59 protein-coding genes and 1 tRNA gene (1 of these 60 only partly in view) are annotated in these 57,671 nt (G+C 40.7%); 20 read left to right on the forward strand and 40 right to left on the reverse strand.

The window, feature by feature from the left end; translation table 11 throughout:
- Nucleotides 1-19: 19 nt before the first annotated feature.
- Entirely contained in the window at nt 20-310 is a 291-nt protein-coding gene (locus KSMBR1_RS01205) for a tyrosine-type recombinase/integrase (protein WP_099323684.1), read from the forward strand.
- 1 nt (nt 311) lies between these two features.
- On the opposite strand, the gene KSMBR1_RS01210 is transcribed toward KSMBR1_RS01205, so the two are convergent.
- The 6 genes from KSMBR1_RS01210 to KSMBR1_RS01235 all read right to left on the reverse strand — a co-directional run bounded on the left by KSMBR1_RS01210 (nt 312) and on the right by KSMBR1_RS01235 (nt 7,324).
- Nucleotides 312-384 (reverse strand) — tRNA-Thr (locus KSMBR1_RS01210).
- Nucleotides 385-455: 71 nt separating this feature from the next.
- Complete coding sequence (kdsA, locus tag KSMBR1_RS01215; protein WP_099323685.1) at nt 456-1,289, reverse strand: 3-deoxy-8-phosphooctulonate synthase; 834 nt, start codon at nt 1,287-1,289, stop codon at nt 456-458.
- 46 nt (nt 1,290-1,335) lie between these two features.
- A complete protein-coding gene (locus KSMBR1_RS01220) occupies nt 1,336-1,806 on the reverse strand; it encodes a HyaD/HybD family hydrogenase maturation endopeptidase (protein ID WP_099323686.1) in 471 nt (156 codons plus the stop codon).
- A gap of 50 nt (nt 1,807-1,856) precedes the next feature.
- Nucleotides 1,857-5,435, reverse strand: coding sequence for a pyruvate:ferredoxin (flavodoxin) oxidoreductase (gene nifJ / locus KSMBR1_RS01225; protein WP_099323687.1), 3,579 nt, complete (start codon nt 5,433-5,435; stop codon nt 1,857-1,859).
- Nucleotides 5,436-5,728: 293 nt separating this feature from the next.
- Nucleotides 5,729-6,448: a transposase gene (locus KSMBR1_RS01230; protein ID WP_099323688.1), complete on the reverse strand. Its 720-nt coding sequence runs from the start codon at nt 6,446-6,448 to the stop codon at nt 5,729-5,731.
- 114 nt (nt 6,449-6,562) lie between these two features.
- Nucleotides 6,563-7,324, reverse strand: a complete 762-nt coding sequence (locus KSMBR1_RS01235) for a transposase (RefSeq protein ID WP_099323689.1) — start codon at nt 7,322-7,324, stop codon at nt 6,563-6,565.
- 1,387 nt (nt 7,325-8,711) lie between these two features.
- Between KSMBR1_RS01235 and KSMBR1_RS01240 the strand changes: the two genes are divergently transcribed.
- A complete protein-coding gene (locus KSMBR1_RS01240) occupies nt 8,712-10,367 on the forward strand; it encodes an IS1634 family transposase (protein WP_420886551.1) in 1,656 nt (551 codons plus the stop codon).
- Nucleotides 10,368-10,634: 267 nt separating this feature from the next.
- Here the strand turns inward: KSMBR1_RS01240 and KSMBR1_RS01245 are convergent, their stop codons facing one another.
- The 19 genes from KSMBR1_RS01245 to KSMBR1_RS01330 form a co-directional block, all read right to left on the reverse strand.
- Nucleotides 10,635-12,902 carry an IS4 family transposase gene (locus KSMBR1_RS01245; RefSeq protein WP_099323691.1) on the reverse strand — a complete coding sequence of 756 codons (2,268 nt, stop codon included), beginning with the start codon at nt 12,900-12,902 and terminating at the stop codon, nt 10,635-10,637.
- Nucleotides 12,903-12,951: 49 nt separating this feature from the next.
- Nucleotides 12,952-13,161 carry a hypothetical protein gene (locus KSMBR1_RS01250; protein WP_157775639.1) on the reverse strand — a complete coding sequence of 70 codons (210 nt, stop codon included), beginning with the start codon at nt 13,159-13,161 and terminating at the stop codon, nt 12,952-12,954.
- A gap of 301 nt (nt 13,162-13,462) precedes the next feature.
- Nucleotides 13,463-14,011, reverse strand: a complete 549-nt coding sequence (locus KSMBR1_RS01255) for a rubrerythrin family protein (RefSeq protein ID WP_099323693.1) — start codon at nt 14,009-14,011, stop codon at nt 13,463-13,465.
- 74 nt (nt 14,012-14,085) lie between these two features.
- Nucleotides 14,086-14,376, reverse strand: a complete 291-nt coding sequence (locus KSMBR1_RS01260; RefSeq protein WP_099323694.1) for a sll1863 family stress response protein — start codon at nt 14,374-14,376, stop codon at nt 14,086-14,088.
- A 16-nt stretch (nt 14,377-14,392) separates the two neighbouring features.
- Entirely contained in the window at nt 14,393-14,548 is a 156-nt protein-coding gene (locus KSMBR1_RS23000) for a DUF3309 family protein (protein WP_099323695.1), read from the reverse strand.
- 76 nt (nt 14,549-14,624) lie between these two features.
- The gene (locus KSMBR1_RS01270; protein WP_099323696.1) at nt 14,625-14,801 is read right to left on the reverse strand and encodes a DUF1328 domain-containing protein; all 177 of its coding nucleotides are present in this window, start codon (nt 14,799-14,801) and stop codon (nt 14,625-14,627) included.
- A gap of 149 nt (nt 14,802-14,950) precedes the next feature.
- Nucleotides 14,951-15,910, reverse strand: a complete 960-nt coding sequence (locus tag KSMBR1_RS01275) for a hypothetical protein (protein WP_099323697.1) — start codon at nt 15,908-15,910, stop codon at nt 14,951-14,953.
- A gap of 185 nt (nt 15,911-16,095) precedes the next feature.
- Complete coding sequence (locus KSMBR1_RS01280) at nt 16,096-17,052, reverse strand: hypothetical protein (RefSeq protein ID WP_099323698.1); 957 nt, start codon at nt 17,050-17,052, stop codon at nt 16,096-16,098.
- A 2-nt stretch (nt 17,053-17,054) separates the two neighbouring features.
- The gene (locus tag KSMBR1_RS01285) at nt 17,055-17,408 is read right to left on the reverse strand and encodes a hypothetical protein (RefSeq protein ID WP_164995109.1); all 354 of its coding nucleotides are present in this window, start codon (nt 17,406-17,408) and stop codon (nt 17,055-17,057) included.
- Nucleotides 17,409-17,429: 21 nt separating this feature from the next.
- The gene (locus KSMBR1_RS01290; RefSeq protein WP_172953463.1) at nt 17,430-19,130 is read right to left on the reverse strand and encodes a cytochrome P460 family protein; all 1,701 of its coding nucleotides are present in this window, start codon (nt 19,128-19,130) and stop codon (nt 17,430-17,432) included.
- Nucleotides 19,131-19,384: 254 nt separating this feature from the next.
- The gene (gene tnpC, locus KSMBR1_RS01295; protein WP_099323701.1) at nt 19,385-20,806 is read right to left on the reverse strand and encodes an IS66 family transposase; all 1,422 of its coding nucleotides are present in this window, start codon (nt 20,804-20,806) and stop codon (nt 19,385-19,387) included.
- 362 nt (nt 20,807-21,168) lie between these two features.
- Complete coding sequence (locus KSMBR1_RS20590) at nt 21,169-21,342, reverse strand: hypothetical protein (RefSeq protein ID WP_157775642.1); 174 nt, start codon at nt 21,340-21,342, stop codon at nt 21,169-21,171.
- A 501-nt stretch (nt 21,343-21,843) separates the two neighbouring features.
- Entirely contained in the window at nt 21,844-22,854 is a 1,011-nt protein-coding gene (locus tag KSMBR1_RS20595) for a nitrous oxide reductase accessory protein NosL (protein WP_157775645.1), read from the reverse strand.
- A gap of 120 nt (nt 22,855-22,974) precedes the next feature.
- Nucleotides 22,975-24,360: an MBL fold metallo-hydrolase gene (locus tag KSMBR1_RS01305; RefSeq protein WP_099323702.1), complete on the reverse strand. Its 1,386-nt coding sequence runs from the start codon at nt 24,358-24,360 to the stop codon at nt 22,975-22,977.
- Between the two features lie 321 nt (nt 24,361-24,681).
- Nucleotides 24,682-25,146 carry a MamS/MamX family magnetosome protein gene (locus tag KSMBR1_RS01310; RefSeq protein WP_099323703.1) on the reverse strand — a complete coding sequence of 155 codons (465 nt, stop codon included), beginning with the start codon at nt 25,144-25,146 and terminating at the stop codon, nt 24,682-24,684.
- A 129-nt stretch (nt 25,147-25,275) separates the two neighbouring features.
- Nucleotides 25,276-26,685, reverse strand: coding sequence for a cytochrome B6 (locus KSMBR1_RS01315; RefSeq protein WP_197705300.1), 1,410 nt, complete (start codon nt 26,683-26,685; stop codon nt 25,276-25,278).
- Between the two features lie 3 nt (nt 26,686-26,688).
- A complete protein-coding gene (locus tag KSMBR1_RS01320) occupies nt 26,689-27,414 on the reverse strand; it encodes a carboxypeptidase regulatory-like domain-containing protein (RefSeq protein ID WP_157775648.1) in 726 nt (241 codons plus the stop codon).
- A gap of 46 nt (nt 27,415-27,460) precedes the next feature.
- Entirely contained in the window at nt 27,461-27,829 is a 369-nt protein-coding gene (locus KSMBR1_RS01325; protein WP_099323705.1) for a response regulator, read from the reverse strand.
- Between the two features lie 448 nt (nt 27,830-28,277).
- Nucleotides 28,278-29,930: a phosphoenolpyruvate carboxykinase domain-containing protein gene (locus KSMBR1_RS01330; RefSeq protein ID WP_157775651.1), complete on the reverse strand. Its 1,653-nt coding sequence runs from the start codon at nt 29,928-29,930 to the stop codon at nt 28,278-28,280.
- A 196-nt stretch (nt 29,931-30,126) separates the two neighbouring features.
- Here KSMBR1_RS01330 and KSMBR1_RS01335 point away from each other — a divergent pair, with 196 nt between their 5' ends.
- The 3 genes from KSMBR1_RS01335 to ilvE all read left to right on the forward strand — a co-directional run bounded on the left by KSMBR1_RS01335 (nt 30,127) and on the right by ilvE (nt 32,407).
- Nucleotides 30,127-30,720, forward strand: coding sequence for a ribonuclease HI family protein (locus KSMBR1_RS01335; RefSeq protein WP_099323707.1), 594 nt, complete (start codon nt 30,127-30,129; stop codon nt 30,718-30,720).
- A 78-nt stretch (nt 30,721-30,798) separates the two neighbouring features.
- The gene (locus KSMBR1_RS01340; protein ID WP_099323708.1) at nt 30,799-31,518 is read left to right on the forward strand and encodes an ABC transporter ATP-binding protein; all 720 of its coding nucleotides are present in this window, start codon (nt 30,799-30,801) and stop codon (nt 31,516-31,518) included.
- Nucleotides 31,519-31,549: 31 nt separating this feature from the next.
- A complete protein-coding gene (gene ilvE / locus KSMBR1_RS01345) occupies nt 31,550-32,407 on the forward strand; it encodes a branched-chain-amino-acid transaminase (protein ID WP_099323709.1) in 858 nt (285 codons plus the stop codon).
- Nucleotide 32,408: 1 nt separating this feature from the next.
- Here ilvE and lspA read toward each other — a convergent pair whose 3' ends face one another.
- From lspA to pyrB, 7 genes are all read right to left on the reverse strand, one after another.
- Nucleotides 32,409-32,888: a signal peptidase II gene (gene lspA, locus KSMBR1_RS01350; RefSeq protein ID WP_099323710.1), complete on the reverse strand. Its 480-nt coding sequence runs from the start codon at nt 32,886-32,888 to the stop codon at nt 32,409-32,411.
- A 6-nt stretch (nt 32,889-32,894) separates the two neighbouring features.
- Nucleotides 32,895-33,269 carry a TraR/DksA family transcriptional regulator gene (locus KSMBR1_RS01355; protein ID WP_157775653.1) on the reverse strand — a complete coding sequence of 125 codons (375 nt, stop codon included), beginning with the start codon at nt 33,267-33,269 and terminating at the stop codon, nt 32,895-32,897.
- Nucleotides 33,270-33,577: 308 nt separating this feature from the next.
- Entirely contained in the window at nt 33,578-34,522 is a 945-nt protein-coding gene (locus KSMBR1_RS01360) for an NAD(P)H-binding protein (protein WP_099323712.1), read from the reverse strand.
- Nucleotides 34,523-34,618: 96 nt separating this feature from the next.
- The gene (locus KSMBR1_RS01365; protein WP_197705301.1) at nt 34,619-35,308 is read right to left on the reverse strand and encodes an RluA family pseudouridine synthase; all 690 of its coding nucleotides are present in this window, start codon (nt 35,306-35,308) and stop codon (nt 34,619-34,621) included.
- 205 nt (nt 35,309-35,513) lie between these two features.
- Nucleotides 35,514-36,464 (reverse strand): calcium/sodium antiporter, encoded by a 951-nt coding sequence (locus tag KSMBR1_RS01370; protein WP_197705302.1) that lies wholly within the window; start codon nt 36,462-36,464, stop codon nt 35,514-35,516.
- A 221-nt stretch (nt 36,465-36,685) separates the two neighbouring features.
- A complete protein-coding gene (gene pyrI, locus KSMBR1_RS01375; RefSeq protein ID WP_099323714.1) occupies nt 36,686-37,135 on the reverse strand; it encodes an aspartate carbamoyltransferase regulatory subunit in 450 nt (149 codons plus the stop codon).
- Nucleotides 37,132-38,055: an aspartate carbamoyltransferase gene (gene pyrB, locus KSMBR1_RS01380; RefSeq protein WP_099326938.1), complete on the reverse strand. Its 924-nt coding sequence runs from the start codon at nt 38,053-38,055 to the stop codon at nt 37,132-37,134. Before pyrB ends, pyrI begins: the two co-directional genes overlap by 4 nt.
- A gap of 245 nt (nt 38,056-38,300) precedes the next feature.
- On the opposite strand from pyrB, the gene KSMBR1_RS01385 reads away from it, so the two are divergent.
- The 11 genes from KSMBR1_RS01385 (at nt 38,301) to KSMBR1_RS01435 (ending at nt 45,660) form a co-directional block, all read left to right on the forward strand.
- The gene (locus tag KSMBR1_RS01385; RefSeq protein WP_099323715.1) at nt 38,301-38,495 is read left to right on the forward strand and encodes a hypothetical protein; all 195 of its coding nucleotides are present in this window, start codon (nt 38,301-38,303) and stop codon (nt 38,493-38,495) included.
- Nucleotides 38,496-38,595: 100 nt separating this feature from the next.
- Nucleotides 38,596-39,468, forward strand: coding sequence for a tetratricopeptide repeat protein (locus tag KSMBR1_RS01390; protein ID WP_157775656.1), 873 nt, complete (start codon nt 38,596-38,598; stop codon nt 39,466-39,468).
- 272 nt (nt 39,469-39,740) lie between these two features.
- A complete protein-coding gene (locus KSMBR1_RS01395) occupies nt 39,741-40,562 on the forward strand; it encodes a hypothetical protein (protein WP_099323717.1) in 822 nt (273 codons plus the stop codon).
- A gap of 158 nt (nt 40,563-40,720) precedes the next feature.
- On the forward strand, nt 40,721-40,894 hold the full coding sequence (locus KSMBR1_RS01400; RefSeq protein ID WP_099323718.1) for a ribbon-helix-helix domain-containing protein: 174 nt from the start codon (nt 40,721-40,723) through the stop codon (nt 40,892-40,894).
- 78 nt (nt 40,895-40,972) lie between these two features.
- A complete protein-coding gene (locus KSMBR1_RS01405; protein WP_099323719.1) occupies nt 40,973-41,191 on the forward strand; it encodes a hypothetical protein in 219 nt (72 codons plus the stop codon).
- 69 nt (nt 41,192-41,260) lie between these two features.
- Nucleotides 41,261-41,752 carry a bifunctional DNA primase/polymerase gene (locus tag KSMBR1_RS01410; protein ID WP_099323720.1) on the forward strand — a complete coding sequence of 164 codons (492 nt, stop codon included), beginning with the start codon at nt 41,261-41,263 and terminating at the stop codon, nt 41,750-41,752.
- Complete coding sequence (locus KSMBR1_RS01415) at nt 41,737-43,623, forward strand: primase C-terminal domain-containing protein (RefSeq protein ID WP_099323721.1); 1,887 nt, start codon at nt 41,737-41,739, stop codon at nt 43,621-43,623. The genes KSMBR1_RS01410 and KSMBR1_RS01415 overlap by 16 nt, the downstream gene beginning before the upstream one ends.
- Nucleotides 43,620-44,009, forward strand: a complete 390-nt coding sequence (locus tag KSMBR1_RS21740; RefSeq protein ID WP_197705304.1) for a hypothetical protein — start codon at nt 43,620-43,622, stop codon at nt 44,007-44,009. Before KSMBR1_RS01415 ends, KSMBR1_RS21740 begins: the two co-directional genes overlap by 4 nt.
- Before the next feature lie 18 nt (nt 44,010-44,027).
- Nucleotides 44,028-44,216, forward strand: a complete 189-nt coding sequence (locus KSMBR1_RS01425) for a helix-turn-helix domain-containing protein (protein WP_099323722.1) — start codon at nt 44,028-44,030, stop codon at nt 44,214-44,216.
- Entirely contained in the window at nt 44,209-44,694 is a 486-nt protein-coding gene (locus KSMBR1_RS01430; RefSeq protein ID WP_099323723.1) for a hypothetical protein, read from the forward strand. Before KSMBR1_RS01425 ends, KSMBR1_RS01430 begins: the two co-directional genes overlap by 8 nt.
- A gap of 126 nt (nt 44,695-44,820) precedes the next feature.
- Entirely contained in the window at nt 44,821-45,660 is an 840-nt protein-coding gene (locus KSMBR1_RS01435; protein WP_099323724.1) for a DNA adenine methylase, read from the forward strand.
- Nucleotides 45,661-45,685: 25 nt separating this feature from the next.
- On the opposite strand, the gene KSMBR1_RS01440 is transcribed toward KSMBR1_RS01435, so the two are convergent.
- Nucleotides 45,686-46,342, reverse strand: coding sequence for a hypothetical protein (locus tag KSMBR1_RS01440; protein ID WP_099323725.1), 657 nt, complete (start codon nt 46,340-46,342; stop codon nt 45,686-45,688).
- A gap of 79 nt (nt 46,343-46,421) precedes the next feature.
- Nucleotides 46,422-46,679: a hypothetical protein gene (locus KSMBR1_RS01445; RefSeq protein ID WP_099323726.1), complete on the reverse strand. Its 258-nt coding sequence runs from the start codon at nt 46,677-46,679 to the stop codon at nt 46,422-46,424.
- Nucleotides 46,680-47,036: 357 nt separating this feature from the next.
- Between KSMBR1_RS01445 and KSMBR1_RS20600 the strand changes: the two genes are divergently transcribed.
- From KSMBR1_RS20600 to gpmA, 4 genes are all read left to right on the forward strand, one after another.
- On the forward strand, nt 47,037-48,209 hold the full coding sequence (locus KSMBR1_RS20600) for a tyrosine-type recombinase/integrase (RefSeq protein ID WP_157775660.1): 1,173 nt from the start codon (nt 47,037-47,039) through the stop codon (nt 48,207-48,209).
- Between the two features lie 276 nt (nt 48,210-48,485).
- Nucleotides 48,486-49,781: a homoserine dehydrogenase gene (locus KSMBR1_RS01455; protein WP_099323727.1), complete on the forward strand. Its 1,296-nt coding sequence runs from the start codon at nt 48,486-48,488 to the stop codon at nt 49,779-49,781.
- Between the two features lie 9 nt (nt 49,782-49,790).
- The gene (locus KSMBR1_RS01460; RefSeq protein ID WP_099323728.1) at nt 49,791-50,984 is read left to right on the forward strand and encodes a cofactor-independent phosphoglycerate mutase; all 1,194 of its coding nucleotides are present in this window, start codon (nt 49,791-49,793) and stop codon (nt 50,982-50,984) included.
- Between the two features lie 84 nt (nt 50,985-51,068).
- Nucleotides 51,069-51,764, forward strand: a complete 696-nt coding sequence (gene gpmA / locus KSMBR1_RS01465) for a 2,3-diphosphoglycerate-dependent phosphoglycerate mutase (RefSeq protein WP_099323729.1) — start codon at nt 51,069-51,071, stop codon at nt 51,762-51,764.
- Nucleotides 51,765-51,806: 42 nt separating this feature from the next.
- Here gpmA and KSMBR1_RS01470 read toward each other — a convergent pair whose 3' ends face one another.
- From KSMBR1_RS01470 to KSMBR1_RS01495, 6 genes are all read right to left on the reverse strand, one after another.
- Nucleotides 51,807-52,376, reverse strand: a complete 570-nt coding sequence (locus KSMBR1_RS01470) for a Uma2 family endonuclease (RefSeq protein ID WP_099323730.1) — start codon at nt 52,374-52,376, stop codon at nt 51,807-51,809.
- 135 nt (nt 52,377-52,511) lie between these two features.
- Nucleotides 52,512-53,426, reverse strand: a complete 915-nt coding sequence (locus tag KSMBR1_RS01475; RefSeq protein WP_099323731.1) for a formate/nitrite transporter family protein — start codon at nt 53,424-53,426, stop codon at nt 52,512-52,514.
- Nucleotides 53,427-53,588: 162 nt separating this feature from the next.
- Nucleotides 53,589-54,962 carry a sigma-54-dependent transcriptional regulator gene (locus tag KSMBR1_RS01480; protein ID WP_099323732.1) on the reverse strand — a complete coding sequence of 458 codons (1,374 nt, stop codon included), beginning with the start codon at nt 54,960-54,962 and terminating at the stop codon, nt 53,589-53,591.
- Nucleotides 54,963-54,985: 23 nt separating this feature from the next.
- Complete coding sequence (locus tag KSMBR1_RS01485) at nt 54,986-55,633, reverse strand: coiled-coil domain-containing protein (RefSeq protein ID WP_099323733.1); 648 nt, start codon at nt 55,631-55,633, stop codon at nt 54,986-54,988.
- Between the two features lie 48 nt (nt 55,634-55,681).
- Nucleotides 55,682-57,319 (reverse strand): sensor histidine kinase, encoded by a 1,638-nt coding sequence (locus KSMBR1_RS01490; protein WP_099323734.1) that lies wholly within the window; start codon nt 57,317-57,319, stop codon nt 55,682-55,684.
- A 197-nt stretch (nt 57,320-57,516) separates the two neighbouring features.
- A protein-coding gene (locus KSMBR1_RS01495) for a sulfotransferase (protein ID WP_099323735.1) crosses the window boundary here: on the reverse strand, nt 57,517-57,671 show its final stretch. The gene runs 820 nt beyond the window's last position; 155 of the gene's 975 nt are visible here — the last part of the coding sequence; its start codon lies off the right edge, out of view; it ends in the stop codon at nt 57,517-57,519.

The following is a 57,671-nucleotide window of genomic DNA, read 5'->3' on the forward strand; positions in this document are numbered from 1 at the left end:
TACGGTGAATCAACACAAGATGAACCGTAGAAATCTTGTCCGGGCGTTTGATATTGCCAAGGAAAATGCCAGCATACAAAACTTTCATTTCCACGATGTACGCCATTGCTTTGCGACAAGGTTAGCGCAAAGGGGCATTGATATTTACAGAATATCAAAACTGCCAGGGCATCTTAACATCACCATGACCCAGCGTTATGCACATCATTGTCCTGAAAGTTTAAGGGGTGGGATCGAGGTTTTAGAGAAAGTTGACTACAGTGGGGGTAAACAGAAATGTATCAACGGCCTGAAAACCCTTATAAAATAAGAGCCCGCGATCGGAGTCGAACCGACAACCTCATCATTACGAATGACGTGCTCCGCCAATTGAGCTACGCGGGCTTATTGCATAATAAAATTATGTCGCGATTATAAAACAAATTTACCGATTTTCAATCTTTTATAGCAAAGTATTACAATTTTACAGATTTTCTTACAATGTTGTAAATATCCTTCGTTTGTTCTATAAGGAACTGCAAATCATTCAACGGCAGCATTGTGGCGGCATCGGAAAGCGCCCGTTCCGGATGCTCATGCACTTCCAGGAAGAGTCCGTCACACCCACCTGTTGCGATAGCCGCTCTTGCAAGCGGCGCTACCATAGTTCTATCACCGCCGGACATGCTTCCCTGCCCTCCAGGAAGCTGTGTACTGTGGGTTGCATCAAAGATAACAGGACAATTTAACGTTTTCATAATAATCAGGGAACGCATATCGCTTACCAAATTGTTATATCCAAAACACGCGCCTCGTTCTGTGAGAAGAATCTGCCCGTTTCCGGTGCTTCTTATTTTTTCAACAACCGATTTCATATCCCAAGGCGATAAAAATTGCCCTTTTTTTATATTAACAGGTTTACCGGTATCTGCCGCAGCGACGATTAAATCCGTCTGCCTGCACAAAAAAGCGGGGATTTGAATAATATCAAGCACATCCGCCGCCATTGATATCTCTTCCGTGCAATGTACGTCGGACAGGATTGGAATCTTCAACCGTTCTTTAATCTTACGTAATATTTCCAGCCCTTTTGTAATGCCGGGGCCTCTGTACGAATGGACGGAAGTCCTGTTTGCCTTGTCATATGAAGCTTTAAATATGAAAGGTGCCTTATTTTTAAGAAAAATGTCCTTTAACGTTTCCGCTAACCGAAAACAGCTTTCTTCGCTTTCTATTATGCAAGGCCCTGCGATAAAAAATAATTCAGATTCGCCTATCGAAAAGTTATTTAATGGTATTTTATTTGACATAGTTTCGGGAGTTTGGGAACGAGTTGTGCTTCGGTAGTTTAATAGACTATGCCGAAAAGCTACCAATTTCCTTAAATACCTTCTCTATTATTTCAGGTATTGCATTTTTTAATTCCATGGAAAGTTTCATTCCGTATTTAACAGTTTTTGGCTGGACTCCAATAATCCTTATCTCTGGGAGATTGTCGAGAAGTGTTGCCATTTTAATCACTTCCAACAAGTCAGTTTCGTGTAAGGAATATCTGATTTTTCGATAAGAAGAATAAATGGCGTTGCCTTTGAAGCTGATTATTGCACCGGGTTTCTTACCATTATCAACCGCATCTATAAAGATAACCCTGCCTGCTTCATACATAAGTTCAAGAAGTTTAAACCCGCCGGTACCACCGTCAAATATTTCGATATTTTCCGGTAATTTATGCTTCAACAATTCATTTACTGCATGGATTCCAATACCTTCATCCATTAAGAGAAGATTGCCAATTCCTATGATTTTTATTTTATTGTATTTCCCCATCCATAATATGTTCTGGTATGTGAAAACAGAGGGTTCATCCTAATGTATTTCTACGGCTTCCATTCTGCCATATGTTTTAACAATTTCCATTTCCTTTGGATATCTGCTTCCGCAAGCTTCATCAACTCTTTTGCCATCTCAGGATTGGCTGACCTAAGGGCCTTATATCTATTTTCGCGGTAAGCATATTCTTCAAATGGGATTGATGGATCCTTACTGTTGATTACGAAAGGATTTTCGCCTTGTGCTTCAAGGTCAGGATTGTAACGATATAGGGGCCAATATCCACAAGCAACGGCCTTTTTTTGCGCCTCTATTCCCTTGCTCATATCCATACCGTGCGCAATGCAAGTTGAATATGCTATGATTAAAGCAGGGCCTTTATATGCATCCGCTTCAATAAATGCCTTGAGCGTTTGTGCCTGATTCGCTCCAAAAGCTACCTGGGCAATATAGACATTGCCGTAATTTGACATAATCATGCCAATATTCTTCTTTGGAGTCCGTTTCCCGCCTGCAGCAAATTGTGCAATTGCCCCTAAAGGGGTCGCCTTTGACATCTGCCCGCCCGTATTTGAATACACTTCTGTATCCAATATAAGCAGTTTAATATTTTCCCCGGACGCCAAAACATGGTCTACGCCGCCATAGCCGATATCGTATCCCCAGCCATCGCCACCTACAGACCATACAGATTTTTTCACCAGATAATCTGCAAGAGAAAGCAGGTGTTTTGCTTCTGAAGAACCATCATTTTTTAACAACTGTTTAAGTTTTTCAACACGCTCTCTTTGTTCTTCAATTGATTTCTGATTCGATTGGTCTGCATCAATTAGCGCATCAAATAGTTCTTTAGAACCAGCATAAGTATCTTTTACTGATAGTTTATTAATAAGTTCTACTGCCTGTTTGTGGAAATTATCCACCGCTTGCCGCATACCAAGGCCAAACTCCGCCGTATCCTCAAATAATGAGTTTGACCATGCAGGCCCCCTTCCGTCATCCCGCTTTGTGTAAGGAGTAGTTGGCAGGTTCCCACCATAAATAGAACTGCAACCAGTTGCGTTTGCTATCAATAACCGGTCGCCAAATAATTGTGTAAGTAATTTAATATATGGGGTCTCCCCGCAACCAACACAGGCGCCGCTATATTCAAAGAGCGGCTTTACAAATTGACTGCCTTTTACGTTCGAAATACTGAACCTTGATGTATCGGTTTCCGGCAGCTTTAAAAAGAAATCATAATTTTCTGCTTCAATGCATCGTAAAGGTTCTTGTAATTTCATATTAATCGCCTTAACCCCTGGTATCTTATTACCGTTAGAGTCCTTTTTCTGACCAGGGCAATTGAACACGCAAGATGCACATCCGGTACAATCTTCAGGAGCAACCTGTACCGTAAATTTAAGCCCCTGAAGATCTTTTCCCGTCGCATCTATGGATTTGAAAGCACGAGGAGCATCTTTGAGCAACGAAGGATCATATGCTTTAATTCTGATTGAAGCATGAGGACACACAAAAGAACACTGACCACATTGTATACATGCGTCAGGTTCCCATTCAGGAATATGGACGCCAATGTTTCTTTTTTCATATTGCGTAGTTCCTGTTGGCCAGGTCCCGTCATCCGGGATTGCCGATACCGGCAATGAATCTCCTTTATTTGCAAGCAATTTTGCTGTTACATTCCTGACAAATTCAGGTGCATTATCCGGTACAGGCTTAATCATCCTTACCTTGCTCTTGGCTTTATCAGGAATCGGCACCTCGATAATACTTTGCAGCGCCCGGTCAACTGCTTCATAATTCAACTTCACCACTTCTTCGCCCTTCTTTATATAAGTCTTTTTAATCTCTTTTTTAATAGACTCTATTGCTTTTTCTTTTGGGATAATACCCGATATAACAAAAAAGGCTGTTTGCATTATCATATTTATTCTTGCGCCAAGGCCAATTTCTTCGGCAAGTGAAATGGCATCGATTATATAAAGCTTCATTTTTTTCTTAATGAGTTGTTCCTGGACTTCAACGGGCAGTGAGTCCCATGCGTCATCCCTGGTATGCGAAGTTGTGAGAAGAAAGGTTGCGCCTTCTTCTGCATTGGATAACATATCAATTTTTTCAGGGAAAGCGGGATTGTGGCAGGCAATAAAATTCGCCTTTGAAATAAGATAGGGTTTATTGATTTTTTCTTTCCCAAATCTCAGATGTGATACGGTTGTAGCGCCGGCTTTCTTCGAATCATAAACAAAATATGCCTGTGAATAATTATCCGTTTCATCGCCAATAATTTTTATAGTGTTTTTATTGGCGCCTACCGTGCCGTCAGAACCTAATCCGTAAAATAATGCCCGAAATACCTTGCTTTCATCATTATTAAAGTTTTCATCATATTCCAGGCTCGTATTACATACATCGTCATCAATACCAATGGTGAAGTGATTCTTTGGGGTCTCTTTTGAAATATTATCATATACGGCCTTTACCATTGCAGGGGTAAAATCTTTTGACCCAAGTCCATATCTTCCGCCGACTATCTTTGGATACTCCCTGAATTTTGCAATGCCTTTTTCCATCGCCTCGCTTATCGCAGTTCTCACATCAAGATAGAGTGGTTCACCAATCGCACCAGGCTCCTTTGTCCTGTCAAGCACCGCAATAGCTTTTACGCTTACCGGCAATGTTTTTACAAACGTATCAATATCAAAAGGTCTGAACAACCTGACCTGCAGAAGCCCAAGTTTTTTACCGTTTTTATTAAGGGCGCTAATGGTGTTTGCAACTGTTTCACCGCCTGAACCCATAATGACGATGATATTTTCCGCATCGGGCGCTCCATAATAATCAAATAGTTTATATTGGCGACCAACAATACCTGCAAATCTGTCCATCACTTTTTGCACTATCGCGGGAGTTGCGTTGTAGTATTTATTCACCGTCTCCCTGCCTTGAAAATACACGTCAGGATTCTGTGATGTGCCTCTGATAGCGGGATGATCCGGGGAAAGCCCTCTTTTGCGATGGGCAATAACAAGATCGTCATTTATCATCGCACGCATATCATCAAAGCTTAGTTCCTCAATCTTCTGTACCTCGTGAGAGGTTCTGAAACCGTCAAAGAAATGAATAAATGGAATCCTAGACTCAAGAGTCGCTGCCTGTGATATAAGGGCAAAATCCATTGCTTCCTGAACATTCTGGGAACACAACATTGCGAATCCGGTAGCACGGGCAGCCATTACGTCAGAATGATCACCAAATATCGACAGCCCCTGGCATGCAAGCGAGCGAGCTGTTATATGAAAAACAGTAGGCGTTAATTCGCCTGCTATTTTATACATATTCGGTATAATAAGTAACAGCCCCTGGGAAGCAGAATTAGTCGTGGCTAATGCCCCTGTCGTTAAAGACCCGTGGACAGCGCCTGCGACACCGGCTTCTGACTGCATCTGACTCACTTTGGGAACTGTGCCCCATATGTTTACTTGTCCTTTTGCTGACTTAGCGTCGCAAATCTCCGCAATTGGGGAAGACGGGGTTATTGGATAGATTGTAATTATTTCGTTTGTAGCATGTACTACATGTGCGCATGCGGTACAACCATCGACGATTACTGTCCTACGATTCATTCCTTTCTCCTTGCAGATTATATTTATCCATTACTAAAATACTTAATTGGGGCCAGAAAAGCATAATTTCTTCATTAATAGTAACTATTCAGCGTAATTTATTAAACTACCGGAGCTCAGAACGTAACTCGTTCCCAAACTCCACAGACTGAGTCAAATAAAAGTTGCAGCGATGGTGTATATTCGGCTTAAAAAGTATAGATAATTTTTTTCTACACTTTATTTTGTATCAGGTCTAAAAATTCCCGTAATATATCTTTATTAGTGCATTCCGGTGTCTAATCCCTCTGGTTTTACATGCTATTGAACTTTGCAATCAACATTGGCACACCAATTATGGTTATCATTCTCGCCATGTTAAAACAGGTTGATAGAATTGATAGTTCTGCATCAACCCCTTCCCTGCCCCGCAATAAAAATTGACCGGCTCCTAAATTCCGTTTCATATGACCAAATTGTAATTCTACCTTTTCTTTACGCAATTTATAGAGCTTCTGGCTTTCTTCCTCGTGGTATATTTCTTCGAGTCGCTCTTTAAGTTCTTCTAGTTTTACCATTCGCACTACCCGCCTACCATCTTTGCAGGTAGTGCATTTTCCAAAATGCCGGCATTCACGACACTCTTTACCTACGGCCTTGTAACTTACTTTCTCCTCAGAACCAAATGCGAATCCTTTCTTCTCAAGTATCTTTCCTTCAGGACAAATATATACATCCTTTTCCTTATCGTAGCTAAACTCTTCCTTACCAAACGGCTCTAACTCCGTTTTCTTGTTCTCTTTTTGCGCCTGCCTTCTGCCCGGCATTATTACCTTTACATCTTCCGGTACTTTCTCTATATCTTTAAGACTGAAATATCCCGCATCGCTCACTACCTCTGCCGGCGGCTTCCCCAAGGTTTCTGTACACTGTTTCACCTGCCCTGAGAGTTGATTCAGATCGTTGTTCTGACTAACGGCTTCGCTGTTTACTATTAATCCGTGTTTCTTGTCCGTGCTTACCTGGCAATTCATTATTGCATGACTCCCCTGCCTTCAGACTGGGTCAAATGAACTTTGTTGTCTCAAAAGTGGGGGCAACTCCTCGCATTATGCCTGTTTTAGACCATATTTAGTGCTGTTTTCCCATTAAAGTGGAGAATGCCTGTCGTAAAATAGGATAAAATTGTCCATTTGACCCAGTCTGCTTGTCTTGCCATTGACACTATCACTATCCGTAGTATTGATCTTCTCTTTACCGCTCTCCTTGAGTTTCTTCGATATCTCTTTTACCTTCGCCTGCAATTTCTCATTGCTCTGAAGCTCTTCTTTTAGCTTCACTAATGACCCCTTACTGTCTTCTTCCTTGTCTATCCGTTCGGCTTCTTCCATTATCCTTTCTATATTTTTCTCCGCTATCTCTAAATATTTCCCGCACTTCTTTTCATCCCACGTATTATTTATAGAGGCATTCGCCCTGAATTTACTCCCGTCTATAAACAAGATGTTTCCCGCTATCAATCCAATCTCTATACAGAATTTTACATTCTGATTTAAAACCTGCTTTATCGCTTCTTTATTCTCTCTGCGAAATCTCGATATCGTACGGTAATCAGGTTTTATACCGGATACTAACCACATGAAGGATAGATTATGATAGTACGCCCTTTCCAGTCTGCGGGAACTCCTTTCCCCATAGGCATATCCATATACGATTAATTTTAAGAGCGCCCTTGGATGATATTCATGCGCACCGGCTTTATACGCATTGATCTCAAAACCCATTTCCTGAAGGTCTAAGCTCTCTATAAATGCATCATACGCCCTCACAGGATCTTCTTTTCCTACATAATCTTGTATTACCGGTGGAAAAAGTGTGTTTTGATCTCTGTTCCCTATAATATATGCCATATTCCCCTTGTCTCCTCGTTTAATGCAATCATGTGTGATGAAAACAAACCGTAAAATAGATTTATCTCTTTATTTTACAAGTGGTTATGTTAGCATAAACCATACGGATAGTCAAGGGTTTTTTGACTTTAATTTGTTGATTTATAAATACTTACGTCATTTTACCTATGTCTGGCCAAAACCTGTACACAACGACTGCCTGGCGAACGGTTGTTTGGCTGAAAATAGTTTCTTATTTCCCTATGTGACCTTTTTAGGCCATAAATGTTTTTCATTTGACCCAGTCTGCCAGTTTGGGAACGCAATTGCACTGGAAACTTTGTTTCCAGTGAGGGTCTGACTTGACAAATTACAAACTGTCTGAACCCTGTGATTTTATTTCCTATCTATCAGCAAACAGGCGAGAAACCGGAGTTTCTCGAACAAATGCATTCCCAAACTGGAGTTTGGGAACGAGCCGTGTATCGTTTACGCTGAATAGTTACCATTAATAATAATAAAAAGAAAATAATTTTACACGTAAAAACTGAATTTTATCTTACATTAAATTAGATTAGATTAGATTAACGTCGCTATGTCCGAAAGATGGACATTGCGTTGAAACAAAAAAAGCCACACAACGATTATTACTTTTCATTGTGTGGCCTATCCTTTGACAGGCAACATAAAACATTGCCCCTCTCGTTTCTGCCCCCAACCTTTGCCATTAGGTATGCTATATAAAAAATCTATGAAGTCAAACTAAAAAATAACACAAAAACGCAACTATTCAGCATAAACATTACACAACTCCCGGCGTGTTCAGGTTTGCAAACCTGAACACGCTAAGGAAATATCATTAGTCACATTGGTCATTGGTAAATTTGTAGTGAATTTTTTAATCTGTGCAATCGTTCGACTGAGCTCACGACGAAGTCTGTGTAATCTGTGGTTCCCCTTTTTGTAAGTTTTTCTTTGTGTCATTTATGTTCTGTATCCTTTGTACTACTATCCATCAACTTCTTGTTTCTAATACTCGTTTTTCAGAATGCATAACCGTAAGGCATTAATTAGATGAGGCTTCCGTAAAGTTTGGAGCATTTGTTTTTTGTCGTTCGAATTTGTTTCGGATTTTGATATTAGAATTTCAAATTTGTCAAAAAAACAAACGATAGTATTCGTTATTCAGTACCAAGTAACTTTTTTAGTTGCGGCTATAGTGCACTAGCCCCAGTTTATAAATTAGGTTGGGTTTTTAAAACGGATGTTCACCCCTGCCAAAACGCATAAGTGCTTAATACATAGTTTGTTAAGGCTGTATTTTTAATAAATATGTAGTCACTAATATATTGTTATTATACGACAATATACTTGACGGATAATGGTTGTTATCTGTACAATGGTGGACATGCATATTGTAGAGAACAAGTCAAAATCCGGTAAAAAAATCTATCGATCTACCCTTCTGCGGGAATCGTACCGTGAGGATGGGAAGGTCAAGAAACGCACCATTGCGAATCTGTCGAATTGCACTCCCCTGGAGATTGAAGCGATAAGACTTGCACTCGCACATAAAGACGATCTCTGTGCATTGGGCGCATTGTCAGAATCGGTGAAACTCCATGAGGGTTTGTCTGTGGGAGCAGCGTGGAGCGTGTACCAAGTGGCAAAGGAATTAGGGATAGAAGAGGCATTGGGAAAGGACTTTGAAGGAAAGCTGGCGCTTTGGCAAGTAATGGCAAGGGTAATAGGCCGGGGGTCAAGACTGTCTGCAGTAAGGCTGGCGCAGATACATGCTGCGGGTGACGTCCTGGATATGAAGCGTGGGTTTGACGAGAACAATCTGTACGATAATTTGTCATGGTTGTCAGAGAATCAGGCAAAGATAGAGCGAAAGCTGTTTGAGTTAAGACGAGGAGGCAATAAGCCGAAGTTGTTTTTGTATGACGTGACGAGCAGTTATTTAGAGGGGAAGTCGAATCATTTTGGTGAGTACGGGTATAATCGTGACGGCAAAAAGAGGAAAAAACAGATAGTGATCGGTATGCTTTGTGATGAATCCGGGGAGCCGGTATCAACAGAAGTATTTAGGGGCAACACCCAGGATCCGAAGACCTTTGAATCTCAGGTAAAGAAGGTATTAGAGCGGTTTGGATGCAAAGATGTAACGATTGTAGGAGATCGTGGGATGATCAAGACGGTGCAAATCGAAAGTTTACCGGAAGGGTTTCATTACATAACGGCGATAACTAAGCCGCAGATAGAGTCGTTGATAAATAAAGGGATACTGCAATTAGGATTGTTCGAAGAAAAGCTCTGCGAGATAAAGGATGATGAGGTTCGATATATTCTGAGGCGCAATCCGGTAAGGGCGGAAGAGATGTCAAAGACCCGTGTATCAAAATTACAGAGTATAGAGAAATACATCGTGAAGAAGAACAGTTATCTGAAGGAACATCCTAAGTCGTCAGTATCGAAGGCACTGGAAACAACAAGGGAAAGGCTAACGAGATTGAAACTTGATGGGTGGGTGCAGATAAAAGAAGAGGATAGGACGCTAAAGATAGAGAGAGATGAGGAAGCATTAAAGGAGGCATCATACCTTGATGGTTGTTACGCAATCAAGACTGATCTTGAGGAGAACGAGGCGGATACCAATCTGGTACATGAACGATACAAGGATTTAACGGAAGTGGAGAAGGCGTTTCGGGACTGTAAGACGGTGAATTTGGAGGTTCGTCCGGTGTATGTAAGAAAGGAGGATAGTACACGGGGACATGTGTTTGTGGTAATGCTTGCGTACATGATAATTCGAAGGCTGCGCAGAGCGTGGAAGAATTTTGACTTGACGGTAGAGGAAGGTCTCGCACAATTGACGACCATTTGTTCGATGGAAGTAACAATCAAAGGCCAAAAAGCTAGTTGCCAGAAGATCCCGCGTCCGCGGCAACAATCACATGAATTATTAGAGGCATTACAGATAAAGTTGCCAGAAGTATTGCCAAGCCGGAACATACGGGTAGTCACTAGAAAAAAGCTTGCTGTTCGGCGTAAAAGTCAATAAATATAAGGCTTTTACGGCACTTTTGTTTTTTGACTTGGGGTGAACATCCGTTAAAAGACAAAAACCCAACCTAATTTATATTATTCCATTATAGCCAAACAAATCAAGTTTTGGAAATTCAGGATAACGCAGCATGTAATACACACCCCGTCTGCTCCGCTACCACCCCTCTTTTTATAGGAGAAAGCCGGAAGTCCCCTCTAAAAAGCTAATCTTTACCCACAAATTTCAAGAGCACCGTAGTTGTACGGCCAATTGAGCTGAAGGCTAAGTGGTGTAAAGTTCGTAAGCAACTTCAATATCAGCCAAACGTGACATGCCTCGCCAAAGTACTTCACTTCCGGGATGGCCATCACCACGGCGACCCAGATGACCGCCAAGTTTACCTAAAAGCCGCACGGCATCATTGAGGCTTGGAGGTAAATCAGGAGGCTCCTTGACCTTGTTCGCAAAAGTTGTCAATGCTTTCCATTCAGAATCGCTGAAGTAGACAGTACAAGGGACATCAGGTGTTTCTTGTCCTAAAGTAGTCAGGTAATGGATACGCCAAGCTATAATCATATCAATGGCCAAAGCGTTGCACAGACGACGGGCACTCTCCAACTGCCGGGACTCGACACGACAACCGCTCTTGATAATACGATGATAACACTCAATACCCCATCGGCGAGCATACCATTCCAAACGTTCGTAAGCATCTTTTTCATGCTTAACCGCAACTGTAGTTAACAGCATCCATTCTAACCCATCAATTCCGATAGGCGGATTGACTTCCTGCGCCAGCACCGCCCACACCCTGACCGCAGGCATATTCTTTTTTAGCATAGGTGGGCGTAGCGTAACAGGCATCGTTCGTACCATAAGTATTGCCTGACGTGCGGAGCGTTTCTCACTCGGAGGTATCAATATTTCGCGGGTACCTATAACCGGTTGCTGTTCCAGTTTAGTCCACAAAAACTCGCATGATTCTTTATCATCAACAACCGTTCTATTGCGCGAACGTTCTGCACGGATCAGCAACTGAGCGCCATCAGGCGTATTATACTGCTCAGCGAATACCTCGTGAATATCGGCCTCACGATCTGCCACAACCACCAGCAAAGATTTGTTTCGACAGCGTTTCTGTACTTGCGATACTGCATGGTAACTCTCCACCCATTTCCAGCTTTCCTTCTCTTCGATAGGCTTCTTGTGTCGTTCATGTTTGCTGCCTATTCCGTCCCGCGCCCAGCATTGCACATTCAGAAGTCCCAAGGGTGTACCACTTTCAGTAAACGCCATCGTATCATGCACCATCAGTCCACGAACTTTTTCACTCTTAGTACCTATCGGCCCTAACCCCTGCGTATTCGGATGTGTGCTATAATTCAGAGTCGTAGTATCTTGCGCTACCAAAACCAAACTATTCTCCTTCACACGCTCTTCCGTGGCCTCATAATGAGCTTGCAATATCGCCTTCCAATCTACATTCTCATTGTCAAGGAATCGGTATGCAGCCTTAGTCGCACTGACTGAGCCGCACGCCTGCGGAATGTTTGCCAAAGGTTTGTCATAAAACATACCTGTCATTTCTAAAAGTCTTGAGGTCAATCGTGCATCGCCCAATTTTGTTCCTCCAAGTTCCGCTTCTATCCAATCCCGAGGCTCTTTTTGTGCCACTCTTTGGCGAACATGTACTTTGCCATCGGCACAACAACACAACACCGCCTGCCATTTCTTTTGCAACGGCATAACATAAACGTCTTTGACCGTTGCACCTGTTCCTTTTCGTCCTCGACCTTCCGTGCCTCCAACATACTTCCAGTTAGCTGCCCGATAACAGCTTCCGGAAAACCGTCCTCGTTCCACATAGGTTTCTAAAAGTACAGGACGATATTTATACACTCTTTCCCAATCATCTACCAAACGTGTTTGGCATTTTGCCAATACATGCGATGCCAAACATTTTACTCTTACCGTAGGCGCTATTAAATACCGACTGTTATTGATAACAAACGTATGATTCCGCTTACGTGCTTCCTCCGTCCATCCTATCCACTCGTCGCGACTTTCCACCCGTCTGGCACAGGCACTATAACTTAGCCCTCCTATCCATCCGTAATGTTCACTGCGTACAAGATACCGAAGTTGCGCCCCGCATAGGGGCCCACTTCCAAGATAATGATGCGCTTCTAACATGCTACGCCAAAGTTTCGAATGGAATCTCGTTGTAACCCGTATAATCTCTACGTCACCCAACTCCGCTAGCTCGCATGACACTTCCGCAATCGGAGGCGCCTCCGCAGGTTTATTGACTTTTTGAAATGCATAATGCTTGTTCACCTTTGGAAGATTGATCTCTTTACGACGATCCAATTCCAATAACGCCTTGCGACAACTCATCTCTTGCAAACGGCCCGCTTGATTCCTCCAGTCCATCCATTCGCATACCAGACGCGACAGTTTACGACGCGATAGACAGGGTTCCTTTTGGATAGTTTCTGATAAACGCTTTATTACATCATCTGAAAATATTCGACCTCCTACTCTAAGCATGTACACAGTGTAACATACGGTTAACACGGTGTCCAGCAAAAAATATGGGTCATCCCCAGCTAAAAAGAGGGGATTTAGGGGTGTGTAAATATTCTAAAATCATATTTGTTTGACTATAGAAGATGTTTTCGTCGTATTCCTTCCTGATAAGCTGGCTGTGTACAACTAACTCATTAACAACTGACCAATCATCCTTTGCCAGATCCAGAAATCCTTTTACCGCTTCCTCACGCATGGGATACACGACTGTGATGCTCAAGAGATCATCTTCTACATTTCCAGTGAAAGCAAAGGCATTCCCCTCGTAGCCAATAATGAAGGAAATAAAGGGCGAAGACAGGTTGGTATCAATGGCAAATTATTTTAGGTAAAATGATCAAAAGAAGTGGAAATACAATATTTCCACGTATGATGTGGTTGATCCAAGAGGAGTCTATAAGGGCATATAATTAAAACTCAAGGCATATGAGAATAATCAGGACACTTCCCATATTTCTTGATTGATCTGGGAAAATAAGAGGAAGTGTCCCTATATTTATAATAATGATAAAGGAAAATACTTAAGCAAATTTTTCAAATTTTTCTTTAGTAGCATTGCAAAGAGGGCACGTGTCAGGAGCTTCACCCTCCAAAGTATAACCACAAACGGAACATACCTGGATTGCATCAAGTTTTGGATCATTATTATTATTCACTGCATCTTTCGCCTTATCAAACAGCTTTTTATGCATTTTTTCTGTTCCCAAAGCCCATTCAAAACTTCGTTGTGCATCATTTTCCTTCTGAAATTTTGCAACTTCAATAAAAACAGGGTACATTTCATTGATTTCAAACTCTTCCCCCATCAGAGCAAGACCCAGATTCTTTAGCGTTTCACCGGGACCGAAAGTCGCAGCACTATTCGCCACAAATCCACCGTTCAAATGTTTTAATGTTTCATAATGGCTTCTTGCATGAATCGTTTCTGCATGAGCAATTGCCCTGAATAATCGACCGGCATTAGGATAGCCTTCTTTATCAGCCAGGTTCGCAAAATGGGTGTAGCGCATAAAGGCCTGACTTTCACCCCCAAATGCATTAATCATATTCTGTTCTGTCATCTTTCTCATGTGTATATTCCTCCCCACTGGTTTAATTATAAAATATGCTTAAAAACTTCCTTCATTGTCACTGGTTTTCATGATTAATCTTTAAATTTTGCCATTGCATTGCTAAAAGCGGATTTCAGTGCTTCCCAAGCTGTTTCTGACCCTGCTTTGATATCTTCCCAGGATTCTTCTGCTGCAGATTTGAGTTGTTGGAGCTTGCCTTGCAATGCTTTATAGTCGTTTTCCAATGAATCGATGTTCTTATAGTATTCTATCTTTGCTTCTGCATTTGCCTTGTCCGCTTTGGCCTTTAAATTCTCAATCTTTGATCTCCATTCCCTTAGTTGTGCATCTAGCTTTTCTTCATATGCCTTTCTCTTATCCATAACAAATCTCCTCTTTCTAAATACGCCCGATTAAAAGTAAAATGAGTAAAATTATCAGGATAAATCCCAAAGAACCGCTTGGATAAAACCCCCAACTTATACTATAGGGCCACGTCGGTAATGCCCCAAGAAGAGCCAAAACGAGTAGTACTATCAGTATCGTTCTTAACAATTTATATCTCCTTTTAAAATGGTATAAGATGAAACATATTTTGCTTTTCCACACCTTGAAAGTCTGAAAAAGTATTTCAAACCGGCGGTCTTCGCCTCCCGAATAATCCGGCTATCAAAAAGAAGATAAAGACAACTATAAAAATAAAGAACAATATCTTTGCTATCCCTGCCGACGCAGCAGCCAACCCGCCAAAACCTAAAAAAGCAGCAACAATTGAAATGATAAAAAAAACCAAAGCCCAGTAAAGCATAGTACTATCTCCTTTCATTTTAAAAAAAATTTAAATAACGATTTCTACAGTTTTCATGCAAAAAACCCTTAACAACAAATGGGAAAAATATGTTTATCAAAAATGCACCTGCAGTAAGAATATCTGACAAAAGAATTGACTGACGCAGACTACCATTGTTTTGTTTTGTCGCTATCTTCAACAAATAACTTGCCCGTCACAAGAAGGTTTTGAATTGCTTCCTGATAATACGGCTTTCCCCTGCTTGCAAGGGAACCAGGAAACGTTGCAAGCGTTATATCTGCACATGATTCTGTAAATTCATTCAGTACAATTGCACACCGTTGATCATACGACAAAGTAACATTATGAATCATAGGAAAATCGAAAAGGCTTACCCAAAACTCGGTAGTTTTTTTATCGACTTCCGTAGCATTCTCCTTTATCGTCCTGACTTCCAGCCTGACTAATATTTCTTTTGATTCGATGTTGACTTTTATTACACTCGTTTTATAGTTTCTCTCGATACCTTCTACCATAAGGTTATCTTCCTCTAACTGAAGGGACCCATGGCTTTGTTCAAGCCGTTCAATATCAACCATTCGCGAAAATTTATCGCCGGCTCCTTCCAAAATCAACATCTGCTTTTCAATTATTGTCTGTGCAGTTTGATACAAACGCGTTAAATACTCTTTATGCATATTATTGGATAGAGAAGAAACAGACATTTTTTCTTTCATATATTCAAAAAATGGTTTCAGATTAAAACTTTCATGGAAATTATTTGCAATAAGTTCAAAATTTAACATTTGCTCATTCAGTTTAAACGTATCAGCTTCAGAAAATATTTTTATACTTGAATTGAACAGGTCTTCACGCAATTTATTTTCCGCTTCTTCTTGTTTCCTCATAATACCGGAGTAGACTTGAATTGCTTCCATGGTGAGTACTCCTCTTTCTGTAAGTGCTTTAGCAGCCGCCCGTTCCTTTAAATAATTGGAGCCTAAATATCCGGAAACAAGAATAGCCGTTGCAACAAAAAGACTTCCGCATGGTCCGATATAACAACTGATAAGCCTTTCTACCCTGCTACAATATTGAATATTCGTCTCTTCTTTCTCATATTCCATGCTTATTTTCTCTGTATAAAGGAATCAACATTCTTTTATCTTACAATCCTATATGAATAGGTTCTGTTTCAAAATAAATAACATTGATTTTAAAAAAGGCATTTCTATTACTATTATTTCTCCAGAAAATCGTTACAGTTTTTTTAGACACTTTTCCAACAAAATACTTTGTTCATATTATAAGGCTACCAAAGTTCTTTGTTGATATTTTCATCAAATAATTTTCCTGTCATGAGGAGGTTTTGAATCACTTCCTGATAATAGGGTTTTCCCCTTACGGCCAAAGAACCAGGGAATGTTACCAGTGTGATATCCGCACATGATTCTGTAAATTCATTCAATACAATTGCACACCGTTGATCATGTAACAGGGTAACATTATGAATCATAGGAAAATTAAAATAATCTAGCCTATACTCAGAAATTATTGTATTAACGTCTTCTGAAGATTTTCTCTGTGTTCTTATTTCCAACCTGACCAACATTTCTTTTAATTTATCGTTCGCTTTTCGTACATAAATTTTATAGTTTCTCTTTATCCCTTCTACAATAAGACTTTCTTCTTCTAGTTGAAGACTTCCCTGAATTTGCCCCAGCCTTTCCAAATCTACCATTCGTGAAAATTTCTCACCCTCTCCTTCTAAAACCATCATTTGCTTTTTCATTATCGATTTTGCTGTAGCATATAAACGAGTTAAATATATTTCTTTCGGGGCATATCCCGAAGAAACTTGTATTTGTTCTCTTATAAAACTAAAAAAAGGTTTCAAATTAAAAGTTTCATGGAAGTTTAAAGCAAGAAGTTCCAAATTTAATATTTGTTCTTCAAGTTTACAGGTATCCGGCATAGAAAACACTTTCATACTTGAATTAAACATATCTTCGTGCAATTTATTTTCCGCCTCTTCTTGTTCCCTCATCATATCGGAGTATATCTGTATTGCCTCCATGGTGAGTACACCCTTTTCTGAACGTGCTTTAGCATCTGCCCGCTCCTTTAAATAATTGGAACCTAAATATCCTGAAATAAGTATTGCAGTTGCAATAATCAGGCTGCCACATGGCCCTAGATAATGTGTAGTAAACTTTTCAAATTTAGTACCCAAATATTTTTCTTTTTTAGCTTTTTCTTTCTCCGCCATGCTTATCTTCTCCTTGCCAGGAAAGAACCGTTTTTTTCTTCTAAAACGAAATCATATTGGATCGCATTCTCATAGATATATATTAAAATCGGTTCTGACATTAATTCTTCATTCCGTATTATAAGAAGGCCACGTCCTTTCCCCGGCACATATAATGAATAGGATCCATATTGTGCACATTTTGAAGAGTAAGTCTTTCCGGATGTTAGCATTTCAAGTTTTATCTCTGACCCTTCTGCTATTGGCTTTCCATCTTTTTTTATTGTTCCGTAAATTTCTCCCGAAAAAGCAATAGTAGTATTAAGCAACAGAAACAATATAACTATTAAATATTTTTTCATTCCCGATTCCTTCATTGCCTCCAAATGCTTAATCGATTAGTAGGTATGCATTACTTTTAAAGGAGTTGTCATGATATAATCATTACTGGTCTGTGCCCCATGGCATTTAATACATGATGACAGCTTACCGGCCAGCTTGATGGTCTTCGTCTCTCCGCCTTCTTCTTTCTCTGTGACCATAACGTCACCATTCGGTTCATATTTAATCCAGAACCAATCCTTCGCATCAGGATCAAAACCTTTTATTTTCTGCATTACCGTTATAGAATCAATGTTTTTATCCTTTCTATAATTCTCTTTAATTATTATCGCACCTGGTTGTAATTCACCTTTCTTATGTTTAATTGCCTCATGGGCGAGATCGTTTACATATGTGGTAAGCCAAAACCCATGTGGTTCTGTTCCTTCATAAAAAGCATTTTTCCCGGGCCACATTTTCCAGTTTTCCCGATACTTTTCATTTTGCATTCTTTCCCATAGTTCTTTCGCCATTAATTCATAAACAGGCTCGGTTCCTTTCGGTTTTTCCTCTGTTATTTCTTTTTTTGTAATACTTTTTACAAAACTTGTATAAATATAATCATTAAGAAACTGGTTTTTGTGACAAGAAATGCAGTTATCGACTTTACCAGCCAAAGAAATAGTTTTCCCATATTTTTCTTCAGTCATTATTGCACCATTTGGTTTAAACTTGATCCAAAACCAATCATTGTTTTCAGGATTAAAACCTTTTATCTTCTTCATTACGGTAATGTATTCTAAACTTTTATCAAACATGTAGTTTTCAGTAACGATAACAGCATCAAAAGGCATGGACTCTTTCTTACTGACAATAGAATCATAAGCCACTTCATTTACATACGTGCTCAATAAAGTCCCATGTGGATCAATTCCATTATAGAAAGCCTCTTTATCTGGCCACATTTTCCAACTTTCCTGGTAATTGTCACTCTTCATTTTATTCCAGATTTCAGTAGCTATCCTTTTGGCATTCATAACTTCTTCTTCTTTCTTTTTTGTCTCGCTTATTTCTTTCCCTATGTCCACAATCGGACTTGTATAAATATAATCATTGTCGGTCTGCAAACTATGGCATTCTATACAATCAGCAACTTTTCCTGCCAACTTTAATGCCTTATTATTTTTTTTAACAGTTGTAATTTCACCATCAGTTTCATATTTTACCCAAAACCAATCATTCGCAAGCGGATTGAAGCCTTTTATTTTATGCATTACTGTTATAAAGGTAATGTTTCTATCTGATGTATAATTCTCAGTAATAATTATCGCTCCAGAGGACAGCTTTCCTTTCTTATTTTTAATTGCATCATATGCAATATCATTCACATAGGTAGTCAGCAATTCCCCATGTGGCTGCCTTCCTTTATAAAAGTCTCCCGTATCCGGCCATAACTTCCAATTCAGTTTGTAATTCTCTTTGTGTATCGTATCCCAGAGTTCCTTTGCTTTCCCCTCCGCATCTGTTATTATCATTTCCGTTTTTTCTGTTTCAGGCAATCCTTTCTCCGTCTCCAAAGATGTTCCTTCTCCTGTAATTCCGGTCTTTTCTTCTTCAGAAACGTATGGTGATTTCTCTTTAGCAGACGCAGGTGTACTTTTTTCGACCGTTTCTGTTGATTCTTCAGATTTGTATCCCCTACCTATTTTTTTACATCCTATTATGGGGAAAAAACCAATTGCAATTACAACTAATAATGATAATAAATATTTTTTCACTTTTATCCCTCTCATTAATTTTTTGATTTAATTTTAGTTTGCATTCGTAATTATTCAGCGTAAACGATACACGGCTCGTTCCCAAACCTTGTACTGAACATAGTATCGTTTACGCTGAATAGTTACCTTTTAAGAGCATCGTCTCTGTCACCTGTTCTCCATCATAAACTTTAGCAAATTAAAGCATCCCCGCTCAAAATTGAGGCTAATTGCAAAATTTTGGTATCTATTCAGCGTATTTTCACCCACTGTCGCTACGAGCTAGCAAAATCAGGCAATTCGCCACGGAATAGCATCTGTAATGCCCGGCTCAAATTTACACCTTGTTTTCGACAGGTCGAGAGATAACTCCGAATGCGGCAGAAAATTTTCGCTCCCTCCAAAGAACGAAAACAGCCAGATATCTTCTGCTGAACCTTCGTCATCCTGATATCGTTTTCTGCCAAATTGTTCGTAAAGGGAACATTTTTATTGTCCATAAACCTCAACACATCACCCTCATACGTCCTCAATCGTTCCAGAAGATTCCGTGCCTTTGTCCTTTTTACCCTCCCCCTTTTTCCCTTACGGTTCGTTTCATCAGGAGGAGGGCTTTCGGCTTCTGCGTTTTGGAGTATCTTCCTATACCTTTGCCGGTATTTTTCTGACTCATCAGTTCCCAGCATTCCCCCGGCATCACTCGTCGCACGGTTTATCTCTTTAAGTAATGCTTTCATCTCTTTCGCCCACTCCTGCTTATTATCATCTTCCCACACACCATCCAATTCCCTCAAGTGGTGTGCATTACACAACGCATGCGTACAGTTGCTATAGGTGTAATACGACTTCAAATGGTCGTGGCAAAGAATCCCCTTAAATTCAGGTAATATCCCGATACTATTTATCGCTTCTGTTCCACGTCTTTCATGCGGGAAAAAGTACGTCCACAAACTATTGGATGCACTGTGCAACCAATACCTGTCTCCATTCTTGTTGATACTAGTTTCATCCACATGCATCACCTCTGATTTTGCAAGTTCTTCCCTGGCTCTCACTTCGAAGGGTTCCAATGACTCGTAGGCTTCCCTGTTAAAGTTGTAAACAGAACCTTCACTCAGCGGTATCCCAATCTGTCCTTCAAAATACTCCTGTATCCTCTTGTAGGGTATCAATTGATACTGCGACATATAGACTGCATGCGCTTTCAAATCCGGACCATACTGCACCGCCTTTGTTACCCCTTCCGGAAATGACGCTACAATCCGGTTCCCTTTCGCATCCTCTACTACCTCTGCACGATACTCCGTTACTACACGCGAAATCTTTATATCAAACACCTGGCGTGCTTCGTAACCTACCACCTTGTATTTGCTGCGCGGATACTTCCTCCGGTCTACTTTTATTACTTCCACCTCATCAGGATTGTCTACCTTTTTGAGCGTTACTCCATCACGGCCCTTTTGCCCGCCTGCCTTCCTTTCACCCTTCGCCTTGCTTTCTTTCTTGCGATTCGGATCGCTTGAGGGAGGCTTGCTGCTGTTGCGGCTGTTCCGGTTCAGACGTCCTACCAGCAGTGTTATCAATAATACCAACAACTCTATCATTGACCTCACCGCCGGTGACAGCCCTTTCTCTTCTGAAAGCAGCTTCTCTACTTTTTGGAGTGTTGCGTCTACGTCTATATTCTCTATCGTCAATGGATGATACCTGTATATATAATTAGCCTGAAATTATCTACTGCATCTATTATACTGCAGGTTTTTTCACCCTTTTCTTTCGCTCTATAACACACCACAAGGGCTCGAAATTCTATAACTGAACAGACCCCACACACGTCTCTATGCACGGCATCTTGCTGCCTGTTTTTAACGCATTTACAAACATATACATACACTACCAGGTAAATTGCTTGTTTGTAACATTTCTGCTGTCAAGTAAATTCTAAATTATTTTCGCTGAATAGTTACAAATTTTGTAAGGCCTGTTGATTTTGCGCCGGACATCTGCACGCCAGATGAGGGATACATGGTAATCGCCGCAATCTTTATCCCATACGATTTCAGCGCTTCAATCTCCAGACCAAGATTGACATCCAGGGAGGTTCACCGTCAGGCACAAAAGTAAGGTAATCTATGTATTCTCCAGATTCCCTTAGCTTCTCTATTTTCTCATCCGCTTCTTTCAGAATAACATCAGGTTTATAAAATTCACGTCGCTTAACAAGCCTTCGCATCGTGTACCCCAACTGGCAATAAACACATGAATAGGTGCAAACTTTCGGTGGAATATTGTTAATACCAAGACTGCGCCTTTATCCACCCTACTAAAGACTGTTTTGGCCAACGATTATCTTCTTCTTCTTTTTAACTCAAAATTTTAGATAGCCGCCTTACCCACCTCTACTGCAACTTATGTGATATCTCCTTGAGTTTTTTTCGTGCCAGGCCTTTAATACATATTTTTAAATTAGGTTGGGTTTTTAAATAAAAAACCAACCGGCATTCATTTTTACCCACCCCTTACCCCTCCAAATAGGGGAATTTGATATAGAGACGCAGGGCCATGCGTCTCTATAGGAGGGGTTTGAGGGGTGGGTTTGTTCATTGCTTAACTGAAAATATTGAAATCCATAAACATTTAATGTCGTAGCAAGTCTCGCCTTACCGCTACATAATCGGTTTAAAATCCCTAAGTATTTAATTCTCAAGTACAGTCAGGCTTATTATGAAAAATACTAATGCCCTGATGGTTGTTTGCCTCTTTTTTCAAGGGCTTCTTCAAATGTGTAGATTTTTCCACCAAATCCTTTTTGGAATTTTACTGCATCATCCTTTTTGCCAAAGGCGATCCAGTTATCAGAACAAGCAGGAACGGCATCGCTATGATGGAGCATGTACATCTTTGAAACATCCATCCATTCGCCGCTAATAAAATCCCTTGCCCTAACGGATGCTATTTTGTCTTTATTTCCTGCATGTTCCCATAACCCACAGTGTGGACATATATATGATACTGTTTCACCATTGGTATAGGTAATCTGGTAATCAGTATTTTCATTCCCTTTCAGCGGCATATGACACAAAGGGCATCTCACCTCTTTTTGCACCGCCAAGTAGCCCTCACATTTCATGTTTGTATTAAAGTATGCGTTACTTCCTTTAAGTTCAAATTTTCGTTCTCCATCATGAAAACTGGCAGAAACAACTCTTCCCTGCATAAATACCCGATTAAGTTTGCTTTTGGTGTTTGTATGCATTACAGGGGTTGCGTTGTCACCTCCAAGCACAGGTTCCGTTGTTAATACCATAATCTTACCACCATCGACTGTCACAGCGAAATTACCACCCTTGCCAGAGAATGCTATTTTCGCACTACCAGCGCTTTCTATCTTACCATATGCGGCGCAAATGATTTTTGCAAATGCTATAGCTGCTTGTTTTTGTTCTTCATTTTTTGCATCAACATAAATACGCACCCATTCTCCCGGTTTCGTTGCGTATGCAATTTTTACCCCTGTCAGGTCTGTACCCTTAAATATACTTTCTTCCAAAGACAGAGCGGCCACCGTCTGGCACCCCATGTTGAAAGAAATCAATTCGCAAGGGCAGGGAATATCACAACTGCACCCTTCTACAAAAACACCTTCAATATGATATGTTTCCTCCGCAGTAACATTTGAGACAAAGAACAGAGGAATACCAACAAAAAACAGTATCAATAAAAGAATATAATATTTTGTACGCATGTTAAACCTCCTTCGTTAATGTTTTTAACTTTCCGATTTCATCCGCACTATCTTTGTTATTTTTCACCTGCTTGGAGTTTCACAACCAATAGCATCGGCGCTCATTTTTCGTATATACTTTCATACCTTTAATGGTAGCCCGGCATTGGACCATGCCTGCATCCCACCGGCAAGATTGTGTACGTTTGTATAGCCATGTAGTTGTAAGTAACTTGCCCCTATACTCCCGCGATATCCCACGCGACAGGTAACTATAATTTTTTCTTCTTTGGGCAAATCCACTTCTTTAAGAAGCATGTCCGATAGCGGCAAAAGCTCCGCTTCTTCTATATGCCCTTTGTTCCATTCAGATTCCGACCTGACGTCTATTATATACTGATACGTACTACTCTTAATTTCATCGCGCAATTCCTGCGCCGAGATCTGAGGAAGTCTTTGTATAGGAAACCCCTGCTCCTGCCAGGCCGAAATGCCGCTTTGCAAATATCCAATAATATTGTCGTAACCAATCCTGTAAAGGATGGAGCGCATATCTCTATACTTTGTGTCTTCGGTAAAGACCAGGAGGATGTTAGACTCAGGCTCCACCGCCATACCGATCCAGTTCGCCATTTGACTCCCAAAGCCGATATTAATACTTCCCGGAATATGTACGCCGCCATAGGCAGATGCATCCCTTGTATCAATGATCTTCGCTCCTCTTTTCAGTGCTTCCCTAAATTGCAAGGGTGTCAGAGGTCTGTCATCGTTGAATTTATCCAGCCATGGTGCACCTTTCATGTTCATTGATATAATGTGAGAAAAACTCTTTGGGCGATCAGGGTATTCCCGCATTAAAGATTTTTTAAATTCATCCAAAGAATCAAGACGTAGAAGAGGGTTCGCGTGGCGTTCATATCCCAGCGTTGTGCTGGTTTTAGAACTAATGCCTTTTCCGCAAAGAGAGCCTTGTCCATGTGCCGGATAAACCCCTAAACGATCGGGTAGTTTACCTAATTTTTTATAAATACTTTCATAAAGATTTTTTACCTGTTTTTCTAAAAGTTCTTTACCTGCCAGGTCAGGCCTTCCTACATCCCCGACAAACAGAAGATCACCGGTTAGCATAAACCATGGTTCCTCCTCCGACCTGCTTGTGTCTTTTACTAAAAGCGAGATGGAATGCGGCGTGTGTCCGGGAGTATGTAGCACCTCAAGTATTGCCGTACCTAATTCAATAGTGTCTCCTTCTTTTAAAGTCTTGTGTTTAAAGGCAACGGGCGCTTTCTCGTAAAAATAGATATCAGCGCCTGTACGGGCGGTGATTTCCAAATTGCCGCTTATATGATCGGCATGGATATGTGTTTCGATAACGTGTGTTATCTTCATTCCCTGATTTCTCGTTATATCAAGGTATTCCTGTATCTCTCTTTTAGGGTCAATAACTGCCGCAACTTTTGCAGCGGGGCAACCAATCACATAAGAAAGGCAACCGATCCCAGGAGTTTCAATTTGTTTGAAATACATGTTAATTCTCCTTGCCGGGTATTTGAGCATTTGGCAATAGTTCACCCACCTATAAATAAAAAATACGAAGCACGAAATCCGAAATCCGAAACAAATTCCAAAATCCTCCCCCTTGCCTCCTCTAAAGGGGGATAATGTCCCCCGCTGGCGGGGGTGCAGGGGGTGGATTCGTATTTAGCATTTCGTATTTCACCATTAAATACTTTGTCAAAAAGCACGCACTGACGAATGGAAGTGTGCAAAGAAATTGCCTATAAGGTTCGTCTCCTGAGAGGGGCGGAACTATTACATTATTTATTATTTGTATGAAAAACAGCAACGTTACTTTCTTCGCCATCCGCTCCATACAGGAGTTCCTTTTTCATCGCGAAGCGTTAATACAGCATCGCCCTTCCTGACATTTGCGGCAATGATTGCCGGTTTTCCTTCGAAATTAATCCTCGAACCTTTGACCTCAATCATATCATTCTGTTCGATAGCAATTTCCTGGTTCTCAATATACCAGGCCGGACCCAGATGAACCGGAATTTCTCCCTTATCCGTTTTTAGCGTAAGGTGTACACCGCCGGACATGCCCTTCTGAGGGATAAAGATATCTACATTCGTCACCTCTCCATGTAAGGTCTCTACAGTAGCCGGATCAAATAACCTCCCGTATTGTCCGCTTGTACTCCAGCCACAACTTCCTTTCCACTTCATACCCCCCTTGGGCTGGGAAAAGGATTCTGTTAACATACTGGTAGTAACTATTACCACTACTGCTACAATCACACTTATCTTCTTCATTTCGCATTCTCTCCTTTCTTTATTATCTCTGAACAGCAACCGCTATGTCGCACTTGCGACACGCTGTAATCAGGAAAAACATTTAATTTTTATACGATAGCTGTTGTTTTCAAGCTGGAACAAATACCATCATAATTGTCTCAGGAAGGCAACGAGGTCATTTTTCTCTTCCACATTCAGGTTTGTTTCTAACACAAGGTTAAAAAATTCCACAGTATCTTCCAGCGTCAACAATCTCCCGTCGTGCAGATAAGGGGGCGAATCTTTAATTCCCCTGAGAGGGAATGTCTTGATAGGCCCTTCTGCGCGGATATACTGACCATTGATCACCTGCGGCTTGTAGAATCTCTCAACCTGAAGATCGTGCATAAGGTTATCGGTGTAATATGGTGCAGGGTGACATTTAAAGCATTTTCCTTTGCTGAAAAATATTGCCTGTCCCCTTATTTCAGAATCGGTAGCCTTTTTTGTATCTAGGCGGCCAAAAATATCAAGTTTTGGCGCTGGAGGAAAATCCAGAAGCGACTGAAACTCTGCCATGAAATGTACCTGGCTGCCGCGTTCAAGAATATTTGTACCTTTCTTTATTGCCGTCAGAATATCTCCGTCAAAATATGCGGCTCGCTGCTCAAACTCAGTGAAATCCTCTATGGATTTTAATGCGCGTTGCGACCCGAAAAGCCGCTGAATATTAACCCCACGTAACGTTGGGGTATCGAGGCGATTTCTATGAGATTGCGGACGGATATCTCCCACCAGATGCGTGGCTGCCGATGTGTGGCCATTCAGGTGACAATCAAAACAGGTTACTCCCTGACTGGGCTTTTCACTCTTCCTGTCAGCAGTTGCATTAAACTGCTGCTGAGGAAACTGTGTTACCAAAAGCCGCAGGCCCTCAAGTTGTTTAGGATTTAAAAGACCATTAAACAATTCATAATAGTTTTCCAAAGTCACCACTTTCCCCTGAGACACATCTCCTTTATCCTTATGAGTAGTAAGAAAAATGGCAGGCGGAAATTCTGGCAAAAAATACTCCGGTATGTCAAAATCCAGATCAAAGCGCTTCAGCCGTGGGAATTTTTCCACCTGTATTTGAGAAAACAACATCCCGCCGGTGGCATGGTTTGGATGGGGCAGAGGAAGATACGGAAATACATTTTTTTCTTTTATATCTTCCGGCGTCATAGTTGACAGTTTTTCCCATGACATTCCATCTTTCAACCGCGCAGTGGGCCCTACCGGCAAAGGTTTTCCACGTGACATGGTGACGTCGTTCGTTACTTTCATGGAGAGATCATAGCGTTCATTAAGCAAATCCATATGGCGTTTCATAATGCCGTCCTTCTTTGCTTTATCATGTTCAATAGCCTTATCAATCGGTTCTTCTATGACTGAAGAATAGCTAGATTCCCTACTTTCCTGTTTTATAATTGGCTTGTCAGAAATCGCGCCTTCCTGTGCATGGGAAAACTTCAATCCTGCACAAAATAATATAGTAATAGTCAAAAGTCTTATGCCGTATTTCCTTTCAATAACCATACCCTACCTCCTCCTTTTAAGTTCAAAATTAACGTTTACCGTCTTTCCCTCTTCCACCACAACCTCTTTGGACAAAGACATAAGCCTTTCGTGCCAGGTTTTTAGCACATATTTACCAGGTGGAACACCTTCAATACTATAATTTCCTGCATCGTCGGTAACTGCAAAATACGGATTCTCAAATGAAACGACAAATCCGGACATTTCTGCATGTACATTGCAAAGCAGCGGGGTTTCTCCCACAACATCGAATAAGACTTCTTTCACAACGCCGGCGGGATAGGTGCCAAGGTTAAATTGCATTGCAGCAGTTGGGGGAGAGAAAACATTGTGTCGTACAGCATCACTATTCGGAAAGTCAACAACGGTGCCTTTTTGTATTGCTATTACATGCGGAACATAGGTTAAATTCAATTGGTCTACTACCGCATGTTCTTTTGGCGGATCAAATACGTTATCTCCAACTTTTTCAATAAACACAATAGCATCGGCATTTGTCCTTGATCTCGCACAGGTAACAACCCCTTTAATGGTTCCCGCATTCTCGATTTCCGGAACATTTTTAACCGCTTTTTTTAACTCCAATTGTGCGGCGCTAAGTTTCTTCTGTAGCGCTGCCGCTTCTTCAGCGCTTAAAGTCTCTCCCTCCTCTGCGTATACCAACGGCACTGCATTAAGCGTAAATACAATGAAAAACAAGACAAAAAAGTTCATCACATTTTTTTTCATTTGTACTTTTCTCTCTTTTGCAAAAAACATTTAATAATTAACCTTATTAAATACGCCCCCCATTTTCCCCCAGGATTCCTCTTATCGTATTTTTTAATTCTTTAAGATCAGATGATTTTGTTAGGTATGCATCGGCCGGCCATGACAAAAAACTTGCCTTATAACAACTATATGCCGTGTTGATAATGACTGGTATTTTTCTATGCTCGCTTAAAATTTTCCCCATAGACTCAAGTCCATCCATCTTAGGCATAACAATATCCATTACTATTATATCCGGTAAATAATCATCTACCATTTTTATGCAATCTGTTCCATCCCCTGCGGTTACAACATTATACCCTTCCCTTTCCAATTCCTGTTTGTACCATAAGCGTTGATTTTTATCATCTTCTACGACTAGAATAGTTTTCATACGTCCCTCCTTTGTAAATCACTTTCAATCACCATATTTACAGATACAAAAAACAATTTGGCTTTAGGACGGTTATTATTTTTCTTTTTTTATCTACCAGAAAATATCTCTTTCCCGCATGCTACACTATTAATTTATATTTACCAATACCCTAAAATGGGTACACCCGTTCTAGTGTACCCAAAAGTATGTACCACGATAGAAACACCTTTATTTAGCGTATAGAGCCGCCATGATTCCCTCTTCACAACTTCTTTCATAGCCCTTCTTTTGCGGGAAATACCTGCGGGTATGATTTATAAATACATTTTTTCAAACGAATATTTATAACATTTATTTGTGTGTTCATTCCATTTTCTAATTGAAAACCACACCATCTCCATCTTCTCAGTTCAGCGGTTTAGTGGTTTTTTTATCCTGAGAAATAGTATAACACCAATTGCTTTCTCTATATTGTCTCTACCGCTTTAACAATTTCTTTATTTAATTTGTCAAACCCTTTAATGTATTCAATCCGCTCACGCCTCAAATCAGACACCTGTTGCGCAATACTTGTCTCATTGTAAAATTTCTCAACCCTATAATTGGAAATGTCCATACCTTCAACGTATGCAGGCGACGCGAAATTCCAATGCCTGTCATTTTCCCATTTAATTGTTCCGCGAACAATGCCCCGGATTATCGCTGACATTTCTACAATCTCTACACGCTTCACCTTGCGCTTTGTTACCTTCTTTCCATCCGGCAGTTTTTCAATAATCTCCCCTACTCCACCTGTATTTAACTGGTAACATTGCACCTTACCTTCATTTCGCTTTACAAAATCATAAAACCAGTTTCCATCATAGGATTTATCTCCTATGATAAATGGATTTGTTCCAACGGAACGGACAGACTCCCCCGCTCGTTTCGGGTCGCCAGCGGACGTTTCAATCGATTCTCCAAGCATGAATACTGCTCCTGCCTGTTCCGGAGTAAGTTTCGCCGCTAAAGGAACAACCGTATGGCGGCGTGTAATGAATGCAACAATTAATCCATCCATTTCGTCAATAGCCGGTAAATCAATACTCTCTGAAATATACGGATGTAAATCACTCCGGAGCATAATCCCACGACCGTTACTCGTTAGTGTATAGTCATCGAAAAAAACATTTCCTTCATAATCAACCATGACATTTTCAAAGATGGCATTCCGTGATATTGAGGCCTTGTAGATAATTGGTTGAGAGACAGCGTCTAATCCTTCCGTCTTTAAATAAAACCCGCGTTCTGAGCCATAAGCAGAGCCGTCTTTTTTGAGAAATACCACATCATCCTGTAATATTTCAATACCCTCTCCCTCATCGCTCAAATCATGTGTATGGCATGTATGGGTTGTTTTGCCCGTACCGCTCAACCCCAAAATAAGCATCCCGTATTTTTTTATGCCGCCATCAATTCCCCTTGCTTTTATAATCTTAGCGCCGGCATGGAGACCAAGCATCCCCCTTTGTTTAGCATTCCACATAGCCATTCTCAGGAACCCTTTTTTGGATTCGCCGTAATAATCCGTCCCCAGGACAACCGTAGTGCTTATTTCAGGAAAGACTACTATTTGCCTGGCACTCTCCTGCCACTCTGGGATATATATTATATATTGTTTCGGCTCTGTTTCCTGCTTTGGCGGGAAGAGAGCGGCCCATGCCATGTATGCCAGGCGGATCATTTCCGGACGTTGTATGGAGACAAAAATAGTACAATTCGGCGAGAATTCACGATTGTCACCCATATTCCGGTTAATCCTGACAAATGGCGCTTTTCTTATATATAATTCAACAGAATCCAATGTTTTTGCGAGATTATTCACTATTTCTGTTTGTAGGGGATGAAGAGACGTTTGACATACTTCAGGACTTCCTATGCACACGGTTAATTTAGCGCTGCGATTCTTTACGGTAGAATGGACTGCAATATTTCCAAATTGTGTAAACAAAGCGTGCCTTTCTGCATTACGCCGCAATGTCCAATCAGTGGAATTAATTACATTTGGTGCTTCTTTTAAATATTGTACTATCCTGTTTATTGACTGAATCTCGTTTTCGAACGATGTGGTTGAAATCATTTTCTCTCCTTTCTTCATGTATGATTCTTAAAACAGACTTTTACACAATGGACCATCAATAACCAAACCCGCCTCATTATAATAAACACATATAATAGGCAAACAGCAAAATACTTTAAATAATAATTGCCATTCATGCCTCTGGATTTTAGAATGAGGCTTGTAAAATATCCGCATACATTCAGCTTAAGCCAACATGGAAAAAATAAAGTTGCAGGCGTTATCAGCTCTCATATCCCGATACGTAGACAGAAAAAGGCTCATCCGGGAAAATCCACATATCACAAATGAAATGATTGATATTTTTTTTCAAAAGGGCTCAGGGGACAGTGAAGCGGGAACATCCATTGCCTCATCCCCTCATTCTTTATCACCAAATAAGAAATTTCATACATTAGTTATTCATACAGACGGCGCTTCGCGTGGAAATCCGGGAAAGGCGGGAGCTGGCATTGCAATTTTTGATGGCAATTATCATCTTGTTGAAGAAATCGGTAAATTTTTAGGAGAAGCCACCAACAATGTAGCGGAATATGAAGCCATGATTCTTGCCGCCCAAAAAGCCGTCTCTTACTATCCCGGCAAAGTAGTTTTCAAAACTGACAGCGAACTGCTGGTACGGCAGGTAAAGGGCATCTATCGGGTAAAAAATCCTACGCTGATATCTCTCCATAAAAAACTCATGACTCTTTTTAAAACGCTGCCATTGTGGGAAATATCTCATGTTCCCAGAGAAGAAAATTCTCTTGCAGATACCATTGCCAACAGAGCGATTGACTCCGCATCATAAAGTGCGTTAAATTAATAATTGAATAATAGTTACCTGTGTGATATAGTTACCTCGAAAAGTTCACCTTTTAGCACAAACATGTCAAATCCAACTGTTAACGATAACAACCATACGCTATTACAAGCTATAAATATATACAAAGAATACAAAAGCGGTGAACAAATATTACCCGTCTTGCGAGAAATATCCCTGTCGGTTGAAAAGGGTGAAATTGTTGTAATCGTAGGTGCTTCAGGCGCCGGGAAAAGCACATTATTACATATCCTAGGGGCTTTGGATACACCGACTTCCGGCTCTTTACTTTACAAAGGGAATGATGTATCCCGGTTAAGTCCGTCAAAACAAGCTGAATTGCGCAACCGCGTTTTTGGTTTCGTTTTCCAGTTTTATCATCTTCTGCCTGATTTTACTGCATTGGAAAATGTTTTGCTACCCTGTTTTATAGGAAAACAATTTTCAAAAAATGCGCCGTCAAAGGAGAATTTTCATAATCGGGCAGTTTCTCTCTTGGAAAGGGTAGGGCTTGGTGGTCGATTAACACACAAGCCGCATAAATTGTCCGGAGGAGAAAAACAACGGGTAGCAATTGTACGGGCACTTATCAATCAACCTGAATTGTTATTATGCGATGAACCTACGGGAAATCTTGACACACAAACGGGCGATGGAATCAGAGACATGATATGGGGATTGAACAAAACCATGCATCAAACAGTTGTCATTGTTACGCACGATCAAGGCATGGCAGACCAGGCAGACCGGGTTATTAAAATAACAGACGGCCGCATTATCTATTAAACAGCATGTGAAAGGAGTAAACAAAACTACAATGGGATTAAAGGTTTATATAAGCGGTAAATTATTTCCAAAAGAAGACGCCAAAATATCCGTATTTGACCATGGACTTCTTTATGGCGATGGTGTTTTTGAAGGCATACGTGTTTACAATCAAAATATATTTGCGCTGGATGAACATATTGACAGACTTTACAATTCTGCCAGAGCCATTGACCTTACCATACCCATAACAAAACCGGAAATGGTAAAAGCAATAAAAGATACTTTAGAAGCAAATAAACAAACTGATGCTTACATAAGAATTGTTGTTACCCGCGGTACCGGAAAACTTGGCCTTGATCCCAATAAGTGTTCCACTCCGGAAATTATTATCATTACAGATATGATAGAATTATACCCTAAAGCCCTTTATGAAAACGGACTGGAAATAGTTACGGTAACTACCATAAGGAACCATTACTCTTCCCTGGACCCAAAAATCAAGTCTCTTAATTATCTGAATAATATCCTGGCGAAAATTGAATCGATACGGTCAAACGCAGGCGAGGCATTGATGCTCAACAAAGATGGTTATGTGGCAGAATGTTCCGGGGATAATATTTTCATTTTTAAAAATGACACGCTTCTCACTCCTCCGGAAAGTGCCAGCATATTAATTGGCATTACAAGAAACTGCGTCATGAAACTCGCAAAAGATATGGGAATTACCGTAAGAGAGGAATTAATGACGCGATATGATTTGTACTTTGCAGATGAATGTTTTTTAACAGGAACTGCCGCGGAAATTATACCGGTAGTAAAAATCGACGGGCGAACGATAGGCACGGGCAAACCTGGAAAAATCACTCTCGACCTATTGGCACGTTATCGCCTGCTAACGACAAAATAACCTATTGCCCTGATTTTTTATGCTTTGAAGGAGAAAATGAGGCGAAGACCATTAGCGAAATACCTACACAAATCAAGCCATCCGCTACGTTGAAGGTGGGCCAATGATATTTTTCGCCCAAGTGCAAATCAATAAAATCCCTCACGCATTTAAACCATATCCTATCCCACAAATTTCCAATAGCACCCGCCAGAATAAGCCCTAAAGCAACGTTCGAACTAAAGATATTTTTATCTGATTTAATATAAATAAATAAAATTGCCGCAATAGCCAGAAGAGAAAGTAAGATAAATATATTGGCTTTCCCGGGAAACATCCCAAAGACTATCCCTTTGTTTTCGCTTTGTATTATATTTAGAAACCCGGGAATGATCGTTATTTTTTTAAACCGGTCTGGCTGAGAAAAAACATACCATTTTGAAACAATATCAGCAAAAATGCCACTTACAATAGTAATGACAAACGAAATTTTTTTCTTCATAGCTGATTAGATGTTGCCAAGTTCTTCTTCCCTTTGACAATTTACGCAAAGACTTGCATAAGGGACCGCTTTCAATCGTTCCCTGTTAATTTTCTTCTCGCATGCTTCACATATGCCAAAGGTGCCTTCTTCTATCCTTTCCAATGCATCATCTATGCTTCGCACGCTATCTTCTCCGCTCTGCATAAGCTCAATCATCAGCTCCCGCTCATAGTTGTCTGTACCAACATCTGCCATATGGATAGGAACGTTTGATAAATCCCCCGATGCATCTTGTCTTGATTTTTTCAATGTCTCTTCCTGCATGTAATCAACCTTTCCAACCAATTTTTCCCTTAGCGAAAGGAGCAGCTTCCTGTAAGGTGCGTATTCATCCTTCATTTCTTTCTCCATAAAATTAATTTGGCAGAGAACTATTCCACAAACCATAGCACACTATACTTGCAAGTAAATATTTGGGAAGTTTAGCACATATTAGTAATTAGTCAATGAAATTCTAATGCCGTTTTTATGCACTTTTGATATAGTTGTGAGTAATATTGCGTAATGTTGTTTAGTGTTGTTTCACCAGTGTTTTCACCTGTTTGCTATCTAAACTTGTTATAGTGTTTCTTTGTCTGCGTCGGTGTGTTTTTGTGATTGGGTATGAAGCTGATACGACATAAAAACAGTGTACAGGGGTTATTGCATTACCCACCTTTTTTCAAGCCAAACGATGCAATACGTTCTTCCCGCTCTTTCTTCATCTGTTCCGCACATTCCTTCAGTGCATCTTCTACCGGCTTGGGAGCATGTCCGGTAATTTCTTTAAATCGATTGTTTGAATAGACTGAATCATTTATAAGACTTTCTGCTAACGCCCTCGCAATAGAATTTGGGACGCCTGTTACAAACTCTACCCAGAGAGACGATAACGAAATAGCAAAAAATGGCACGGGTAAAATGACATTTGCATAACCATGTATCGATTTTCCGCAAAGGGACAACAAGTCACGATAATGCATTATATCCGATCCTATTTCAAAGATTTCATGTCCTTTTATATCCCTTTTAATCGACTTCTCAAGCACTTCAACGGCATCTTCAAGCGCAATGGGGGCGCACAGTGAATTCAGCCACTTTGGCGTTATCATTATGGGGAGACGCTTCGCAAGGTAATATACCATCCTGTACGAGGCGCTGCAGGTACCCAGCAGGACGCTTGCACGGACTTCACCCACACTTATCCCGTGTGCTGCAAGCGCTTCCCCTGTTTCCCTCCTGCTCTTCAAATGGTGCGAAAGTTTTTCATGCTTTGGAATAATACCGCTTAAATATATAATCTTTTTTATCTCTGTTTTAGACGCCGCTTCCCCCGTTTTTTGAGCATACATTTTATCAAGAGACTCAAATCCGGAAGATTTTAGAGAATGTACCAAATATACCAGAACTTCAGCGCCTTGAAGAAAATCCCTAATACTTTCAGGATATTCCAGATTCACCGTCCTCCACGTCAATCTCTCAGAAACCAAACCGTTGACGGTCTTGTTTTCGGATCTGCATGCGGCAATTATATTATGATCATTGGCGGTAATAAGTTTTTTTATGAGGCTATGCCCAACACAACCTGTCGCTCCAAGAATTGCTACTTGCATAGCATTTATTTAAATAAAGGTGTATAAAGTTGATTATGTGATATTTTACAAAAAAGGCCTGACTACACGTCTCGAAAAATAACTGCCTGTATCCTTTTATTCTTCACTGGTTTGTAAAGGTTTATCCTCACCATCTATACCACCCACCAGTTTATTAAAATATCCTGGCGCCTTTGTTTCAAAAGTAATCGGCTTTCCGCTGAACGGGTGTTTGAAAGATATCGAATACGCATGGAGCGCTAACCGTTTGTAAGCCCCTTTTTCTTTTCCATACTTTTTATCGCCCACAATCGGGTATCCCTGTTCGGTAAGATGTACCCGTATCTGATTCTTTCTGCCGGTCAAAAGTTTAATTTCCAACAAACTGAAGTATTTGGTTTCTTTAAGAACCCTATACACAGTATGGGACAATTTCCCTTTTTTTGTGTCAGACGTGGAATACACAACCTGAGCTTTATTCTCCGCCAGGTATGTGCTGATAGTTCCTGCTTTCTTTGCAAGTCTGCCATGAACTACCGTCAGATATTTCTTCTCCGTATTCTGCCATTGGCTCTGCAAATTAAGCTTTGACCTTATATTCTTTGCAAAAAGAAGCAGTCCTGAAGCATCACGATCAAGGCGGTGAATAATAAAAACGTGTTTTCTGGATTTAACGCATCCCTTACGCACATAATCATTGAGCATGTAATAAGCGGTTTTTGTCTTATTTGTATCCGTACCCATGGTTAAAAGACCTGCCGGTTTATCTATCACCAGTATGTCTTCGTCTTCATAAAGTATTGCCAATCCTCTTGGATGATATCTTTTGGAAAAATGTTTCTTTTTAGGCATATTGCATAGTTTAATAAATATTCTTCATTGAGAAAAAACTATCTGCGATGTTGTCCCATAATAGTTTGTTTCCATGTCATATAAAAATATAAGAATTTTTTAATCTGTGGTTCCTCTTTAGTATATCATGTTTGTTTGGTTCTGGTTTGTCCAGCTTAGGTTATACAGGAGGAATGTTGTGGAGAAGGTAATAAATATAACCACCGTAACCAGCTAATAACAAAGCGCCTTCCCACCTGTCCAGTGAAAACCTCGACCATGCAAAGGGGAGCAACACAAGGGCGTACAATCCCATGACGCCAAAATCAACAATATTGAAATTCTTCCTTGTTATTGGATGTGCCAGAGAGGCAATGCCTAATATTCCAAGAATATTGAATATATTAGAACCCACTACATTACCAATTGCAATATCTCCCTCTTTTTTAATAGCGGCAACCACCGAAGTTGCTAATTCAGGCATGCTGGTTCCTACCGCAACAATTGTCAGCCCAATAATCGCCTCACGTACTCCAAAATATCTTGCTAATTCCACAGCGCCTTTAACAAATAATGTCCCACCACCAATAAGCATACCAAGGCCTATTACAATCAACCCCACAGGAATCCACATCCTTCCTTTAATTATTGGGATTCCCTCTGCGTACTCACGTTGAACAGATGGTTCCTTCTCTTTGCGTGCCTGATAGTAACAATAGTAAACATACACAATAATTCCAATTGTCAGCAATATGCCGTCCCAATATTGCAATTGCCCATCCATAAGAAGTGCCCAGATTACTATGGATACAACAATCATAATGGGAATCTCTCTTCGAACTACTTGTGCCTGCACCGATATTGGATGAATAATGGCAGCTACGCCAAGGATGAGGCCAATATTTACAATATTAGAACCAATTATATTCCCCAGAGCAATAGAGTCGTTACCATTGAGGGCAGCTTGAATGCTTACTGCAAGTTCCGGACTACTTGTTCCGAATGCTACAATGGTTAACCCAATTACCAGTGGCGTAATACCCAAACGCAATGCCAGCGACGAACCTCCCCTGACAAGGGCTTCGGCGCCAATCATTAAAATCACAAAACCGCCAATAAGAAACAGCAACATACTTATCACAAACATTCCTTTTTCACAGAAAGACTCTTTTAATAAAGCAGGGGCGAAGCATTTGCCTGCATAGAAGACAAAGACATAAAATGATGTATACGCACCAATTCTGCTCTATTGAACGAGTTATACTGTACACAGGCAAATGCTTCGCCCCTACACAGTAATGCTTTTCGAAAAATAGAGTTATTTGACTATAACCGATTGAAAACCCGCCCGGTTTAAATAAGCACAATATCATTTGCACTCATAACACGTTCACAATAGTAGCATCGCAGTTTTATGGGATTTTTACGGAGGAGGTGTTGTCGTGTCTTAATGTTGCCATAGTTACTTATACAATTTGGGTTAAAACACTTTACGATACCCTCAATCATCTCAGGCACTATGACTTCAAACTTCTTCACCACTTCATAATCTTTGATAATATTTACCGTGGCATTCGGGGCAATAAGGGCAATTTTGTTCACCTCTTTCTGGTCAAGTATCTTTCCCCCGATCTTTATAATACCTTTTTTACCCAGGCATTTGCTTGATAAGTTCATGCCAACAAGGACCACGTCCTCTTCGGCCTTTATGTTTAAGATATCAGCGACTTTTAACGTGCTCTTGCTGTCGATATGATCGATTACCGAACCGTCTTTGATAGCGGAAACGTCTAACTGTTTCATTCTGTTGCGCCCAATACTGCTGCCAAAATAGCCTTTCGCACCGGCACGCCATTGCGCACCTGGTCAAAATATACCGCATAATTTGTCCCATCAAGACTTTCGTCCATCTCATCCACACGCGGTAAAGGATGCATTATCTTTAAATCGTCCTTTACCCCCAATCCCTCAATCATGGGTTTGCTCAACCTGTAAATCCCACGTACCTTTTCAAACTCTATTGGGTCGGCAAAACGCTCTTCCTGGATCCGCGTGCAATAAATCACATCAAGTTGTTTCCCGATACCTTGCAGGGATTCTGCCTCATGGCATGTTACGCGCCTTTTCTTCAGTTCTTCCATACAATCATTCGGCATTCTTAAATTAGGTGGAGAGATAAAGTACATTTCTGCTCCGAAATAGGCAAGGGCATAGGCGAGAGAGTGTACCGTTCTGCCATATTTAAGGTCTCCTAAAAAGCCAATTTTTAGCCCCTCAAGAATGCCTTTTGTTTTTAGAATGGTGTAAAGATCGAGAAACGTTTGGGTTGGGTGCTGGTTGGAACCGTCACCGGCATTAATCACCGGCACATTAACAATATCTGCGGCAAGCTGTGCAGCTCCTTCAAGATAGTGGCGAAGAACAACAACGTCACAATATCCCTCAATTGTCTTTAACGAATCGCTGAAGGATTCGCCCTTAGCAATGGACGTGGCGCCAGACTCCGCAAACCCGATTACCATACCGCCGAGTCGTTTCATTGCGGCTTCAAAACTTAACCTGGTCCTTGTGGAAGGCTCAAAAAACAGCACTGACAGTACCTTCCCCTTCAGGATTTGGGAATAATCGGTTTGTTCCATTCTTTTCGTGACGTCAAGAATGTATAAAATCTCTTCTTTATTGAAATGGAGGATAGAAATAATATCTCTTTGTTTGAAACTGATCATGTGTTCCTGCGATTGATAGAGGAGTGGCACTGTTTAATATTTGAAAAGATATTATCAGACCAATTTCAACATTACAAGTATTAATTTCTAACACAGCTTAGCGGGTTTTTTGTCTTTTCTTGTTTATTCTTATATGCTATTGTGTAGCCTGTAAAATCAGGGGTTAGAAAGCATGAGCGTTATTGTTTGGTTTGTTTTGTTTTCGTTACATTTTATTTGAAGTACGACTGAGGTACGACTTTATGAAAAAGCTTTTGTTCTTAATTCTTGTGTTTCTTGTTGCCGGATGCACTTCAACGGTGTCACAAACGGATCAACAGTATTACAACGTTTACGATGAACAGGGAAAGCGCAAAGGCTACATAAAAGAGCGGGACGGACATTTTACCATTTACGATGAGAACTGGCAGCGTAAGGGGTATCTGGAGCGCAAATAGTGATAATGATTAAGGGCTAGGGATGATCACCCGAAAAGCCGCAATCCTGAGCGGGTGCCCTTTATCTACTTTCAGGGGTTATTCACAGGAGGATAACGTTATGGCTGAAACACCAAGTAAGCTGGATTTTATCAAGGTCTATGACTGGTTAGTCTGTAACATCGACAAGGAGGGATTAATGAGAGAAAACGAACGCATAGATATGGCAGCAACAGAGGCTTATAAACCACTACCAGGTGACCTAAAAAGGGTAGGGGAGTGGCGGCACGTAAGGAAAGAAGGGGCAATTGCGACATGGGCAAGAATCTTACGTCTTAGTTATTTCGCCTTGGCCATCGCGATATTCATTGGCAATGCCTATGCCGGGTCAGGTGAGAATATGGCCGAAATAGATACATGCAAACAAGCCGTAATAGCTAAACCCGATGATCCGGAAGCTCATTTTAAGCTTGGCAATGCCTATGCCAAGTCAGGCATGTATACGGAGGCAATAGAGGCTTACAAACAGGCGATAAGGATTGAACCTGATTATGCAGATGCTCATTGTAAGCTTGGTGCTGTCTATGCCAAGTCAGGCATGTATACGGAGGCAATAGAGGCTTTTAAACAGGCGATAAGGATTAAACCTGATTATGTAGGCGCTCATCTTGGTCTTGGCATTTCCTATGACGAGTCAGGCATGCATCAGGAAGCAATAGCGGCTTACAAACAGGCTATAAGGATTGAACCTGATTTTGCAGGCGCTCATAATAATCTTGGTGCTGCCTATGCCGAGTCAGGCATGTATAGGGAAGCAATAGAGGCTTTTATACAGGCTATAAGGATTAAACCTGATGATGTAGGCGCTCATTTTGGTCTTGGTGCTGCCTGTTTGATATTAAACGAGAGAGGCTCTGCCCTAGAACAATATAAGATACTCAAAGACCTTGACGCTGAAGCGGCCAATAAGTTGTTCGATCTGATTTATAAATAGAAAAACCCCCATAGGGGAGAAGGAGAGAGGTCAGGCATGGTTAGAACAATCAGAGCCAGATTTTCGCATGGCGTAATTGAACCTTTGGAAAAAGTAGACCGGAAAGAGACTCCTTTTTTGAGGTAGGGGGTATGCATGGGACTTCAGTTTGCAGTCAAATAATTGTATCCCCTATCTAACTTTTTTTGCATAAAGGTTGACGAACCGAAAGCCGCAATCCTGAGCGGCGGCCCTTTATCCACTTTCAGGGTTATTTACAGGAGGATAACGATATGCGGGAAAATCTCAGCGATTCAGCAGCAAATCTTAAGAATATATTCGAAGAGTATTACTACTTAATTATTAATACCGGCAGTGATAGCCATTTTCTTACTAAAGACAAATACAACGAAATAATGGATAGGTGTGTGAGAACTTTATCCAAAAGAGGTCTTTTGTTGGTTATGGCTGGTAATAAATTAATCATTTCATTTGAAGATGTGAAAGATTTGGACAGGGAATTATTTAAGACGTGGCCATACTATAGTTACAAAGAATTGGATGAAATGGGACTCTGTAAAATCAATGGGAACGGGCAAAAGACGTATCCAAGCTGGATGATCAACAGAGAGGCAAAACTTAAGGAATATTTTCAAGATCAATATCTGGATTGTTTAGAAAAAATTGAGAACCGCAAATTAGGGGCGAGCACACCGATGCAAATACCCAGAGATACGAAATGCCAAGATTTGGTTAGCAAGCCAGAGAAAGAGCAGGCGAGCATTGATAAACTTTTCTATGATGATCATAAGCGTATTCTGTTTTTTGATAATGAAACACAGTACAAACTGACAAAAAAAGAACAGACATTGGTCGAATGTTTAAGAAGCGATGAACAGGATGTAGAAGACATATGCGAAAAAATTTGGGAGGATAGGGAAGCCAGGGGCAAATTTGACGCACTTAAGTCAAAATTAAACGGAAAGATTAAGACACAATTTGGTGTTAAGCTAATCAGAAACACGGAAAAGGGAAGCGGTAAATACTGTTTTGAAATAAAGATAACTAATAAGAAATTCAAAAAGCAAGATGAAAGTAAGATGCCGGTAAGATAGATATGTTTTTGAATATACCTGCGAATTGTCTGTAAATTAAGGGGATTGAAGCCGATGTAAAAAAGTAAGATGAAAGTAAGATTTCATTGGTTGTATAAAGAAGCCATGAGGTAAGCGTTTACCTTGTGGCTTTTTTTGTTTTTACAGGAGGTATTTTTATGAGAGACGAACCGGGTAAATTTTTCAATTTTCTGATGCCTTACAGCCAATATGAGGAATTGAGGGGTTTGGCGAGAAAAACGGATTTACCGATGGCTGAAATAATCCGTCAGGCTGTGCGGTCGGTGTTGGAGTCAGGCGGGCGGGTTAGGCTGAAAAAGCCATGCGCTTAAAAGGCGAAAGACGAACTGGGGGGTTTGGGGTAAAGGAGCCGGGAATAGTCAGGATTAAACCACAGGAGAGTAACAGAAATGAACACAATGGAAAAACAGAAGGCAGTCTTTTCAGAGATCAGGGTAAGCAATATGGCTTTTTCCCTGATGGAAAGCATAGCGGAAGTTTACAAAGTGCCGGTTACGGAGATTATCCAGAATGCACTTCAGATGGTGTTGGAGGAATGCCTAAAAGAGTATCAGCGTCTTTACCGTGAAGGCAAAAAAACAGAAGCCTGCGACCCTTCGGAAAATTAACAGAAAAGCCTGCAACGGGGGGGATGCAGGCTTTCAGAAGATTAACAGATGGATGGAGCTTAACAAATTATGGATGATAAATCAACACTAGACTTTGCAATTTATTACACAGAAGAAAAGAATTTTTCAATCATACCCTTGATTGGCAAAATCCCTGATGCCAGCGTTTTGCCAAAAGAACCAAACGAAAAAGGCGAACCAAAACCAACATGGCGACCATATCAAAAGAGAAAGCCAACGCAGGATGAATTACAAAAATGGTTTGGCAATGGCAGTAAACGGAATATCGGCATTGTAACCGGCACTATTTCTGGCATTGCCGTTGTTGATTTGGACGGCAGGGAGGCTATACAGCTTGCAAAAGATTTAGAACTACCGGATACACCAGTTGTAAAGACGGCAAGGGGATATCATTTATATTACCGCTACCGTCCGGGTATTCGCAATTTTCAAAAGAGGGATGATCTGCCGGGGATTGACGTAAGGGGTGACGGTGGTTATGTTGTTGCGCCTCCTTCAATTCATACATCGGGGGTGCAATACGCATGGGCAAAGGGCTAGACGACATTCCAATGGCTGATTTTCCGGAGATTCTCTTGGCACGGCATGGAAACAATAACCATAAAACGCCAGTCAAAGAACTCTATAAAGGCGCAGCAGAAGGCAGCCGTAATGATGCGCTGGCACGTCTTGCCGGGTCATGGGTCCGTGACGGATTATCGCTTGAAGATTGTCTTGAGAATGCCAGGGTATGGAACACAATGAACAATCCGCCATTACCTGAGCGAGAGGTAGAGCAAACCGTCAGGAGTATTTTTGACAAGCATAAAAGAAGCGAAGCAGAAAACAAAGATAGCGAACTCGTGAAAAAATATGGAAATCCTTATTATTTCAAAAAACATGGCAAGGTGGAAAGCATTAATGAGGGTTATTGGGCAGGTTATCATTGTGCCAGGCATGAGGAATTTTACGAGCCTTGCGAAAAGAAATTTTATCATTACGACCCTACAGCGGGATTATACAGTCCTGTCACGCCAGACCGTATAAAACAGGAAATCAGCGAATACATATTGGAACACTCAAAAGATGTGCCGGGACTAGAGAAATGTAGGTCGGACAAAAACCTTAATGCGGTTACTAATCAATTACGTGGCATTGCAGAAAAAACAAATCCATTCGACAAAACAGACAGGCATTATGTCCACCTTAAAAACACAGTCTTGGTTTTTGATGGCAGCGGCAATATGAAACCGGAGCCGTTTTCACCAAACTTTTATTCCAGAAACCAAAGTCCGATTCCTTTCGATGAAAACGCAAGGTGTCCGAGATTTCTTAACGAATTAATAAAACCTGCCTTGAAAAAGTGTGATATACCACTTATGCAAAAATACTACGGGCAGTGCCTGCTTGGGCATAATATAACGCAAAGAACCCTTATCAAAGATGGGACGGCTGGCGGTGGCAAAACAACAAGTACAGCTATAATTCAAAAAATTGTTGGGCTGGAAAATGTTACACAATTAAGGACAAAGCACTTGGACGAAAGATTCGAGCTATTCCGTTTTTTAGGCAAAACTTTATTGGTGGGCGTGGATGTGCCGGGAAATTTTCTTTCTGAAAAAGGGGCGTATGTCCTAAAAGGACTTGTCGGCGGCGATTTATTAACAACGGAGAAAAAGGGCGGCAATGACGGTTTTTTGCTACATGGCAATTTTAACATAATTATAACTTCAAACTCTCGTTTACAGGTTAGATTCGACGGAGACCTTGCAGCGTGGAAACGTAGGCTTTTAATAGTGAGATATGAATTACCACCGCCAAAAATGAAGATTCCCGATTTTGCAAACATCCTCATTCGCGAGGAAGGGAGCGGAATACTAAATTGGGCGTTGGAAGGGCTTAGAATGTTGTTCGATGATATTCGTCAATATGGCGATATATGCTTAGGCGACAGTCAAAATCAAATTATTGATACTCTCATGGCTGAATCTGACAGCCTAAAACATTTTTTGAAAGACTGCGTAATGTTAGATGCCGAATTAGACTTGTCTATCAATGAGGTTGTCGAAAATTATGCAGAATATTGCGCTTCGCAGGGATGGAATCCAAAACCTATTACAATAATTCACCGTGAGGTTGAAAGGTTAATGCTGGAACTTTTCGGGGTGTCAAAGTCTCACAGCCTTATGAGAAACGGCAAAAGCGCCAAAGGTTTTCGTGGTGTTAAATTGAAATCATTACAGTTTGGGACGCTTGGGACACATGTTTTCAATCCCTTACGCACGGGAAAAAACATGCAAACTGAAGAAAAATATATAAGTACTAAGGAGTCAGAAAAAGGCGTCCCAAGCGTCCCAAAACCAATAAACCCCTCCGGTGAAAATCCGGATGACGAAATCCCTGAAAATTTATTGGAGCATATCGAAATATGATAAACGAGACACTTTTGGAACTTGAAAAGGCAGGCTATCGGGTCACGCTTAACGGCGACAAGATTTGCTTGGATTTCGTTGGCAAAGAAAAGCCTGCTATGGATACGGTTTTGCCTTTGCTTGAAGCCTTAAAACAAAATAAGGCGGAAGCTATTGTATGCCTTCAGCAGGCAGAAGCCTTAAACGAACGCATGGCGATAATGGGCGAGAATTGTTCACCGGATGAAGTGTTGCCTTATGTTACAGAATTTAACAGCCTGGTGATACCGTTTGCTTCACCTGCACGCTACCATTGGTGGAAAGGCGGGCAATCCCCTTGCGAGACATTAAAAGAATTGGGTAGGTGCGATTTGTTGGATAAGTATAGACACGTTTCGGGTAATTAAATTACGGAGATAGAAAAAATGAGTGAAGAAACTGTAAAACTTTTGTTAAGCATGGATGAAGCATGCCGGGTTTTAAGTTTGAAAAAAAGCACGTTGTATCAAATGGTGATGCGTAGACAAATCCCTGTGTGCAAAATAGGCAGGCTAAACCGGTTCCGCATGGAAGATTTACAGGTTTTTATTAAGGAGAATATGATTCATGGTTAAAAACGAACCTGAACCCAAGCGGAAGAACAAACCCAGGCGTAAGAACAAGCCTGTGAATCCTTTAAAGAAAAAACCCTTCAAAATAGATATTGGCAGAGCGTTGGAATTGCGTTACAAAAACGGCATGAGTTATAGCGAGATAGCCAGACATTTCGGCGTTGCAAAATCCGGAGTCCATGCCATTTTGGAGAAATTCACGAACCTTATCAGGGAGCCAGAGGAATTGGAGTTTTACGAGAAGTACAAGACGAAACTCCTTTCCTCTGCGGAACTTAAGATATTGGAAAAACTCATGGACGATGAAACCATAAAAGGGGCTTCTTTGAATAATGCCGCATACGCTTTTCAGAATTTGTTTAATGCGAATAGGCTTGAGCGGGGAAAGTCTACGTCCAATATAGACCTCCACGCCTCACTGGAAGAAATTGCCAGCCTTGAGGCCGAATACGAAGAATTAAAAGGAATGTTGGAGGATTGATGAAATCGCAGGAGATAAAAAACATGAATGAAAATTTGAAAGTAATGGAAAATGCCAAGATTAGTGAAATCATAGGGCTGGAAATATGTCGGCTTATAGGGTTTTTATTGAAAGAGACAAAAACCGTTGCTTAGAACTGCAAAATCGCCAGTCAATCGGATCGGCGGCAAATATCAATTAACCGGCTGGCTGTCTAAATATATGCCGGGACATGTTTGCTACGTTGAACCTTTTGCCGGTGCTGGCCATTTGCTTTTCAGCAAGCGACCTTCACCTGTAGAGGTCCTGAACGATATTGACGGCAATTTAATAAGCTTCTTTCGGGTGATAAAAGATACCGAAAAGAGACAAAAACTTATAGAAACGCTTGAGAACATGCCGTATGCAAGAAGTCTCTGGCAGGATATCCGGACCCGATGGAAAGCTGGCGATTTACCAGGGGATGCGATTGAACGGGCGGCATGGTGGTTTTACCTGAACCGTGTTACTTATGGCGGGGATATGCAGACAGGCGGCTTTGCAATGCCTTCAATAACAGGCAGAAATCCGGCACAAAGCTATTGCAATACCATTGACAGCCTTGAACACGTTGCCGGTAGGTTAAGGGGCGTTACCATAGAATGCTTGTCTTATGACGAAGTTGTCCGGCGTTATGATTCACCGGATAGTTTCTTCTACGTTGATCCGCCTTACCTGAATGCCGAAGGTTATTACGGCGACAGCTTCACGGAAAACGACCATTATAGGCTTTCAGAATTGCTCCATGGTATCAAGGGCAAGGCCATGATATCGCATTACCAGAACAGCTTATATGAAAGCCTGTATGCCGATTTTAACCGGCATGAATACCAGTCTTTCAAAGGCAGCCATAAGTCAGCCGGTGAAAAAAAGCCGGTTACTGTGGAATGCCTTTATATGAATTTCAAACCGGCTGTAAATAGGAGTTTGTTTGATGCGATGGAATGATTTTTGGATCTTTGATAATTTCTTATTATGGGCGGTTTTCTTTGTGATAGTGCAGGCTATTAGCGAACTCATCCGATGTCATCCCCAATGCCCGTGCAGGAGCATCTATCGTCAGTGCAAGGATTGTCTCGATTTCCTCATCTGCCAAATCCGGCTGCGCTTCTCGTATCTCTGTCTTTATCCTATCTCTGCCGTCCTCGATTTCTTCCTCTCCACGCACAAGCCGGTCGATATATTCATCAATTTCTTTATCTGTCAATACTTCCGGCAGTTCAGATTCTATTGCCTCCGCCCTTGTCAATACCTTGCCTGGTCTTTCGGCAGCTTCTGCTTCCTGCCTCACGGAATCTTCCTCAATACGGTTCTGTCTTAGCGTGTCCTTTCGTCTCAAGGTCGCCAATCTCGCAGCAATCATTGCGCGCTGGCTTTCATTGACTCTTGGCGGCTTCTGCTCTTTATAGCGGTTGGCAAAGTAGAGAAATAAAAGCATACTCCAGAAACCTATATTGAAAAACATATAGCCTCTATCTACATAATAACCGACACAGCAGCTAGCCACAAACACACAGACGGCACCTACTATAGCCCATGCTCTTATAAAAAAGTCACAAAAAGAAAAGGCAAAGCCTGCAATAGCAAGGGCAAGTATGATCAGAAATAGTAATGTCATCAATGCGTCCATTTTATTCCTTTCTGAGTAAATAGGCGATAGCAAAAAGAACCAGTGATATACAGACCCCGGATGAGCTGTTTGAAAAGGATTACAGCAGTTTTGAGACAGCAACGGCAATGCTGGTGCAGCCTGCTACTATGGCAAATATCTTCATGAGCAAATCGGCATGTGATGCTTTTATGCGTAATTCGAGTTTGTCGAGTTTTTCGTTTATAAACTCTTTCAAATCCTTTTGTCCGTCTATATGTGATTGCTCTATGGTTTCAGCCAGTATTTCAGCTTGTGCATGTGTGAACCCGACAGACTCAAACTTTCTTATGTTTTCTAATTCTTTAGTTATAGGCATGGTTTTTAGTGGGTATGCTTTTCTTTACGTTCCTGGTAGTAAACAAATACCGAAATAAAAAGAACGATGATTCCAACAACTATAAAACTAAAAGTAAAATTATCCATATTATTCATCCTTTCCGTCACAACATTCTATCAAATACATAAATGAAAGGGAATAGTAAATAAAATAGATAAAAACACATAAAAAAGAACATTGACAATAATTTGAAAGTACGGTAGTACGTACGCAAATACTGGTGTTGACGGACGCCATAGAGAATATGCCTGATAAAACAGGCAATCAGGGGCAACGGCATTCTTGAACCGTCATTCAAGGGTGTTTGTTGCCTTTTTTTATTACAGGAGGGTGGTTATGGCGGTTAGGTGGAAAAAATACCACAAAGAATGCAAGGGCAAGCGGGCTGAGGGCGACAGGTGCGGCAAGGTCGTTACAAAGGGGATCGACTGCAAAGGAAAGCGGGGATCGCATTGTCCTTCAGGGGTATCAAATCCTTGTGGAGCATGGGCGATTGATTACCGGGAAACGGACGGCAGATGGGTATCAAAGGTCTTTCCCGGCATATCACGGACGGAAGCAAGGGAGCGGCTGGAAGATATCCGGAGCAATATCAGAAGGGGTATGATAGGGCTACCACAAACACGAAAGACACCTACCCTGAAAGAATACGCCAAAAAGTATTTAGAGTTTTCTAAGGGCGACAAAGAAAACACGTTGTTATCAAAGAAAAGGGCTATTAATGTATTGGCGCAGTATCTTGGGGATTACAGGCTGGACAAGGTGACTACCTTCATTATTGAGAAATTCAGGATTGAGCGTAGGGAAAAGGACAAGGTGAAAGCTTCGGTTATAAATCAGGATATTGCAATATTAACCCATTTGTACAATACGGCAATAAAAGAAGGGGTAATTGATAAAACTCCATGCCAGAACGTAAAGAGACTCAAAACAGCACAGACGAAAGACCGGATATTGTCGCAGCCTGAAATTGCTTTATTGCTTGAAAAACTGCAAGGCAAAGACCGTCTGATGGTATTGGTAGGTCTTTTTACCGGGTTACGTTTAGGCGGTGTTTTAGGGCTTTCATGGGCTGATATAGACTTGACCAATAGGATCATAACGTCCAGTCATAAGACCGGCAAGCTGGTGTCTATCCCAATATCTGATTACCTTGCAGGTGAATTACGGAAGTGGAAGGAAACTAATCCGGGCGACAAGCTATTCGTAGAAGGCAGGGTAACAAACCGGGCGAGAATTAATCATAGTTGTCACTTTAGCAGTTTGTTCAAAGGCTTAGGCATTCAAAACTTTACCTTCCATAACCTACGACATACCTTTGCAAGTCTCCTGCAAGGCGAATTAGGCATTGGCGCAATAGTAGTGCAAGGCATGACCGGACATTCAAGCTTAGGAATGCTCCAGAAATATTCTCATACCGGCATGAACTCAAAGAAGGTAGCTATCAACGCCTTGACCGAACATGTGCTAAATACAACACCAAAGACCGTATTTGCCATAGCACAATAAATAAAGTACGACTGAGGTACGACTTTGCTTTAAGAACACCAGTAACGAATTGCCTTGTAAGGCTACAGCGATAAGGTTTTCGGGGCAACTTTCAGGTAGGTACTAACATTACAAGTATTAATTGCCACAGAATATAAAACCATTTTTCAGAAAGCAAATTTCATTGACAATAAATAAATTGTTTCGGTATAGTGCATTTTTAATTCTTTCCGGCAAAAGAATTGTCCTTATTTTTTACGTTCTATCGTACATTTTGAAAAACTCTCGGGATTAACTATGAAAAGAATACACGTAGGTATTATCGGTATGGGCACTATTGGGACGGGAGTCGCAAAAATTCTTCTGGAAGCCAATTCTCCCCTCAGGGAAAAGCTAGACACTGTCCCTGTATTAATGGGTATAGCCGATTGTAATCCTGATGCTAAGAATAAAATAGCTTTGCCTCCTGCTGTGACATTTACCACTGACGCAAATACCTTATTACATGACCCAAATATCCACATCATCGTCGAACTTGTAGGCGGGGCGACCATTGCAAAGGAAATTGTCATCAAGGCGCTTGAAAACGGAAAGGATGTCGTTACTGCGAACAAGATGCTCCTTGCCCTCCATGGCTCTGAATTATTCAGGAAAGCCCGCCAGCACGGGAAAAGCATCTCTTTCGAAGCAAGCGTTGGAGGGGGCATTCCGATCATCGCAGAACTTAGAGACGGCCTTATCGCAAACAAGATTGAATGTATTTTGGGAATAGTTAACGGCACAACTAACTATATATTAACCCGGATGACCAAAGAAAACGTCGAATACGGCGCAACCCTTAAGGAAGCACAAACACTTGGTTATGCTGAAAAAGACCCAACGATGGACGTTGAAGGCATTGATTCGGCGCACAAGCTTGCAATCCTTGCCAGGATTGGCTTTGGAGTGGATGTTAATTGCGAAAATATTTATTGTGAGGGTATCAGTAAAGTCGAACTCTCTGATATATGGTACGCCCATGAATTGGGATATACCTTAAAACTTCTTGCAATAGCAAAAAAAAGAGAGAGCGGTCTTGAATTGCGGGTACATCCTACACTCCTGCCACACGAACACCCTCTTTCTTCGGTAAACGGGGTATTTAACGCCATCTGTATCAAAGGAAGCGCTGTCGGAGATTCAATGATATACGGAAGAGGCGCCGGAGAAATGCCCACGGCAAGCGCAGTAGTCGCTGATATTGTTGACGTGGCGCTCGGTAGGGCAAATATTACCTTCAATACAATGAAAATCTTTTCCGGGCAATGCGAACGTGTTTCCATCGCCGATATGAAAGAGATAAAAACACGATATTACTTACGGTTCTCCGTAATAGACAGACCCGGTGTACTGGCAAAAATTTCCGGGATACTGGGAAATCATGAAATAAGCATTGCCTCGGTAATTCAACGGCAGGCAAAAGAAAAGGGACATGTCCCCCTCATCCTGATGACCCATATTGCGGAAGAAGGCAATTTGCTGAATGCGCTTTCTGAAATCAAACAATTAGACGTCGTAAAAGACCAAACACGATTCCTGCGTGTTGAAGAATAGGAGATATTCTTGAAATACTGCATTATCATTCCTGACGGCATGGCAGATTATCCAATAGAAAAACTGGGTGGAAGGACGCCCCTTGAGACCGCCCGTACGCCATATCTTGACCTCTTATCTGAAAACGGCCGGATAGGCACCGTTCAGACGATTCCGCGAGGATTCCCACCGGGAAGCGACGTTGCCAATCTTACGATAGTGGGATACAACCCAAGTGATTATTACACAGGCAGGGCCCCTCTGGAAGCGGCAAGTATTGGCATTCAACTGGAAGAAGAAGACTGCGCATTCCGGTGCAATTTCATTACTGCCAACGAAGACACCCTGGTAGATTTTTGTGCAGGACACATTAAAACGGAAGAGGCGGATATCCTTATAAAACTGCTCAATGAACGATTCGGGAATGATGCTATCCAATTTTATACAGGGAAAAGCTACCGCCACATTATGGTATATAAAGGTACGCAGAAGATAAACACCACATGTTTTCCCCCTCATGACATTATGGGAAAATCGATTGAAGAACATCTTCCAAAGGGGAAAGGAAGTGAAATCATCATTGATATCATGGAACGCTCGCGGGGACTACTATACAATCATGACATAAACAAGGTGCGTATTGACCTTCAGGAAAACCCTGCCAATATGATCTGGCTATGGGGTCACGGATATCGCCCCAAAATGCCTTCGTTCCAGGAACGATTCAACTTAAAAGGCGCTGTGATTACGGCAGTGGACCTGATCAAGGGTATTTCTCTCTATCTGGGATGGGACATTATAAACGTTCCCGGCGCTACAGGATACTACGACACTGATTACAGCAACAAGGGGAAATATGCCATCGAAGCACTGGAAAACCATGATATGGTACTGGTGCACATTGAATCGCCCGATGAAGCAGGACACGAAGGCAATATAAAAGAAAAGGTAACTGCTATTGAGCAAATTGACAGTAAGATTATAGGGCCAATTACAGATGCCGGGAACTCATTTCAGGAACTTCGTATTCTGGTGCTGCCGGATCATTACACACCAATTGAAAAAAGAACTCACACCGCGGAGCCCGTGCCCTTTGTAGTATGCGGCTCCGGCATTCAAAAAGATGATGGGAAGCCGCTTACGGAAGCAAATGCTGCGGCGTCAAAACTACATATCAGCAAGGGCCACGAGTTAATCGAACGCCTCATTTCAGGTTCTTTCTGATACGAAATTATATGTTTGTCCATGAATTTATTGAGAAATTTCAACAACCTAAACTGTTGCAAAACGGGAAAGATTTTTTGACCAATGATAAAGCTGGTACTGATAAGACATGGCGAGAGTATATGGAATTACGAAAATATATTCACCGGGTGGACGGACGTTGATTTATCGGCTCATGGAATTACAGAGGCAAAACAGGCAGGGAGCATTTTAAAAAAAGAGGGATATGTTTTTGATATTGCCTTCACTTCTGTCCTTAAAAGAGCAATTAAAACCTTGTGGTATATTTTAGATGAAATGGATTTAACGTGGATACCCGTACAAAAAACATGGAGATTGAATGAAAGGCACTATGGTGCATTGCAAGGTTTAAACAAAGCAGAGGTGGCTAAAAAATACGGGGAAGAACAGGTCTTTCTCTGGAGAAGAAGTTATGATACGCCTCCGCCCCCTCTTACGTTAACAGACAACCGCTATCCCGGCAACGACGTCAGATACCGGAGTCTTAGTAAAGAAGAAATTCCTTTCACCGAGAGCCTGAGAGATACCATTTTTCGATTTTTGCCGTACTGGGATGATGCCATAGCGCCTGCAATACGTGAGAAAAAAAGGGTTATCGTTGTAGCTCACGGAAATAGTTTGAGGGCTTTGGTCAAGTATCTTGATGATATACCAGACGATAAAATCGCTGAGTTAAGCATCCCGACAGGCATACCCCTTGTATACGAACTTGACGAAGGGTTAAAACCGACCTCAAAATATTATCTTCGCGGAGATTGAATGTTAAAGACGTGAAATCGAATGTGTTACCTTTTCATTTTTTTAAATAGATAATCCTAATATCCCGGATACTGTTAAGGTAATATCAGGAAAATTTTCTGGTGATATCTTTTGATTATAACGCCGTTTCATCATTATATTATAACCTTCAGGGGTTGGTTCATTATATATCTGCACAATATTTTCTATTAAATTCACCAGCCATACCTCTTTAATATTTGCCTTTGCATACAACGGGATTTTAGTTTCACAGTCATACGCTAAAGAGCTGTCTGCAACTTCTATAATTAAGAGAACATCTTCCGGTTGGGGGAGTTGTTCAGCATAAAAATCGGGACGTCTTTTTATTATTGTTATATCTGGTTCCGGTTCAGAGTATTCAGTCAGGCTTAAAGGATTTTGAATATTAACAATTGCCCTTTTCTGTAATTTTTCGCTAAAGAGTTCATTTAACCGGCTAACACATGCAGCATGCCGACTCCCAATGGGCGTCATATCAATGATCCTCCCCTCAACAAGTTCCACTCTGTCATCTTCATGCAGTATGTTACTTTCTATCAACCGATGATATTCTTTAACGTTAAAACGATGAATTGATAATGCTGTATTCATAATCACAAACCTCCATAATCAAAAAATTAACCACAGATGCAGCCGGATAAACACGGATTCGAATTTCTAAATGAGCGCATCTTTAGTATTTCGTGCTCATTTGGTTCCGGCTTGTCCACGTTAGGTCGTGTATGTTCATTTATTGTAATCAACGGGACAGCCCATGTGTGTTTTTTTCGTACGCGGCCGAAGATAAATAAACCAGAACATGATACCGATTAACATAACCCCTCCTACGATATTCCCAAAAGTAACCGGCAAAAGATTATTGATAAAAAAACCTTTCCACGTAAGCTGGGACAGGTTCAGCGTCCTTCCTGCCATTTTTTCAGCAGCGTCAACAACAAAGTGATTTTTCCGCAACATTATACCCATCGGGATAAAATACATGTTTGATACACACTGTTCAAATCCACTGGCAACGAAACCCCCGATAGGGAATATAATTGAAAAAATCTTGTCCGCTGTACTCTTTCCACTAAAGCATATCCAAATGGCAAGACATATCAACGCATTGCAAAGGACTCCACGGGTAAAAGCTGCGTTAAAAGAAAGATTAACCTTATTATGTGCTATAAGCAGGGCTTTCGCACCAACCATATGGTTAAAAAATTCCCATTGATGTGTTTCATACATCCACCACACCATTGTGAGACTGCCCACTAAATTACCAATGTATATGACGCCCCAATTTGTGAGCAGTTCATATAAAGTAATCTTTTTGCCTGCAAATCCAATAATACCGAGACAGTTGCCGGTAAAAACTTCTGCGCCTCCAATAACTGCCAGTATAAATCCAAGAGAATATACAATCCCTTCGATAAGTGAGGTAATTCCGTAGTGCAAGGTTGAATCACTTGTTACCAATGTAGAAAACTGTGCGCCAAAACCAAGATAAATCCCGGCCAAAACGCCAAGAGAAAAGGATTTGGAACGGTTTAGCGCTGCCTTATGTATCGTTACATCATAAATTGTTGTTGCGATTTTATATGGCGTATAGGCATCTATATCTATTAGCTTGACAGGGGATTGAGCGTTAGCGTCTTTCACAGCTTCCTTCCTGTAATTTAAGGGTCAGGGTCCGTGGTTTTGTTGTGATAAAACTTCTTGTGCGCCGTCTACGTACAAAAGAATAAATCGGTATTTTTGAGATTTTAAAAAGCCGGTTTCTACTGAACACGCCGGGGATTATTACGTAATAACATGTTACTTTTACAATTTACTAACATGTGCTTTATAATCTTCAGGATTAATATTGTATTTTTTTATCAGCTTATAGATATCAGCCCTGTAACGGCTTGCCATTTTTGATGCATTTGTAATGTTGCCATTGTTTGCCTTCAGTAGATTTTCGATGTATTCCCTTTCGAATCTTTCTTTCGCGTCCTTGTAAGAATGAAAAACATTTGTGGTGGTATTTCTTTCCGGAAAAATATCTTCCGGTTCAATATTATTTTTATTTGCCACGATGGCCGCATGCTCTATTTTGTTTCTTAATTCACGAATATTTCCCGGCCAGTCATACAAAAGCATCCTTTGTAAGGCAGCGGGAGAAAATCCAAGCGGGTCTTTCTTTAAAGCCTTGCAAAATTCCGTTATAAAATACGTTGCCAATAGCGGGATATCATCTTTTCTTTGCCTTAAGGGAGGAAGATAGACAGGCATAACATGTATTCTGTAAAACAAATCATCACGAAAAGTCCCTTCGCTCACTGCCTTTTGCAAATCGGTGTTCGAGGCGGCAATAATCCTGACGTTGATCTTTCTGTTCTTTGTACTTCCGACTGGTTTAATTTCCCTTTCTTGCAAAACTCTCAAAAGTTTTATTTGGAATATCATTGAAGTATTGCTGATTTCGTCAAGAAAGATTGACCCTTTATCGGCTTGCGCAAAAAGTCCCTCTTTTGATTCATGTGCGTCCGTATAAGCCCCTCGTATATGTCCGAACAGTTCATTTTCCAATAATCCCTCCGGGATAGCACCGCAGTTTGTGGCAATAAACGGCCCATTGGCACGGTTACTATTTTGGTGAATTGCCCTGGCTATCAATTCCTTTCCGGTACCGCTTTCTCCATAAATGATAACATTGCAATCAGTTTTTGACACCCTTGACACCAGTTCAAGGATTTCCAGCATCTGTTTATTTTTCCCGATAATCGGATTAAAATTGTTCCGTTCATCAAGCTGATTCCTTAGGTATTCTATTTCTTGTGTAAGCCTTTGTTTCTCAAGGGCATTTTTGATCTGCATTGCCAAATCATCATTCCTGAAGGGTTTGGCGATATAACTATAGGCGCCCCTTCTCATGGCTTCTACGGCGCTTTCTATACTTCCATGCGCCGTTATTATAATAATGGGGAGCTTGGGATAATTCTTTATTATATCTCTCATTAATTCTATACCATTTTCTTCAGACAACCGGAGGTCAACAAGAACAAGGTTAATCTTGTTCTGAAATAATACCGTTTTCGCTTCATCTCCGTCCTTTGCTATTGATACAGAATAGCCTAATGCTTTTAAACGCATCTGCAGGACTTCTAAAATGCTCGCATCATCATCTATAATAAGTATTTTTTCTTTTGACATAATAACAAATTATTACATATGAATTATTCCGGTTTTCTTATAGAGGTATCGCTTATCGTAGCCTTGGGAAGTAAATCTAATGGATTTACGGTAATACTACGACCGTCAGCTTCCTTCTTTTTTTCTTCTATTTGTAAATCGATTTCACTGAGCTTCCCAATATCTTTTTTAAGTGTTTTAATCTCAGTGGCGGCGCTGTGAAGATCGGTAGAAAGTTTTCCTATTGCCTGGTCTTTAGTGGCAAGACGGTCAAGAAGTTCAGATTTTTGGAGTTTTTCGATATTGTTCTTTAGTGTTTCAACCACCTCTTTGGTGGTACGGAGTTCATCAGAAATCTTTCCGATTACCTGATCTTTTTGAGAAATGCGGTCTAACAGATCACTTGCCTTAAGTTTTTCAATTTCTTTTTTGAGTGATTCTATTGTTGCTGAAGCAGTGCGGATTTCATCCGTAAGCCTTCCAATTTCCTGATCTTTCCATGAAAGGCGGTCTAAAAGATCATTTATTGCTTTTGCCTTATGTTGCACGTCAACCTTCATGATGTTAATTTCTTCGGTTTTTTTGGTTAATTCCTTTTTATAAGTAGTACTTGCGCAACCGATACACATTAAAAACACTGGAGCTAAAAGTAATGATAAAAAACAGGCTTTCTTCTTATTAATGAACTTCATTGTCAACTCCTATTTATAATGGACATTTATCTTTTTGTTTTACTCTTTTCAAGCGTTAAGAACAAAATCAACACGCAATGGCAGTGTAAAGTGGAACGTACTTCCGCTGCCACAATTACTCTCTAGCCATATATTTCCTCCATGGTCTTCAACAATATGTTTTGCTATAAAAAGCCCTAATCCTGTGCCTTTAATGCCACTTTCCCTCTTATTAACAACCTGTTGAAATTTGTCAAAAATAGAATTCTGATGTTCTTTGGGTATTCCAATTCCTGTGTCTGAGATGCTTATTTGCAGAAATGATTGTATATTGTTCAGCTTGCCTTGTTGCGCGAAAATAGGGGAAAGCATGGATGCATCAACTACAAATGCCTTTATAGTAATAACACCTCCTGTGGGTGTAAATTTAATCGAATTACTCAATAAATTATCCATTATCTGTGCGATTTTTCCCCGATCTAATAAAACATGGGGAACGAGAGAATCGTCTTCGTATTGAATAAAAATACCTTTCTTTTCCGTCAAAAAACGAACATCCTCGATGCTTTCCGAAATAACATCCCGAATCTGTGCAGGTTGAAAATTGTATCTCATCAATCCTGCCTCTATCCTTGATATATCTAATAGATCATTAATCATCAGTATAAGCCTAAGGGTATTTCCCTTGATAATATTGAGCAATTTCATCTGTTCAAAAGATATTTGTCCCGCTATTTTGTCCAGCATGAGTTCATTTGCTTCTTTAATAGCCGTCAAAGGCGTTTTCAAATTGTGTGAGATATTTGAAATAAAATCTGATTTCATGGTATCAAGCTGTTCAAGTTTTTTACTCATTTCATTAAATGACCTTCCCAAAGAACCAATTTCATCATTTGATGTAATATTGATCCTATGCTCTAAATCACCTTGGGCAATATGGTCGGTAGCTGCTTTAAGTGCGTTTATAGGCCTGTATATACTCCTAATGAAAAAGAATGAAAAAACCGCTACAAATGTGATTGCAAATAACATGATTGCCAGCGATATTTTGGTAGATTTTTGAACAGTTTCTTGAAATAGTCCCATTTTCTTAAATAAACCTGCTTGCTGCAAAATAATGAGGTTATTAATAGCATTCCTTAATTGGTCAATAGTTTTGTCTTTTTCCTCACCCATGAAAGAATAAGAAGAATCGTTTGTGTTATATTTCAAAAGTATAAATTCTTTTGCAGTAATTCTCAGGTAAAGATTATAAAGCGTTTCAATTTGAGCGGTAATTGTTATTAATTCTTTACTATTCCTCGCATCTTCTGTGGCGCCGGGCGGGTAGAACCAGTTAGCCCTTAAATATTTTACATACAAGGTGTTAAACTTATTAAAAATGTTATTTGTTTCATTGTTTATTTGTATTAATTTATTTACCAAATCAAGCCGATGGACAAATTCGTCTTTCTTTGCGGCAAAGATATCTAAAAAAGCCGGATCTTTTGTGATTGTATACTTTTTTTCACTACTGACTTGTTCCAATAGGATTTTTAACAACTTCTCTTCACTCTCTATAGAAGGAATGTCTTTGCTCAAAATTGAGGTTGACGCCTGATTGAGGTGTTTTAAGCGAAAAATCAAATAAAAACTCATCGACAACATAAGCAGCGTAATAACAACATAACCCAAAACCATGCGTTTCCATAAACTATTTTTTACCATAAGCAATCACCATTAAACTCTCAATTGTCTTTATTTGTCTTTTCTGCAGTAAATCCGGGTTGTGTGAACAGGAATGCTATTGTTTGTAAATGACCGTTGAAAATGGGAGTATTTTCAATTTCAGGATTTCTCAAAGTCTTATTATTTTTATCTATTGGCTGACGGGTTCAGATGAAATTCTTTTACCATTAAAAGGGTTAAAAGAGATATTCATATCCTGCCGTTTTAAGTTCCTCTCCCATATTAATTGTTTTTACCGCTTCACGCCAGTGAGGGTTTTCCGGCGCAAAAAAAGAGGGGGTACGATTAATATTTTTCTGCACCCATTCAAGCACATGCTCCGGCAAGGGCC

The organism is Candidatus Kuenenia stuttgartiensis (assembly GCF_900232105.1).
Taxonomy (GTDB): Bacteria; Planctomycetota; Brocadiia; order Brocadiales; family Brocadiaceae; genus Kuenenia; species Kuenenia stuttgartiensis_A.

What these genes read in the sequence shown, in the direction of transcription:
- KSMBR1_RS01235 (WP_099323689.1), bottom strand. Translation starts at nt 7,324, where the DNA reads ATGGCATATATTATAGGGAACAGAGATCAAAACACACTTTTTCCACCG.
- pyrI (WP_099323714.1), bottom strand. Translation starts at nt 37,135, where the DNA reads ATGAAACAGTTAGACGTTTCCGCTATCAAAGACGGTTCGGTAATCGAT.
- KSMBR1_RS01310 (WP_099323703.1), bottom strand. Translation starts at nt 25,146, where the DNA reads ATGAAGAAGATAAGTGTGATTGTAGCAGTAGTGGTAATAGTTACTACC.
- KSMBR1_RS01370 (WP_197705302.1), bottom strand. Translation starts at nt 36,464, where the DNA reads ATGTTGCTGTTTCTTATTGGCGGTTTTGTGATTTTAATGATTGGCGCC.
- KSMBR1_RS20600 (WP_157775660.1), top strand. Translation starts at nt 47,037, where the DNA reads ATGGCGGTTAGGTGGAAAAAATACCACAAAGAATGCAAGGGCAAGCGG.
- KSMBR1_RS01335 (WP_099323707.1), top strand. Translation starts at nt 30,127, where the DNA reads ATGGAAAAAATAAAGTTGCAGGCGTTATCAGCTCTCATATCCCGATAC.
- KSMBR1_RS01405 (WP_099323719.1), top strand. Translation starts at nt 40,973, where the DNA reads ATGAACACAATGGAAAAACAGAAGGCAGTCTTTTCAGAGATCAGGGTA.
- KSMBR1_RS01395 (WP_099323717.1), top strand. Translation starts at nt 39,741, where the DNA reads ATGCGGGAAAATCTCAGCGATTCAGCAGCAAATCTTAAGAATATATTC.
- KSMBR1_RS01320 (WP_157775648.1), bottom strand. Translation starts at nt 27,414, where the DNA reads ATGAAAAAAAATGTGATGAACTTTTTTGTCTTGTTTTTCATTGTATTT.
- KSMBR1_RS01285 (WP_164995109.1), bottom strand. Translation starts at nt 17,408, where the DNA reads ATGAAGGAATCGGGAATGAAAAAATATTTAATAGTTATATTGTTTCTG.
- KSMBR1_RS01245 (WP_099323691.1), bottom strand. Translation starts at nt 12,902, where the DNA reads ATGCTTAGAGTAGGAGGTCGAATATTTTCAGATGATGTAATAAAGCGT.
- KSMBR1_RS21740 (WP_197705304.1), top strand. Translation starts at nt 43,620, where the DNA reads ATGATAAACGAGACACTTTTGGAACTTGAAAAGGCAGGCTATCGGGTC.
- KSMBR1_RS01385 (WP_099323715.1), top strand. Translation starts at nt 38,301, where the DNA reads ATGAAAAAGCTTTTGTTCTTAATTCTTGTGTTTCTTGTTGCCGGATGC.
- KSMBR1_RS01415 (WP_099323721.1), top strand. Translation starts at nt 41,737, where the DNA reads ATGGGCAAAGGGCTAGACGACATTCCAATGGCTGATTTTCCGGAGATT.
- KSMBR1_RS01440 (WP_099323725.1), bottom strand. Translation starts at nt 46,342, where the DNA reads ATGGACGCATTGATGACATTACTATTTCTGATCATACTTGCCCTTGCT.
- KSMBR1_RS01315 (WP_197705300.1), bottom strand. Translation starts at nt 26,685, where the DNA reads ATGGTTATTGAAAGGAAATACGGCATAAGACTTTTGACTATTACTATA.
- KSMBR1_RS01275 (WP_099323697.1), bottom strand. Translation starts at nt 15,910, where the DNA reads ATGGAATATGAGAAAGAAGAGACGAATATTCAATATTGTAGCAGGGTA.
- KSMBR1_RS01325 (WP_099323705.1), bottom strand. Translation starts at nt 27,829, where the DNA reads ATGAAAACTATTCTAGTCGTAGAAGATGATAAAAATCAACGCTTATGG.
- KSMBR1_RS01330 (WP_157775651.1), bottom strand. Translation starts at nt 29,930, where the DNA reads ATGATTTCAACCACATCGTTCGAAAACGAGATTCAGTCAATAAACAGG.
- lspA (WP_099323710.1), bottom strand. Translation starts at nt 32,888, where the DNA reads ATGAAGAAAAAAATTTCGTTTGTCATTACTATTGTAAGTGGCATTTTT.
- KSMBR1_RS01390 (WP_157775656.1), top strand. Translation starts at nt 38,596, where the DNA reads ATGGCTGAAACACCAAGTAAGCTGGATTTTATCAAGGTCTATGACTGG.
- KSMBR1_RS01455 (WP_099323727.1), top strand. Translation starts at nt 48,486, where the DNA reads ATGAAAAGAATACACGTAGGTATTATCGGTATGGGCACTATTGGGACG.
- KSMBR1_RS01490 (WP_099323734.1), bottom strand. Translation starts at nt 57,319, where the DNA reads ATGGTAAAAAATAGTTTATGGAAACGCATGGTTTTGGGTTATGTTGTT.
- KSMBR1_RS01485 (WP_099323733.1), bottom strand. Translation starts at nt 55,633, where the DNA reads ATGAAGTTCATTAATAAGAAGAAAGCCTGTTTTTTATCATTACTTTTA.
- KSMBR1_RS01260 (WP_099323694.1), bottom strand. Translation starts at nt 14,376, where the DNA reads ATGGATAAGAGAAAGGCATATGAAGAAAAGCTAGATGCACAACTAAGG.
- KSMBR1_RS01410 (WP_099323720.1), top strand. Translation starts at nt 41,261, where the DNA reads ATGGATGATAAATCAACACTAGACTTTGCAATTTATTACACAGAAGAA.
- nifJ (WP_099323687.1), bottom strand. Translation starts at nt 5,435, where the DNA reads ATGAATCGTAGGACAGTAATCGTCGATGGTTGTACCGCATGCGCACAT.
- KSMBR1_RS01205 (WP_099323684.1), top strand. Translation starts at nt 20, where the DNA reads ATGAACCGTAGAAATCTTGTCCGGGCGTTTGATATTGCCAAGGAAAAT.
- KSMBR1_RS01400 (WP_099323718.1), top strand. Translation starts at nt 40,721, where the DNA reads ATGAGAGACGAACCGGGTAAATTTTTCAATTTTCTGATGCCTTACAGC.
- KSMBR1_RS01305 (WP_099323702.1), bottom strand. Translation starts at nt 24,360, where the DNA reads ATGTATTTCAAACAAATTGAAACTCCTGGGATCGGTTGCCTTTCTTAT.
- KSMBR1_RS01270 (WP_099323696.1), bottom strand. Translation starts at nt 14,801, where the DNA reads ATGCTTTACTGGGCTTTGGTTTTTTTTATCATTTCAATTGTTGCTGCT.
- KSMBR1_RS01430 (WP_099323723.1), top strand. Translation starts at nt 44,209, where the DNA reads ATGGTTAAAAACGAACCTGAACCCAAGCGGAAGAACAAACCCAGGCGT.
- kdsA (WP_099323685.1), bottom strand. Translation starts at nt 1,289, where the DNA reads ATGTCAAATAAAATACCATTAAATAACTTTTCGATAGGCGAATCTGAA.
- KSMBR1_RS01220 (WP_099323686.1), bottom strand. Translation starts at nt 1,806, where the DNA reads ATGGGGAAATACAATAAAATAAAAATCATAGGAATTGGCAATCTTCTC.
- KSMBR1_RS01240 (WP_420886551.1), top strand. Translation starts at nt 8,712, where the DNA reads ATGCATATTGTAGAGAACAAGTCAAAATCCGGTAAAAAAATCTATCGA.
- KSMBR1_RS01445 (WP_099323726.1), bottom strand. Translation starts at nt 46,679, where the DNA reads ATGCCTATAACTAAAGAATTAGAAAACATAAGAAAGTTTGAGTCTGTC.
- KSMBR1_RS01425 (WP_099323722.1), top strand. Translation starts at nt 44,028, where the DNA reads ATGAGTGAAGAAACTGTAAAACTTTTGTTAAGCATGGATGAAGCATGC.
- KSMBR1_RS01355 (WP_157775653.1), bottom strand. Translation starts at nt 33,269, where the DNA reads ATGAAGGATGAATACGCACCTTACAGGAAGCTGCTCCTTTCGCTAAGG.
- KSMBR1_RS01360 (WP_099323712.1), bottom strand. Translation starts at nt 34,522, where the DNA reads ATGCAAGTAGCAATTCTTGGAGCGACAGGTTGTGTTGGGCATAGCCTC.
- KSMBR1_RS01230 (WP_099323688.1), bottom strand. Translation starts at nt 6,448, where the DNA reads ATGAATTGCCAGGTAAGCACGGACAAGAAACACGGATTAATAGTAAAC.
- KSMBR1_RS20595 (WP_157775645.1), bottom strand. Translation starts at nt 22,854, where the DNA reads ATGCGTACAAAATATTATATTCTTTTATTGATACTGTTTTTTGTTGGT.
- ilvE (WP_099323709.1), top strand. Translation starts at nt 31,550, where the DNA reads ATGGGATTAAAGGTTTATATAAGCGGTAAATTATTTCCAAAAGAAGAC.
- KSMBR1_RS01255 (WP_099323693.1), bottom strand. Translation starts at nt 14,011, where the DNA reads ATGAGAAAGATGACAGAACAGAATATGATTAATGCATTTGGGGGTGAA.
- KSMBR1_RS01480 (WP_099323732.1), bottom strand. Translation starts at nt 54,962, where the DNA reads ATGTCAAAAGAAAAAATACTTATTATAGATGATGATGCGAGCATTTTA.
- gpmA (WP_099323729.1), top strand. Translation starts at nt 51,069, where the DNA reads ATGATAAAGCTGGTACTGATAAGACATGGCGAGAGTATATGGAATTAC.
- KSMBR1_RS01470 (WP_099323730.1), bottom strand. Translation starts at nt 52,376, where the DNA reads ATGAATACAGCATTATCAATTCATCGTTTTAACGTTAAAGAATATCAT.
- KSMBR1_RS01280 (WP_099323698.1), bottom strand. Translation starts at nt 17,052, where the DNA reads ATGGCGGAGAAAGAAAAAGCTAAAAAAGAAAAATATTTGGGTACTAAA.
- KSMBR1_RS20590 (WP_157775642.1), bottom strand. Translation starts at nt 21,342, where the DNA reads ATGCGAAGGCTTGTTAAGCGACGTGAATTTTATAAACCTGATGTTATT.
- KSMBR1_RS01340 (WP_099323708.1), top strand. Translation starts at nt 30,799, where the DNA reads ATGTCAAATCCAACTGTTAACGATAACAACCATACGCTATTACAAGCT.